Raw genomic sequence first — 57,509 nt, 5'->3', positions numbered from 1 at the left:
ACAATTTGAAGACCTACAACGAGACGCATACCGACGGGTCCAATCACTTCATCTACACCCGCTTCCTGATCCCGAGCCTGATGAACTACAACGGCTGGGCACTGTTCATGGACGGCGACATGATCGTGCGGGACGACATTGCCAAGCTGTTCGCCATGCGCGACGAGAGCAAGGCGGTCATGTGTGTCCACCATGACTATCAGACCCGGCAGACCACCAAGTATCTCGGCTCGAAAAACGAGAACTACCCGCGCAAGAACTGGTCCAGCGTGGTGTTGTGGAACTGCGGTCACCCGGCCAACAAGGTGGTAACGCCCGACTTCGTGATGAATGCCACCGGTGCGCAACTGCACCGGTTCACCTGGCTGGACGACGAGCTTGTTGGCGAGCTGCCGAAGGAATGGAACTGGCTGCCGGATGAATTCGGGCCCAACCCCGACGCGAAACTTCTTCACTTCACGCTCGGCACGCCCTGCTTCCACGAATACGCCAACGCGCCGATGGCGGCTGAATGGCACCGCGAGAAGCTCCTGGCGAACTATTCGGCGCAACATGTGATCGACGGCCCATTTGACTGATCCGTTTCGCATTTTACATATAAATCAATGAAGTAGGCCCGGTCCGCAACTTTGCAGGCCGGGTTTTTCGTTGTGGGAATTCTGTGATCCCTGTCACGAATCCTTGAAGGAGCCTGCAATCGTCCCCACTTGGAAAGTCGTGGATGTCTGAAATGGATAGGACGATGACAACAGCCAAAAGTTGCATGATCAAACCTGCCTGGACGCCGGTAACTATCGGCCTGATGGTGCTGGGTTTCGTGGCATTCTGGCCGCTTGGCCTTGCCATGCTTGCCTACATTTTGTGGGGCGACCGCTTTGAAGGCATGCTCCGCGATGCGAAAGATCAGTGGCGGGGCAGCCCGCTGAAGGGAGCCTTCGAGCAGATGAATACGACTGCCTATGCCCGCACGGGCAACGTCGCATTTGACGACTATCGCGAGCGCGAACTGAAGCGACTGGAAGAAGAGCGTGCCAAGCTCGACACCATGCGCGCCGAGTTCGATGATTTCCTTCGTGAATTGCGCCGCGCGCGCGATCAGGAAGAATTCGACCGCTTCATGGCCAACCGGGGCCGCAGCACTGGCGACGAAGCCACACCGCTGTAAAGTCTCCTCCTCCCGGACCCGTTCCCCGACGGCCAGACCAAGAGCGGCGCCTGAAAAGGCGCCGCTCTTGTCCGTTTCAGAACAGCCAGAATTGCAGCCGGCCTTCAGAAAGCCGGAATCTCAATCAATCTCCCCCCTTTAGAATTGCCGCGAAATCGCTCGCAAATTCGCTAAAATCGGAACAACTGATTCGATGGACCTTCGCCCTTGATGTTTCTCCGCGCCGGCAAGAAAACGCTGCCCGACCATATCGAGATCCAGACCGGTGCCAGTGCCGTGCGCATCCGCCTCAAGGCCAATCCGCGCGCGCAGCGGTATCTTCTGCGTCTGCCGGCCGACAGGTCCGGTCCGGTGCTGACCGTCCCCAAGGGCGGCGATCTTGCCCGTGCCGAGCGGTTCGCGCGCCAGCACATCGACTGGCTGATAGAGCGTCTGCAGGACAGGGCGGACCACGTCACGTTTCTGCCCGGGGAAATCGTGCCCCTGCGCGGTGAGGATCACGTCATCGTGCCAACCGGCAAGCTGCGCGGGTTGATTACCCTTGGCCGGAACGACGCTGGTTTGCCGGCGCTGTTCGTGCCGGGGGCTGAAGACCACATCCCGCGCAAGGTCACCACCTGGCTGAAGGAACAGGCCCGGGCGGACCTCTCGGCCCGCACAACACTCCACGCCGCAACCATCGGCAAGAAGGTCGCGGCCATCAGCATTCGCGACACCACCAGCCGCTGGGGGTCCTGCGCCTCCAACGGACGACTTTCCTTTTCCTGGCGGCTCATTCTGGCACCAACGGAAATCCTCGATTATGTCGCGGCCCACGAGGTGGCGCACCTGAAGGAAATGAACCATTCGGCGCGCTTCTGGCGCCTGTGCGAACAGCTTGCCCCGCAAACACCGAAGGCTCGCGTCTGGCTGAAGCAGAACGGGGTTCGCCTGCACGGATACGGCTGAAATTGCCTTCCTAGCCACCCGTCCGACGCAGGCGCGCTGCAGACGGCCAACCGAACAGGTTGACGCAAAGACCCGACACCACCAGCGCAGCCGCGCCCAGTTTCCACGGCTCCAGGGGTTCGCCCAGAACAAGGGCGGCTGCGAGCATGCCTACGATCGGTACCAGCAGGGTGAAGGGCGCCACGGTCGCCGCCGGATATCTTGCCAGAAGGCCGCTCCACACCGAAAAGCCCAGCAAGGTCGTCGGGTAGACGATGTAGAACAGAGCAAACAGCCCCTGCCACGAAACGGTTTCATGGACCTGCCGGTAGACGTCGAGACCCTCGACGAAGGCCGATAGCAGCAACAGCGGCAGCGGGGCCACAAGGCTGCCCCAGGCAACCAGCGACAGCAGATCAACGGTGCCGATGCGCTTGGTAACGAGATTGGCGATAGCCCAGGAACAGGCGGCCAGAACGACCAGACCAAGCCCGGTCAGTGTTGTGCTGCCCGTCAGGTTGAATGCCACCAGGCCAAGGCCTGCGGTCGCCAGCGTGGCTCCGGCAATCTGCGCCGGACTGGCCGTTTCACCCAGAAAGGCAACGGCCAGTGCTATCGTGATGAACACATGAACCTGCAGCACAAGCGAGGCCAGTCCTGCTGGTATTCCAAGGTGCATGCCGGCAAACAGAAGTCCGAACTGCAGCGCGAACATGAACAGGCCGAACAGGACGACCAGCTTCATCGACGTGCGCGGCCGCTTCAGGAAAAGGACGGCCGGAAAAGCTGCCAGGGCAAAGCGCAACGCGGCAAACAGGATTGGCGGCAGTTCCTGCAGACCGATCTTGATCACCACGAAATTGAACCCCCAGACCGACACCACAACAAGCGCGAGCAAAATGTCTCGTCCCTTCAAGGCCGGGTCTCCCTCCGGCCTTCCGCCGCTGCTTGGCGCTTGTGCGCTTCGGTAATGATCGTCTTGTTGAGGATACGCACCTCGCCGACCATCAACAGGCGCATGTCGCGCACAATGTAGTCTGCAAGTTCGTCGTCCGAGATGGTCTCTCCGGGGATATCGAGCCGGAAGCCCTGCCCCTGAATGCCGCCACCGTTCGAGAAATCGATCTCGAAATCGAAGCAGACCCGTTTTTCGTCATTTGTCTGGATGTGTGTCATGGCTTGTCTCCTCAAATGGACATAGCCAGCCATTGATCCTATTGTGAAATTAATTGTTCTGGACTTATTGAAAAGAAAAATTACTCAATGGATGAGCATGTCCTGCGTACCTTCGTCGCCGTCTGTGACCGGCAGAGTTTCCGTGCCGCCGGCGAGGATGTCGGACGCACCCAGTCTGCCGTCAGCCAGCAGATAAAGGGCCTGGAAGCCGAACTCGGTGTTCAATTGTTCAACCGCTCCACCCGTTCGGTCGAGATGACTCCGGCAGGACAGACCTTCTACAGCCATGCCTGCAGCCTGCTGGCCCGGCACCGCGAGGCGGTATCTGCCGCGCGCGGGGCTTCGGTGCTGCCATACCTGCGCATTGGCGCAACGGACGACATTGCCGCTTATGGCCTCGTGCCTGTCTTGAGAGCGCTGGAAGACGGCCCGGAGCCCTGCTCTCTCGATCTGGAAACCCACTCCTCGCAGATGCTTCTGGCAAGTCTCGGCTCCCGGTACGATCTTGTCATCGTGGTGTCGCCCCAGCGGTCCCGGACCGGTGACCTTGTTGCCAGCGTGCCGCTTGTCTGGCTCGGCAGCGCGCCGCTTTCAACATCGAAAAATGCCCTGCCGCTTGCGGTCTATGCCGACAGATGCGCCATGCGCGATGCCGCCATTGCCGCGCTGGACACGAGCGCCGTGAAATGGACGACCAAGGCCACCGTGTCCGGCCTTGTCGTCATCGAGGCGGCTGTCCGTGCCGGCATCGCCGTGGCTCCGGCCCTCGCCGGGTTCCATGCCGCCGACCTGCCCACAGTCACCTCGCTGCCTGCCCTGCCACACCTGGAACTTCGCATCGTCGCCGGAACGCCGGTGGGGGAAACATACCTGCCTTATGTGCGCGAAGGCCTGCAGGAGCTTCTGGAGGCAAAAGGATAAGCGGCTGGGCAAAACCAGTTGCAAACACGGGAGAATCTGCTTCGATTCCCCAGGGGAAGCTGGGAGATGCAGCATGAAAAGCTTGAGATATCCGATCAAAGTCGTGGCGCCAGCCTTGCTGGGCCTTACCCTGCCGGGACTGACATTCTCCGGTCAGGCGATGGCCGACAGCTGCTGGAACCACAATGGCTCGCTCATGCGGCTGCAGGCGCAGGGCAATCAGCGATGGCTGTCCTATGAAGTGCCGAAACCGGTCCTGCGCAACGCTGGTGTCCAGCGCGGCACGCTGCTCTTCAACGGCGCCAAGAACGGCAACTGGTATTCCGGCACCGCCCGGGTGTTTTCCAAATACTGTCCGGGTTCACCGCTGGAATATTTCGTCGAAGGCCCGGTGCGCGGCGACCAGCTTCAGGTCACTGTCACCGGCACCCGTGAAGTCTTCAACCAGTGCCGCCCTACCGGCCGCTACACTACCGACACGCTGGTATTCACCTACAGCCATCAGTGCTGAGGTGGAATTAACGGATATGTGTCGCAGGTATTTCTGAGAAATGGAGCAAGTGGCCCATCCTTCGAGACAGGCCTCTGGCCTTCCTCAGGATGAGAAAGATGTGTGTTGAAGGCCAGGGAAGATCAACATAGTGAACCTCATCCTGAGGAAGGCTGAAAGCCTGTCTCGAAGGATGGGCTGCACACACACGGTCGGAACGCGCAGTTCCACCGGCTGAAGCCTCAAACACGGCCTTATGAGCCGTGAACAGCAGTGCCCGGATCAGCCGCCACCAAACAGATTGCGCAGCAGGTTCAACGGGCCGCGGCGTTCGCCGTTGCCTTCGCCGCCGCCACCAATGGGGGCTGGCGGTATAGGCTCACTGCCGGAGCCGACGGTCTCCACCGGGCCGGGCTTGCGCGGGGCGGAGACGGTTGCCGGTACATCCGGCACGCCTGGCAGGTCTGCCACGGGCAGGCCCTCGTGGGAGGCATCCATAACCTCTTTCCAGACAGTGGCGGGTAGCCCCCCGCCGGACGCCTTGCGCGTCGGTGAGTTGTCGTCATTGCCGAACCAGACGGCGGTGGTCAGATTGCCCGTATAGCCGATGAACCAGGCGTCACGGAAATCCTGGCTGGTGCCGGTCTTGCCCCCGGCGGGACGCCCGCTTTCCAGCCGTGCCTTGCGGCCCGTGCCGGTTACCAGGGTTTCCGACATCATCATGTTCATTTCGCCGACCAGACGGCGGTCAATGACGCGGCCGCGGCCATCGCCGGAGCGGGAATAGAGCGTCTTGCCGTCCACGGTCTTGATCCGCCGGATCACATGGGGGAGCACGCCATAGCCTCCGTTGGAGAACGGCACATAGGCACCGGCGATTTCCAGCGGCGTGACTTCGGAGGTGCCGAGCGCGATCGACAGGTTGTTCTTCATTTCCGAGGTGACACCCAGCCGTTTGGCCGTGTCGGCAACGGTTCCCGCGCCAACCTCGTAAGTCAGCTGCGCGGCCACTGTGTTCAGCGACAGGCTGAGCGCTCGTGTCAGCGTCACCGGGCCGTAGTAGTCCTTGGAATAGTTCTGGGGCGACCAGTTGCCGAACCGGACCGGCTGGTCTTGGCGGATCGTCTGGGGTGAAAGGCCGTTTTCAAGCGCGGCCAGATAGACGAACGGCTTGAAGGACGAGCCCGGCTGCCGCTTGGCATAGGCTGCGCGGTTGAACTGGCTCTTGGAATAATCGGCCCCGCCAACCAGCGCCTTCACGGCGCCCGCGGTGTCCAGCGTCACGACAGCTCCCTGGGAAACGCCGTATTTCTCTCGGTTTTCCTTCAGGGCGCTGCGCAGCGCCTGTTCGGCAGCCCGCTGCATCTTCGGGTCGATGGTGGTGTCGACCACGATGTCGGTTTCGATCGAGCCGATGAAATGCGGCAGCACGTCCATCACCCAGTCGGCGGCATAGTTCTCGCTGGCGGTGGTGTAGCGGCGCACCACCTTGGCGGGCGCGGCCAGGGCGTTCTTGGCTTCATCGCCCGTGATGTAGCCTTCCTCGTTCATGGCAGCGAGCACAAGCTGGGCGCGGTCTTCTGCGAGGTCCGGATTGCGGGCGGGCGAATAGCGCGATGGCGCCTTGAGCAGGCCTGCGATGGTGGCAGCTTCCGGAATGGTCAGAAGCCGTGCCGATTTGCCGAAGTACCTGCGGGCAGCTGCATCCACGCCATAGGCGCCGGAGCCGAGATAGACCCGGTTCAGGTACATTTCCAGGATCTCGTCCTTGGAATATTCGGCCTCCAGCCAGAAGGCGAGCACCAGTTCCTGGATCTTGCGCTTGATCGTCCGGTCCTGTTCCAGGAACAGGTTCTTGGCAAGCTGCTGGGTCAGCGTCGAGCCGCCCTGCTGCAGGCGGCCGGAGGTGAAGTTGGTGTAGACGGCGCGGGCAAGACCGACCGGGTCGACACCGAAATGGGAGCGGAAGCGCCGGTCCTCGATGGCGATGACGGCATTGGGCAGATAGGGCGGCAATTGCTCCAGGCGCACGGCCTCGCCGCCGGTGTCTCCGCGGTTTGCCAGCAATTCGCCATTGGCGGCGACAATCTTGACGTTGGGCGGTCGCGCCGGAACCTGCCATTCGGAGGTCGGCGGCAGAAAGGCGGCGTAATAGCCGACCAGGCAGACAACGGCGATGGTGCCCCAGATGCCGAGCACCATGCTCCAGTAGAAGCCGCGCTTGAGAAGGCGGCCGAAGGCAGTCGGTGCCTGGAACCTGTTCTTGCGTTTGGCCTTGCGCCGCTTGGCGCCGGACCGGCCGCCGCCCCTTCCGTTGCCTCGGCCATTGCCGTTCTTGGCCGTCTTGCGGGTGGAGGAAGCGGGTTTTTTCTTGGCCGGAGCCTTGCGGGTCTTGCCCTTGCCGGACGACTTGGAAGAAGGCGCAGCGGGACGGTCCTGCGGGCTCAAGCGCAGGTCGAGCAGGCTGCTGCCTGAATCTCCGAATGTCGGTTCAACACGCGGCTGGCGTTTCGCCCGAGGCGCCATTGATCCTTCGTCCCCTAACTCCGTACCAACCAGGGTTGGCGTTATCCGGCAAACGCCGGTTTCCCCGGAGATGAGCTTAAATTGCGGCGATTTAAGGGGGCGTTAAGGCTACGGGCTTTTGCACGGGCAAGACGACGGGATGATCAGCTACAGGCGGCGCGCACTAGCTCGATATCCATCCCGCACAAAAGGCAGCAAACCCGCAGCATCGGGAACTGATAGCCGCTCAAACGCAGGAAAAATGCAAAGGCTTGTGCCTCCGCGATCCCGGCTAGGGGTCACGCCTGGCCGGGAGGACGAAGGAAAGCTTGGCAGCAATCGCCGGAGCTAGCTGGAATAGCGGCTTGCGTCGGCGCCGTAATAATTGACGTAGCGCGTGTTCAGTTCGGACACCGGCATGATGATCAGTACATCCGTCGTGCCGAACTGGTGATCGATCACCGCCCCGTCGCCGATGAACGCGCCGAGGCGCAGATAGCCCTTCACAAGCGGGGGCAGGGCCCGCAGCGCTTCCTTGGAATTGAGTTCATCGGCCGGCATGCGGTTCATTTCGACGTATCTGTCTTCCACCGCGCGCACGCGCCATTCTTCCGGGGCGCGGGCATTGTGATGCAGGAAGGCGAGCTGGCCGGCGATGGCATCCGGATTGGTGCCTTCGATCGAGGCACAGCCGAGCATGACATCGATGTTGTGGCGCAGAACATAGGACCAGATGCCATGCCACAGGAGCTCGACGGTCTTCTTGTTGCGGTAAGGCTTCAGAACGCAGGACCGGCCGAGTTCCATGAAGCGCTTGCCCGGGTTTGCGTCGATCAGCGACTGGATGTCGTATTCGGCGGCGGTATAGAAACCGGCATGCTGATCGGCGATTTCCTGGCGCAGGATCCGGTAGGTGCCGACGATTTCAGGCTTCAGGCGGCCCAGCTTGTTGCGCTTCTGCAAGTCGTGGTCGACCACGAGCAGGTGATCGCAATAGGCGTCGAAGGGGTCGGCATCACGGCGGGTTGCCAGCGTATGCGCATCGGCAATGGCTGACATTTCCTCGTAGAAAACGTCATAGCGCAGGCGTTGTGCCTTTTTAACTTCCTTGAAGTTGCGGGCCATCCGCACTTCCAGGGATCCGATCCGGCCGAGCGTTTCGCCGGTCTTGACCGGGGTCTGCAGCGCTGGCCCGATGCGCTGCGCGTTGGGGAGGTTGGCGTCCGGACGCATTGCCGGTGTGAATTTCCTGACCAGTTTCCTGGGAGAAAAAAGCCCTTGGCGCATTATGGACATTCCACCCTCGTGTATTCCTTATGGCGCACTGACATGTTTCACAGGTTCTCGTCTGTTTCACTTGCCGAATTACCTTCGCCGGAACATTACGTCCGAACCCGGTCAGTGTGCTTCAAGCCTGCCGTAGAACATACTATTCCGACAGCTGGATGACACTCGGTTTTTTGCGCCGTGTTTTCCACGTGCAAGCTTAGCCCACTCTTGCGGCTTTGTGAATTTCTACGAGCGCCGGTGGAAGCGTTTCCACTTCCGGCTGTCGCGACAGGGAAAGTTCGCTGCGTCAGGCGCGGCTGATTTCGGCCAATGCGTCGGAAATCGCTTCCACGGAAAGCGGTTTCGTCAGATAGCCGGCAGCGCCCACTTCGGTCGCCTTGTCCCTTGCATCCTTCATGACATCGGCGGTCACGATCAGCACCGGTACATTGGCCCGGCCGGCGGCCTGTTCGTCGGACCGGATCTGGCGAATGGCCTGGAACCCGTCGAGGCCTGGCATGTGCAGGTCCATAAGAATTGCGTCATAAGCGCCGCTGGCGGCTTCCTCGACGGCCTTTTCGCCGTCGATCACCATCACCGGCACATGGCCGAGCTTGCGCAGCATGGCTTCGCTCAAAAGGCGGTTGATGTCGTTGTCTTCGGCCACGAGCAGGCGCAGCGGCCGGGCCGGAACCTTGTAGCGGTTCGGCAGGAAGCCGTTGCTGACGGGCTCCGCGCTTGCGTCCCAGGCGTGTTCCATGCCGTCGTCGTCCAGCAGGCCGGAAAAGATCTGGACCAGGGTCTCGATCCGCACCGGGCGGATCAGATAGGCGGCATACCCGGCTTCGCGCAGATGTTCCAGGCGCTCGCGCTCCGGCGGGGCGATCATAACGACGGCAGGAGCCTTGCATCCGGTCAGGCGGGCAGAGGCCAGCCAGCCGCCGCTGTCGGACAGGGCGCCGTTGTCGACAACAAGTAGATCGGCCTCGGCCAGCGCGGCATCGAGATCCGAACTGCCCGGTGCATGCACGGAAACATTGGCAGCGTGATATTGCAGCCGTCTGGCCAGCAGCGGGCATTCGATCTGGCTGGTGCTGACGAACACGATCCTGCGGCCCTCAAGCTTGGCCAGGCGTGGATCCGTGTCGGCAACAAGGGATTCGGGGATCGGCAAGGACACGCGGAACTGCGCGCCGCCGTCTTCGGAGGGCTGCGCGGCAATTTCGCCACCCATCAGGCCGGCAAGCCGCTGGGCGATGGCCAGACCGAGGCCGGTGCCGCCGAACTTGCGCGCCGGGCCATGGTCGACCTGCTCGAATTCCTGAAACAGCCGCTCGGCCTCCTGTTCGTCAAAGCCGATGCCACTGTCGCGCACGTCGATATCCAGAAAACCGCCACCGTCCGGATTGGGGCGCCCTGTCAGTTCGACGGCAACGCCGCCCTCATCGGTGAACTTGATGCCGTTGCCGATGAGATTGTAGAGGATCTGGCGGACACGGGTGGCGTCCAGCGTCACCTCTTCCGGCAGGTTCGGGTCAAGCATGGAGCCGATTTCAAGCGACTTGGCGTGGGCTTTCGGGGCAAGCAGTTCAACGACGCTTTCCACCAGGGCGCCAACCCGAACCGGGGCAGCCTGAATGTCGAGCTTGCCGGCCTCCACCTTGGAAAAGTCGAGCACTTCATCGATCAGGAGCAGCAATGTTTCGCCGGAGGTTTCCAGCGCCTCGATATAGGCGCTCTGTTCCTTGGTCAGGCGGGTGTCGCGCAGGAGCGCGGCCATGCCGAGCACGCCGTTGAGCGGCGTACGGATCTCGTGGCTGACGGTCGCGAGAAAGCGGGACTTCGCCTCGTTGGAGCTTTCGGCGGAATGACGGGCAGCCAGCAGTTCTTCTTCGATCAGGCGCCGCTCGGTCACGTCGCGCAGAACGGTCTGCACCAGCTGGCGATCCGTCGTGGTGTCGCGCACCGGAATGTCGATACGTGAGAACCAGCGCGGGCCCTGTGCGGTGTCGATGTGGAGATCCTGAAAGCCCATGCCCGGGGTCGTCTTGTCCAGGGCCTGCGTGACGGCGCTTTCAAAGCCCACTTCCTCAAGCAGCGGCAGATGCAGGGTTGCGCCCGGCTGCAAGGCATGTCCGAGCCCGAACACATCGTCTGCAGCCGAGTTCACATAGGTGATGGTGCCGTCCTGGTCGCGCCGGACGACGACATCGCCAAGCGTTGCCAGGATGCTGGCGTGACGTTCGTCGGATTCGCCAAGTTCCCAGGCGCGGTCTTCCAGTTCCTCGCAGCGTGCCATCAGGCGGCGGATCTTGTCATCCTTCACCTGTAACGCCTGCACCGAGCGCTGCATGTCGTCGGCAAACAGCCGCCAGACAGCCAGCCCGCCGGCAAAGAAGGTCAGACCAAGACCGAGAAACCGGTTCAGGCTGTCGCTGGAAACCATGATGAAACCGGCGGCAAGGCCGATGATCATGCCCGCCAGGGCAAGATGCTGCAGCGATTTGGCAGGCGCGGAGACGGGCGCGTCGGTGGCCCGGCGGCCTGGGCCGACTTCGGGACCGACGTCCTCCTCGTCGAGGGGTTTCGTGACGCTGGAAGAATATTCGTCTGTAGTTACGGTGTCCGCAGAGGAAAGCTTTTGCTCTTCGGCAAAGAATTTGTCCTGCGTGTCATCGGCTTCTGGCGCGGCATTGACGGCGCGTTCGCTGTTTTGACTGACCAAGATAACTACTCTCTACAAGATCCTGTTGCCTTGAGAGTGCGTTGTAAACTTTGAGAAACCGTTTCATTGCCTGACAAAAAAAGTAAATCGGGAATTTCGCGCCGCGTTCATATCCAGTCTTTCAGCACCGGATGGGTCTCGACATTGGCAATTCCATCAAGGGCAGCAATACGGTTGCGAAGCTCGGCGAGGCTCTCCAGCGTCCGGGCGCGCACCAGCAGAACCATGTCCCTGTCACCGGAAATCGAGCGGCACTGGAGAACCTCCTCGAATTTCGAAACCACCGGCGCAATCGCCGCACAGGTCGCCGAACCCGTCCGGATCCACAGATAGGCTTCGATTTCGGCCGGCTCCGGATCGCTGATCCGGATAGTGTAGGCGCGAATGACGCCGGTTTCTTCCAGCTTCCGGACCCGGGCCTGAACGCTCGACCGGGCCAGGCCGACATGGGCTGCCAGCGTTTTCACAGGTGTCCGGCTGTCGGCTTCCAGCAGTTGCAGCAAGGTCCGGTCGATTGAATCCATGGGTCTTCTGTCATTGTCCTGTGTGTCGAACTGCCTGCGTTCACCGGCAATTGACCGGCCGAACCGGTCAAAATGCCGGAAGAAACGAGAGCCTGTCCGCGATACCACCCTTGAGTGATTTTGCAGCGGGAGAGTTTCATGGATTTCCATCTCGATACAAGCAGCTTTACGGCGGAAAGAGCCTGGGGGTCACGTCTGATCGGTGAACTGGACGGCATCACGGTCCGCCTGCACTGGACGGACAAGCCCTACAAATGGCACGTCAACGACGGTCCGGAAGTCTTCGTGGTTCTGTCGGGCACTGTCGACATGCACTACCGCGAGGCCGAAACCGAGAAGGTTCAACGCCTGACCGAAGGACAGATCTTCTTCGCCAGCGACGGCGATGCCCATGTGGCCCACCCGGTCGGAGAGGCAAGAGTGCTCGTTGTCGAGCGCAAGGATAGCGTTTGACAGTGTAGATCACGGAACCGGGCGGCGGGAGCAAGCCTGCTGCCTGACTCAGCTGGCAAGTTCCTGCCGGCCGCGTGGGTAGATCATCGAACAGTCTCGTCCTCGCCGCTCGCTCGTCATTGCAGGGCTTGACCCTGCGATCCATCCCCTGACCTTCGCCCACCGCAAAGCTTTGCCGATTTGCGGCGTATCGGCATGGATCCCATGGTCGAGCCATGGGATGACGGAATTGAGGAAGGGGAAAAAGGCCTGTCTTTTCATCCCGGGCAATGCGTAGCGAAGCGCGGGATTCAGCATTTGCTGTCGTCAGGACCGGCTCCCACGAGCTTCCATGATTTGTCATCCCGGTTTGACGCAACGCGGCAAGACCGGGATCCATTACGCCGTGTCGTCCGAGGCGAATAATCGCAAATCAGCTGGATACTGGATCCCTGCCTGTGCGGGGATGACAAGTTGCCTTGCCGTAACCTTTGCTCACGGCAAGGCCTTTTCTCTTTGCGGCGTATCGGCATGGATCCCATGGTCGAGCCATGGGATGACGACCTGCCAGGGGATGAGACGGATCTCCGCTTTTTTCCGGGCAAGGCGCAACGGTGTAAGGTGGAACGTTGCGGATTGCGGTTACCCAAACAAAAAACCCGGCAGAAACCTGCCGGGCTTTCAGGATCAGGTTGTTGTCGCGTCTGTTTACCGGACGTCGAGGAAACCGATGATCTTGCGAACGTCCTTCAGCACCGGTTCGGCGATGGCGGAGGCCTTTTCGGCGCCTTCCTTCAGGATGGCGTCGATCTGCGCCTTGTCGTCCATCAGGCGGCGCATTTCGTCGGTCATCGGCGAGAGTTTCGCCACCGCCAGGTCGGACAGGGCCGGCTTGAAGGCCGAGAACTGCTGACCGCCGTATTCCTTCAGGACGTCGGCCTTGGTCGCGCCGCTCAGGGCGGCATAGATGCCGACCAGGTTGTCTGCTTCCGGACGGCCTTCCAGGCCGCCGGTTTCGCTCGGCAGCGCGTCTGGATCGGTCTTGGCTTTCTTGATCTTCTTGGAGATCGAGTCCGCGTCGTCCGTCAGGTTGATGCGCGACAGGTCCGACGGATCGGACTTCGACATCTTCTTGGTGCCGTCGCGCAGCGACATGATCCGGGTAGCCGGGCCGGCGATCATCGGCTCGGTCATCGGGAAATAGAGATATTCCGGCAGTTCCGGAGACGGCGTCGGGTTCTCGATGCCGATATCCAGTTCCTTGATCCGGTCCGCAAAGTCGTTGTTGAACTTGGCGGCGATGTCGCGGGTCAGTTCCAGGTGCTGCTTCTGGTCGTCGCCGACCGGAACATGGGTCGCACGGTAAGCCAGGATGTCGGCAGCCATCAGGTTCGGATAGGCGAACAGGCCAACGGAAGCGTTTTCCTTGTTCTTGCCGGCCTTTTCCTTGAACTGGGTCATGCGATTGAGCCAGCCCATGCGCGCCACGCAGTTGAAGATCCAGGCAAGTTCGGTGTGTTCGCGAACCTGGCTCTGGTTGAAGATGATCGATTTCTTCGGATCGATGCCGGCGGCCATATAGGCAGCGGTCACTTCACGGGTTGCCTGGGCAAGCTCGTGCGGATCCGGAAACCCTGCCGTGATGGCATGGCTGTCGACGACGCAGAAGATCGTCGGCATCTGATCCTGCAACGGAACCCAGCGCGAAACGGCGCCCAGGTAGTTGCCAAGATGCAGGTTGCCTGTCGGCTGGACGCCGGAAAAGACACGGGGCTGGAACTCCGCCATTTCAAATCCCTTTGATGGTGCGGCCGGTTGGAAGGGCGCTATGAATGTTTGGGCGGGCCGGGTTTAAGCCCGGTCCGTTATGCATGCAAGCTGGAAACGGCGTGCGCCGGCGTTTCGCGGTCAGGTGTTGCGCCGTCTCAACGCTTTCAGCATGCCGACAAGGTCGGATCCGCCGCTGAGCTGGGTGAAGACGGCAAAGGTGACCATGCCGACGAGCACGAGCAGAACGAGACTGCCCGCACGCACCGCCAGCCACGGCGCCGATAGCCAGGAGGCCATGTAGATGGCAGCAAAATGCACCGCGACCCCCATCAGCAGGCTGGCGAGCACCACCAGCGACAGCCGCCGGAGAAGCTTGAAATCGGGCTGGAAATGGCCCCGTCGCCACAGAACGATGATCAGGAGGCCGGTGTTCACCCAGCCAGCCAGCGTTGTGGCCAGCGCGATGCCCACATGCTGGAGCATGGGAAACAGCGCGATCGAGAGGCCGACGTTCACGACCATGCCGACAACGGCAAAGATCATCGGCGTCTTGGTGTCTTCCCGCGCGAAATAACCGGGCGAAAACACCTTGTTGAGCACAAAGGCGGGCAGGCCAAAGGCAAATGCCGTCAGGGCTGCAGCCGTGCCTTCCACGGCGGCGGCATCGAAGCGGACCCGCTGGAACAGCACCGAGACGATTTCCTGCGGTATGACCGCCAGGGCAACCGCGGCCGGCAGGGTCAGCACCAGTGAGAACTCCAGTGCGCGGTTGAGGCTATGCTGGTAAGCGCCCATCTGCCCGGCGCGCAGTTGCCGCGTCAGGCTGGGTAAAAGCACCACGCCAATGGCGATACCGATCACCCCGAGCGGCAACTGGTAGAGCCGGTCAGCGAAATAGAGCAGCGCATTGGCGCCTTCCTGCATGGAGGCGATGATCTGGCCGACGGCAATGTTGATCTGGGTGACGCCGCCGGCAACGACGCCCGGAATGCCAAGCATCAGCAGGCGTTTGGCCGATTTGGTATAGCGCGGGCGGAAGACGGGGATCTTGAAGCCGAGGCGCTTCAGGTCGATGAGGACGACGATCAACTGCACGATCCCGCCAACGGTGACGCCGATGGCCAGAATGACCCCGAGCGCCGTGTCGTCCTTGATACCGAGATAAAGCACGGCACCCAGAACGGCGCTCATCACCACGTTCAGCATCACCGGTGCGAAGGCAGCGGCGGCAAAGCGCTGATAGGTGTTGAGAATGCCGCCGATGAAGGCAAGCATCGACATGAAGATCAGATAGGGAAACGCGATCCGCGACATCAGAACTGTCAGGTCGTACTTGGTAGGGTCTTCCACGAAACCCGGTGCCAGTGCCCACACCACCAGCGGCATGAAGATTTGTGCAAAAGCAGTCAGCACCAGCAGGCAGAACAGCAGCGCTGCGCCAATTTCCCCGGCGAACCGCTTGGCGCCCGCATCGCCCTCTTCCTCGACCGTTCGCCCGAACAGCGGGATGAAGGCGGAGTTGAAGGCGCCTTCGGCAAACAGCCGGCGGAACAGGTTGGGCAGACGGAAGGCCACCACAAAGGCATCGGCAACCGGACCGGCCCCGACGACGGCGGCCAGAAGCACGTCGCGAACGAAGCCGAGCAGGCGGCTCAGCAGGGTCGCGCTGCCGACGGTTGCGAAATTGCGGACGAGACTCATGCCGGAAGGACTCCGAAGAGGAAGGTATGCACTTATGAAGCCTGCCGCTGAACCTTGCGGGTTGCCGGAGCTGCCGGATCGAGTTCCACATGGCCGTCGACCGCATTGGCAAGGCGCTCACGGATGATTTCCTGACGCCCGATGTTGGCAATTTTCTGTCCGGTGAGATCGGTGACGTAGAAAACGTCGACCACTTTCTCGCCGAAGGTCGAGATATGGGCCGAACCGATGTTCAGATTGAGCGTCGCGATGGAGCGCGTCAGGTCGTAGAGCAGGCCTGGCCGGTCGAGACCGGAAATTTCCAGAACCGTGTAATCGTCAGACAGCGCGTTGTTGACCAGCACTTCGCTCGCCACCTTGAAGGCCTTCATGCGGCCCTTGACGCCGGTCTTCTTGGAAACGGGCTCCGGAAGCCGCTCTTCGCCGCGCAGCGTGGTCTCGATCAGCTTGGCAATCCGCTCGCCGCGGCGCTTTTCGTCTTCGTCGTCCGGCAGTTCCCGGCCGATGAAGATCGTGTCCAGCGCGTAGCCGTCCGTGGTGGTGTCGATCTGTGCGTCAACGATATTGGCACCGGTCGTGTAGCAGGCCCCGGCAATGATCGACAGCAGGCGCGGATGGTCCGGCGCCATGATCGTCAGCTCGGTCACACCCTCGAAGGCGCGTGGGATGACCTGGAAGGCAAGCTGCCTCTTGTCCTTGTCGGCCTTGTGCAGAAGTTCGGCATGGGAGACCAGCCGCTCCGGCTCCGTACGCAGCCAGTAGGCCGGATAATGCCGGTTCAGATAGGCATTACGGTCCTTGGCGGACCAGTGCTCCAGCTTGCTGCCGAGCTCTTCCTTGGCCTTGTCGATGGTCTGGCGATGCGACATCTTCGTGTGGCCGCCGGACAGATGCGGTTCGGTGGCATAGTACAGCGTGCGCAGCAGCTGGCCTTTCCAGCCGTTGAAGACGCCGGGCCCGACGGCGCGAATGTCGGCCACGGTCAGGATCAGGAGCAGTTTCAGCCTTTCGAGCGACTGCACCGTGTTGGCGAAATCCGTGATCGTCTTGCGGTCCGACAGGTCGCGCGACTGGGCAATGGTGCTCATGTCCAGGTGATGCTCGATCAGCCAGGCAACCGTCTCGGTTTCCGCGTCGTTCAGTCCGAAACGCGGGCACAGCTTGCGCGCGACCCGGGCGCCGGCGATCGAATGATCTTCCGGCCTGCCCTTGGCGATGTCGTGCAGGAACATGGCGACAAACAGGACCTTGCGGTTCTGCAACGTCAGGATCAGGTCGGTTGCCAGCGGATGGTCGTCGCCGGAGTTGCCGCGCTCGATATCGGCCAGCACACCGATAGAGCGGATCAGGTGCTCGTCGACCGTGTAGTGGTGATACATGTTGAACTGCATCATCGCCACGACCTTGCCGAACTCGGGCACGAAGCGGCCGAGCACGCCGGTTTCGTTCATCTTGCGCAAGGTCTTTTCCGGCGCGTGCCGGGAGGTCAGGATCGACAGGAAAAGCCGGTTCGCTTCAGGGTCGGCGCGCAGGCTTCCATCGACCAGCTTAAGCGAATGCCGCATCAGGCGGGTCAGCTGCGGATGCATGTTGTAGTCATGCTTGTCCGCGATCTGAAACACCCGCAGGAGGTTGGTCGGATCGGTTTCGAACACGGTGTCGGATACCGCATTCAGGCGGTTGTTCTCCACAACGAAGCCGGTCGCCCCTTCAACGGGCTTGGCGGTTGCCGAAACGCGGCCTGCGCGCAGGCGGCGCATCATGCCGGTCAGGCCCTTGCCGCGCGGCTCCTTGACGTGCTCTTCCTCCAGCGCGGCGCAGATGATGCGGGTCAGATCGCCGACATCCTTGGCCACCAGGAAGTAGTGCTTCATGAAACGCTCGACATCCTTCATGCCCGGGTGCTGGGTGTAGCCGAGCCGGATCGCGATCTCGCGCTGGACATCGAAGGACAGGCGCTCTTCCGGCCGTCCCGTCAGGAAATGCAGGTGGCAGCGGACCGCCCACAGGAAGTCGTCAGACTTCTTGAACCGCGCATATTCCGAGCGGGTCAGAACGCCTTTCTTGACCAGTTCCGACTGTCTGTTGACCCGGTAATGGTACTTGGCGATCCAGAACAGGGTATTGAGATCGCGCAGACCGCCCTTGCCTTCCTTGATGTTCGGCTCGACCAGGTAGCGCGAGGCGCCCTGGCGCTTGTGGCGGTCATCGCGTTCCAGCAGCTTGGCGGCGATGAATTCCGAGCTGGTGCCTTCGACCACTTCCTTGTCGAAACGCTGGACGAGTTCCTCGAAAAGGGCCTCGTCGCCCCAGATGTAGCGGGCTTCCAGAATGGCGGTGCGGATGGTCATGTCCGCCTTGGACAGGCGGATGCATTCATCGATATTGCGGGTCGCGTGGCCTACCTTGAAGCCCAGGTCCCAGAGCATGTAGAGGATATATTCCACCACCTGTTCGCCCCAGGGGGTCTGCTTGTACGGCAGCACGAACAGGAGATCGATGTCGGACCCCGGCGCCAGTGTGCCTCGGCCGTAACCGCCAACGGCGGCAATGGCCATGCGCTCCGCGGCGGACGGGTTCTTGATCCGGTAGACGTGGTGCAGGGCGAAATCGTAGATCACGCGGATCAGCTCGTCCTGGATATAGGACAGCCGCCCGGCGCACAGCAGCCCGCCTCCGTCCTCGTCCAGCATCGCCTGGGCCTTGCCGCGAGCGTCTTTCACCACCTGCTTCAGCATCGCAAGAACAGCCGAGCGGGTCTTCATGTCCGAACCGTCGCCGTCATTGCCGGCGGTCAGCGCGGTGAGGCGATTTCTCAGGTCGTCGGCATCGATCAGTCCGGCAAGGTCTTCCTGGGAGAGTTTCATACTGGTCCAGTGTTCCGTTCAGCAGGCGCAGGTTTGCTGGAGGTTATATAGAGGATGGGGTTGAAGGACACGTAAATCCTGAACTGACCCGTAAGAGGCTGCGTTCCAAGCGGTACAGAAACAGCAATGCACCGCCATGCCATGGTTTGAACCTGGCGAGGGTATGCGTCGTCACACACCGTCCTTCACGGCGGCAACCCGGAGTTGGTGCAGGAGGGCTGCAAGAGACTCTTCGGAAAGGCCTCCGATCTTCAACGCAAGCTGGTTGGCAAGTTCGGTGGCCTTCGGGTCCATGCCGGCCGTGTCGATGGTGACGCGCGGGTCGGACAGTTCGGCCAGGCGCTGGATTTCTTCCGCTTCATCCCAGATGACGTTGAAATAGGTGATGATTCGCTGCACCAGAAACCAGGTTGGCTTGCCGCGCTTGCCATGTTCCAGCGCGGACAGATAGGCACTGGATACCGACAAGGCCGCTGCCATTTCCTTCAGCGACACATCCCGTTTTATCCTGAGTTCCCGGATTTTTGCGCCAAGTGGGGTCACGGCCCTACCTTCTTTTTCGAATGCGAACGTACAGTGCGCCGCCGCCGCCGTGGTTCGCGTGGGCTTCCTCGTAGCCAAGTACCACGGATCGCAAGTCGGGCATCGACAGCCACTGGGGCACCATTCTGCGCAAAACGCCGCGCTCGTCCATATAGGCGCGTGCGTCACCGCTGCCCTTGCCCGTGATTACCAGCACAACCTTATGACTTCTCGCCTGCGCCTGGTAGAGAAAGCCGCGCAGCCGGTCATGCGCCTGATGCTGGGTCAGGCCGTGCAGGTCTATCCGCGCATCGATGGCCTTCACGCCGCGCACCAGCTTGCGGCGGTAGCGGTGTTCCAGCTGATGCAGCGGTAGCGGTGTTGGCGGCGCCTTGGCTACAGCGGGAGCCTGGATCGCGGTCGCGGTTTTCAGCGCCTTTGCGGGTGCCGCCGGTTCGGTTTCGGCGATTTTCTCAAGCTCGGCCTTGAGGTCCTGAGCCCTGTCCGGATGCAGCGGCGTCAGGGTTTTGGCAACCTTGCCCCACAGTTCCCTGTCCTCCGGCGACAGTGTCCCTTTTTTGCCCCGTCTTGCCATGTCTCAGTCCGCCGCCACACCAGCGGGACCAAGACGGATGTTCGGCACCAGGATCGTGAAGTCGGCCTTGTGGCGGATTTCTCCGGCAATAGCGCCTGCCGTCTGCCCGGATCCGACGAAGATATCACCCCGCGCCGGGCCCTTGATTGCCGATCCGGTGTCATCTGCCACCATCAGCCGCTGGAAAGGGCCGTCGTCGCTGTCGTGATCCTTCAGCGCGGAGGCAACGAAAACCAGGGATCCATAGGGAATGAAACTCGGATCGACCGCAAGGCTGCGGCCTGCCACAAGGGGAAGGCCCGCGGCCCCGACGGGCCCGTCGTTCACGCCGATTTCATCGACTTCCCGGAAGAAGATGAAAGACCGGTTTTGCCGGAACAGCTGATCGCGCTCTTCCGGATGCGCTTCCAGCCAGGCACGAAGTCCGGCAGCCGTGAAGTCCTCCGGCGTGCCTTCTCCGCGCGTTACCAGCAACCGGGCAATGCCGGTGTAGGGGTGGCCTGTCTTGCCCGCATAACCGACCCGCATCGCGCTTCCGTCCGCAAGACGCAGCCTTGCCGAGCCCTGAACATGTACGAAATAGGCGTCGATCGGATCGGCAAGCCAGACGAGTTCGAGATTTTCCGGGTCGAGCTTGCCATCCATGATGGCGCTCCGATCCGGCATTTCGGTGACGCGTCCCTCAACCCGCCGTCCATGGCTGAGCGTTTCGGGCCAGTCCTGTGGCCGGTTTTCCGGCGTGATCGCCTCCAGGCCTTCCGGCTTTTTGAGCAAGGGATACCGGAATATCTCGGTTCTGACCCGCGAGGCGGCCAGTTCCGGCTCGAAATAGCCCGTCACAAATCCGCTCTGGGCAATTCGGTGCGGCGTGAACCGGCTTTCGAAAAAGTCTCGCGGTGCTTCATCACCGGACTTTGCGGCCTTTTCGGCGTCGTTACAGAGCTTTTGCAGGTCTGCTGTGGCGATGGAGGGAAAAACGGTGTCCTGGCTCAGGATTTCCGGTTTGCGGCACAGGCGCAGAAAACCGGCAAGGGCGGCGGCATGATCGTCGTTCTGCCAGCCCGGCAGACTGGTGAAGGAGATTGCCTCGAACCGGTCCGGGATCCGTTGGCCTGGTACCATGGCTGAGGCAGCTCCTGAAAAGAAAAGCGGCGCGGCCAGAACCGCGCCCTTTAGCAGTGGGACAAGCCGGAAGCCCGGCCGGGGCCGCGAGTTCCGCTTGCCCTGCATCGTGATTACTCTGCGGATTCGGTCGCGACCAGCTTCCAGTTCGGATCGCGGGACGTGGTGTCCCGGGCGAAGGTCCAGATGTCGATCACTTCGCTTACCTTGGCCGGATCGCCGTCGACCACTTCACCGGCCTTGTCGCGGGTGGCGGAAATCAGCTGGCTGTGGATCTTCACGGTTACCTGGGCGGTCGAATTCTTCAGTGCAGCTTCGACGATTTCGGCCTTGTCGATGCCGACAAAGGTCGATTCGATGGTCTCGCCACGCTTTTCGCGATCGTCGATTGCGGTGACGAAGCCTTCATAGACTTCGCGGGACAGAAGGTTCTTCAGCGCTTTCTTGTCGCCGTCCGCAAAAGCCATCACGATCATCTCGTAGGCGGCGCGTGCGCCTTCCAGGAAAGGTTCCGGCTCGAAGCTGCGGTCGACGGACAGGATCTGCTTCAGGGCGCTGTTCAATGCGGAGCCCGCCGGGGCAACCTTGTCGATCACGACGTCGCCACCACGACCGCTCTCCTCGACCGGCTCGGCCTCCAGCGTGGTCTGGTTCGGCATCGGGATGACATTGTCCTGATCGTTGCCGTTTTTGCGTTCGCGCGGCTGATCGGGCTTGGAATAGGGGTCGAATGGCGGGCGCTCATTGCCGGTGCGTTTGCCCAGCACCGATCGCAGTCTGAACAGAATGAAAACCGCAAGTCCCATCAGGAGGAGGTTCAACGGGTCAAAAATCTCGTTCATCGTAACTTCCGGTTACCCTTTTTGAGGCCCTAGAGCCGCCTGCTCTAACTGCCAGGTGAGCGCAGCCTCGTACGCAAGGCCTGTCTGCTTCCTATTTAGGGGGTCCTTGAACCAGCATCCAGACCCAAGAGCAAGACTGAATCTTTGCATTCATAGCCATTTCGTGACTGCCTGCTCGCATTTTTGCGAGTGAATGTCTACCTTAGGTCCGAATAGCTTATCAGACGATGGAGCTCCCGTGGGACTTTATATCATTGCCGCAATTCTTCTTCTGCCCCTGATCGAGATTGCGATGTTCATCTGGGTGGGAGGCTTGATCGGTGTGTTCCCGACAATCCTGCTGACGGTGATCACCGCGTTGGCCGGGACAGTGATGCTGCGCCAGCAGGGCCTGTCACTGCTGATGCGCATGCAAACGGAGCTGGATGCCGGCCGCACACCCGGAAACGAGGTGATGCAGGGTGCAATGATCGTTCTTGCCAGCATTCTGCTGCTGATCCCGGGTTTCGTCACGGATGCCATCGGCCTGCTCCTGTTCATACCGCCGGTGCGCGAAGCGCTGGCACGGTTCATCATTGCCCGATCGAACGTCGTTATCGTCGATGGCGGCGGTGGTATGCGCCGGCCGGATGACGGCGTCGTGGATCTGGACGAAGGCGACTGGAGCGAAAAAAACAGCGGCACGGGTGGTGGCTCCGGCCAGCCGAAGCTCAGCCCCTGGCAGGATGGCTCGGACAACGCGAAGCCCTGATTTTCCAAACGCTCACTAAAACGTGACTGCTGGTGTATGCGTATAATTTACCAGTCAAGGTTATGTCTGCCCTGAATTGGACCCGAAACCGGACTGAAGCGGAGCAGGCAGCGGCAGAATGAGCGCCAGGCGTGTAGATTGGGTGGATACCGCCAAGGGCATCTGCATCATCTTCGTCGTGATGATGCATTCGGTGCTCGGCGTGGAAGCCGCCGCTGGCCAGACAGGCTGGATGCATGTGGTCGTCGCCTTTGCAGCCCCCTTCCGCATGCCGGATTTTTTCCTGATCTCCGGCCTGTTCCTGTCGAATGTCATTACCCGCGACTGGAAACTCTATCTTGATCGCAAGGTCGTCCACTTTGCCTACTTTTATGTGCTGTGGATGACGATCCAGTTTCTGGTGAAGGCGCCCGTCTTCATCGAGGAAACCAGCGTTCGCGCAACGGTGGAACTCTATTTTCTGAGTTTCATCGAGCCCTTCGGTACCTTGTGGTTCATCTACATGCTGCCGGTCTTCTTCGTCGTGTCAAAGGTCGCCCACGACAAGGGTGTGCCGTGGCAACTGGTTCTGGCCGTCGGCGCACTTCTGCAGATCGCGCCGATCCACACCGGCTGGCTGTTGGTCGATGAATTCGCGGCCCGTTTCGTTTTCTTCTATGCCGGCTTCGTTTTTGCTCCGCAGATCTTCGCCCTGGCCGACTGGGCGCGCGAGCGGATCGGGATCAGTCTCGCGTGTCTGCTGGTCTGGGGCCTGGTGAACGGCACGCTGGTCTATGCCGGCTGGGCGCATCTGCCGGTCATTGCCCTTGTTCTTGGCGCGGCCGGTGCAGGTGCCATCATCCTCACCAGCGCGTTGATCGTGAAATGGGGGCGGCTCGGTTTCCTGCAGCATTTCGGCGAAAACTCGATCGTCATCTATCTCGCCTTCTTCTTCCCCATGGGCGTGACGCGGGTGATTCTGCTGAAGCTGGGCATCCTTGATATCGGCACAACGTCGTTGATCGTGACGCTGGTGGCGTCGGTCAGTCCGATGATCCTGTTCTGGCTGATCCGCCGCACGAACATCGGCTGGTTCCTGTTCCGCAGGCCCGCCTGGGCCTATCTCAGCGGTACTTTCAGCGGGAAACGTCAGGCACAGGCAGCTGAGTGATCGGCAAGCTTGGAATTTTTAACTTTAGGACTTTTCTCCAGAACAGGCTGCGGGCATGATCCGCGCCATGTCGACGCAAAGCACCTCCTCCGCCCTCACCGCCGATGACCATCTTATCCTGGTCGACGGGTCCACGTTCATTTTTCGCGCCTATCACGCGCTGCCGCCGCTGACACGCAAGCCGGACGGGCTTCCTGTCGGGGCGGTTTCTGGCTTCTGCAACATGCTGTGGAAGCTGCTGCAGGAAGGTCTGACACCGGAGGAAGGCGACGAGCCCACCCATTTCGCGGTGATTTTCGACCATTCCGCGCAGACGTTCCGGAACGAGATTTATCCGGAATACAAGGCCCACCGGCCGGACCCGCCGGAAGATCTGGTGCCGCAGTTCGGCCTTATCCGCGAAGCGACACGCGCCTTTTCGGTTCACTGCATCGAGCAGGAAGGCTTCGAGGCGGACGACCTGATCGCGACCTATGCCCGTGAGGCTGCCGAACAGGGCGCGCGCGTCACCATCGTTTCAGGCGACAAGGACCTGATGCAGCTGATCGGCCCGAAGGTGGGCATGATCGACACCATGAAGAACAAGACCTTCGGCGAAGCCGAGGTGTTCGAGAAATTCGGCGTCGGTCCCGACAAGGTCATCGAGGTGCAATCGCTGGCGGGCGACAGCGTCGATAACGTGCCCGGCGTGCCGGGTATCGGCCTGAAGACCGCGGCCCTTTTGATCAACGAATTTGGCGATCTGGAAACGCTGCTCGCCAAGGCCGATACGATCAAACAGAACAAGCGCCGGGAAAACCTGATCGAATTTGCCGATCAGGCGCGAATTTCCAGGCAGCTCGTCACTCTCAAGCAGGATGTGCCGGTCAAGGTGCCGGTGGGCGAATTGTCGGTAACCGATGTTGACGGGCCCAAGGCGCTCGGATTCCTGAAGGCGATGGGGTTCACCACCCTCACCCGGCGCGTTGCGGATGTGACCGGTGCCGATCTGGATACGGTCGATGCATCGGACCTCAAGGTTCCGGGATGGGATGTTCCGGACCACAAGGGCCGGATGATGGAGCGCGCAGCCGGCAGTGACAGCGCAGGTTCGGAAGCTGCAAAAACCCCGGGCGACGCCGATCCGGACAATTCCGGCCTTCTGGTACCGCAGACGGTTGCCGATGCACGCGCCCAGACGATCCGGGCGATCCCGGTCGACAGCAGCGCCTATGAAACCGTCACCAGCCTCGACCGCTTGAAGGAATGGTGCGACGCGGCCTTTGAAAAGGGCTACGTCGCCTTCGATACCGAAACGACATCGCTGGACGCCATGCAGGCAGAGCTTGTCGGTGTTTCGCTGTCCACCGAGCCCGGCAAGGCCTGTTATGTGCCGCTTGGCCACGTCGACGGCGAGGGTGATCTTCTTGGCGGTGGCGGTCTTGTCGAAGGCCAGATCCCGCTGAAAGACGCGCTGGAAGTGCTGAAGCCGATGCTGGAGGACCGTTCGGTTCTCAAGATCGCGCAGAACCTCAAGTACGACTGGCTGGTGATGACACGGTACGGTGTCGACATCACGCCTTACGACGACACGATGCTGCTGTCCTACACGGTTGATGCCGGCAAGGGCGGCAACGGCATGGACGAATTGTCCGAGCGCTGGCTCGATCACAAGCCGATCCCGTTCAAGGAAATCTGCGGCTCCGGCAAGTCGATGATCACCTTCGACAAGGTCGCCATCGACAAGGCAACCGCCTATGCGGCGGAAGACGCCGATGTGACGCTTCGTCTCTGGCTGATCCTGAAGCCGAGGCTCGCTTCCGAGCATATGGCGACCGCCTACGAGACGCTGGAACGGCCGATGGTGCCGGTGCTTGCGCGCATGGAAAAGCGGGGCATCTCCGTCGACCGGCAGATGCTGTCGCGTCTTTCGGGTGAATTCGCGCAAGGCATGGCGGGCAAGGAAGCCGAGATTTACGAGCTGGCCGGTGAAAGCTTCAACATCGGTTCGCCCAAGCAGCTGGGTGATATCCTGTTCGGCAAGATGGGTCTTCCCGGCGGCAAGAAGACAAAGACCGGCGCCTGGTCGACCTCGGCGCAGGTTCTGGAAGATCTGGCCGCGGAAGGGCACGAACTGCCGTCGCGGATCGTTTCCTGGCGCCAGCTCTCCAAGCTGAAATCCACCTACACCGACGCCCTGCCCGGTTACATCAATCCGGAAACGGGGCGTGTGCACACATCCTACGCGCTGGCGGCAACCACCACCGGGCGTCTGTCCTCGTCGGAACCGAACCTGCAGAACATTCCGGTCCGGACCGAGGAAGGCCGCAAGATCCGCAAGGCCTTCATTGCCGAAAAGGGTCACAAGCTGATCTCGGCCGACTACAGCCAGATCGAGCTGCGCGTCCTGGCGCATATGGCCGATATTCCTCAGTTGAAGAAGGCGTTCGACGACGGGCTGGACATTCACGCCATGACGGCAAGCGAAATGTTCGGCACGCCGATCGAAGGCATGGATCCGATGGTCCGTCGCCGGGCGAAGGCGATCAACTTCGGCATCATCTACGGCATTTCCGCATTCGGCCTCGCCAACCAGCTTGGCATCTCGCGCGGCGAAGCGGGCGACTATATCAAGACCTATTTCGAGCGTTTCCCGGGCATCAAGGACTACATGGAAGCGACCAAGAAGCAGGTTCATGCGAACGGCTACGTGACCACGATCTTCGGCCGCAAGGCGCATTATCCGGAAGTGAACACCAAGAACCCGAACATGCGCGCCTTCTATGAACGCGCCGCTATCAACGCCCCGATCCAGGGGTCTGCCGCGGATATCCTGCGCCGGGCAATGGTGCGTATGGAAAACCGGCTGGAAGGATCAAAGCTGGATGCGCAGATGCTGCTTCAGGTGCATGACGAACTGATCTTCGAAGTGCCGGACGCGCAGGTGGAAGCAACCATTCCGGTGATCAGGGACGTGATGGAAAATGCCTGCGATCCGGCGCTGAAGCTTTCCGTACCGCTTCAGGTCGACGCCCGCGCCGCCGACAATTGGGACGAAGCGCATTAGAGCGCATTGTGTTTAACCTGAAAAAATCCTGCATCGCTTTTTGCGTTGAAATCTCTGATTTCAGACTGCGAAAAGCGATGCTGACAAAACGCGATTTACTCTGGGTGGTTCAGTCCCGACAAGAGAGCATGCCTCAGGCCTGCTGGGCACGGCGCCGGAACAGCGGCTGGATCAGCCGGCGATAGGCAAGCGCAAAGCCTGTGTAGAAGAGAAACACCGACGCCAGCGAGGCAAGTCCCGCGAGCGATTGACCGATGAAGCCATAGACCTCGCCGGTGTGCAGAAATCTCAGGAAGACCCTGGCGCGCCGGCCTGCCGGCTGGTCTTCAGCGCCGCTGACGCCCAGAACCTCGCCTGAAACCCTGGAGACCGTATAGGTCGTCTGGCGGGAAAGCTGGGTGCCGTTGCCTGTATCGACGGTCATCACCACACGTGCAGCCTGTCCGTTGGGCAATTTGACCGAAAGTGTCTGCCAGTCCGGTTCGGCTTGTTTCAGCGTTTCGGCAATGGCCTGCAGGCTGACGGCTTCACCCTGAGCGCGGTTCTGACCCTGGCGTTCTTCACTGGCAGCCTGGCCGGTTGCTGCGGGCGAAACCGGCCCGAAGACGGCGGCTACCATGTTGCTGGCCCAGGGATAGGAAATGACGACGCCGGAGACCACAACGGCAAACAGCGGTACGAGCGACCAGATGCCGAAGACATGGTGCCAGTTGTAGTCGCGTGCCTTCGCGGTCGGCAGGTTTCTGCGGAAGAAAAGGTTCAGCTTGACGATCCGCCAGGTCCATTTCTTCGGCCACCAGAGATAAATTCCGGACACCAGAATGAACAGGAAGCCGAGATTGGCAGCACCGGTCACGGCCCGCCCTAGGCTGCGGTTTTCACCTGTAAGGGCAAACCAGCGGTGCAGCGCGGTCACCGTGCCAAAAAAGGATTTTGTGCCCTCCGCGGCATTGTCGATCCGCTCCCCGGTATAAGGGTTGAGCAAATGGTTCTCGCGGCGGCTGACCGAAAGTGTGGCCGGGGCGCCGTCCTGACTTGGCAGGACCAGCGAATTGCCGGGTTGACCGCCGTTGGCCAGAACGGCAGTTGCCAGTTCGTCGACAGAGAGGAGCTGCGCATCGGCCGGTTTTTCGACCGCGCGGCTTTCCATGTAGGAGATGATCTGGCGCTCGTAGGTCAGGACCACGCCGGTGGCTGACATCAGGAGGATAACGAGACCGAAGGCGACCCCGACGACGAGATGCGCCCAGAAAATGATGCGTTTGAAAGACATGGTGCTGCTGCCCGTTTCAGACCGGATTTGACGGTTGCCGGGTCCTCCTCCACCGGCTTCAACAGGCCTAAGCCGAAGATCTCGCTGCGTCAAAGGCAACAGCAGGATGTTTGGCCGAGAATTTGTAACCAGTTGTCGCCACCGCGAAGAACCGGGCGCCAAGTGATTTCCGTCAGCAGCTCAAAAGCCCAGGGTTTCCGGGAGTCCACATCAGGTCCCGGTGCCAAAACCCTCAGGCGTGTCCCAAGCCGCATACAATTTGCCGCACCACCGGCTGGACGGAAAAGGCGTCGATAGTGACAAGAGCGGGTGACAGGGAGGTCTTGAGGACGCGGTGCGAATTCACCCGATAACGAAATCCGGGGCGCGAGCAAGAAGCGCTGCCGCCTCTCGAACAGTGGTCTCCACGATCCTTGCCGCCGGTTGAACGGTTTTCACAAGATCGAGGGATTCTCCGGCAATCAGGGCGCGAACGGAATAGTCGTCCGGATCGGCAGCCTCATAGGTTTTCTGGATCTTGTGAGCCGCGCCGGACAAGCCTGCCGGGTCTTCCAACCAGGGGCGGGAAAACGCATTCTGAACAACCCGCCCTGTGAATTGCGACGGCCAATCTAGTCCGCGAGCAACGTCGAACACACTCGACCGGGCCGTGTCGTCCCCGTGCGCCTTGGTCAGAGCAACCTTGGCCTTTTCCGATCCGTTCGCCTCGACGCTTGCCCAGAAACGGGTTCCCATCATGACACCGTCCGCGCCCAGCATGAGAGCTGCTGCCAGCCCGCGCCCGTCCGCAAGCCCGCCGGCCGCCAACACGATCGTCTCCTTGCCGGCGGCATCGCGAACCGCAGGAAGAAGGGCGGACAGGCCGCGGTCCATGCCGTGACCGCCACCTTCCTGGCCTTGGGCGACGAGGACGTCCGTTCCGGCCTTCAGAGCCTGTTCGGCCTGGTCCAGCCGTTGCACCTGCCAGATGGTGGGAATACCGCGCTCCCTGGCGGCCTTTACGATCGGTTCCGCGTCACCGAAGGAAACGAACAGGGCCGCTGGATTGCGGTCGAGGATCCGATCCACGAGGGCCGGTTTTTTCAGAAGACTCCAGGTGATGACACCAAGACCGACCCTCTGGTCGCCGGCCGCATCAAAGGCAGCGTCGACCCAGTCCAGGTCGCCGTAACCAGCGCCGATAATACCGAAGCCACCGGCGCGGCTGACTTCAGCGGCCAGATGGCCGTCCGAAATCCTGTCCATCGGCGCCAGCACGACCGGATGGGAGACGGCAAAGCGGCGGGTAAAGGGCGTGTCGAGCAGCTGTTTCATGCAGACACGCTGCCATGAAAATCATTTCAGGAAAAATGATTGAAGAAGGAATTTGATATCTCTAATTTGAATAGTATGGACATCGTGCTTTTGAAAACACTGATGGCAGTCGCCGAGACAGGCTCCTTTTCGGGGGCTGCCCAGGCGTTGAATTGCGTGCAGTCGAACGTCACCTCCCGTATTCGGCGTCTTGAGGAACAATTCGGCCAGAAGGTCTTCGAGCGCAGCAAGGCCGGGGCCCGGCTGACGGAATTCGGTGAACAGGTCCATGCGCGCGCGATCGTGCTTCTGCAACAATTTGCGGCGGCTGAGCGCGATCTTCTGGAAGCTGCCGGAGCAGGTGCGCCGCTCAGGCTAGGTTCCATGGAAACAACGGCAGCTGTTCGCCTGCCCGCTCTTCTCAAACGTCTGAGGGACAAAAGCGCAGCACCGCTTTCCCTGACGACCGGCCCGACCGCAGACCTGCTGTCAAAGGTGTGGGATCAGAAGATCGATGCCGCCTTTGTCGCCGGGCCTGTCGACAAGGCCAGGTTTCAGGCGGTTCGTGCCTTCAGCGAACAGCTTGTCTGCGCCAGTGGTCCGGCCACTTCGGCGCAGGGCCCGCTGTTGGCCTTTCGCCATGGCTGTAGCTACAGGGCGGCGGCGCAGGCGTGGCTCGGCAGTATCGGCCAGAGCGACAGGGAAGTAACGGAATTGGGCACGCTGGAGGGAATTCTGGGCTGTGTGGAGGCCGGTCTCGGGTTCACGGTTGCTCCGGAAAGCGCTGTCCTGGGCTTTCGCAATGCCGACCAGTTGACGACGACCCCGCTCCCGCCCCCTTTCGGCGAAACCGTCACCTATCTTGTCTGGCGCGTCGACCGCAAACCGGTCGAGGCGCACAGGAAGCTGCTGGAAATCCTGGCAGAACGGGCCTGAGGCTTCAGGCCGTCAGACCACCCGCAAATCCGGCTGTATCTTGCCCGCCAGCGCCGAGCGCGGCGCGATGGCGTTCTGCAGGAGGTCGTTGAGATGCTCTTCCAGGTAATCGACGATGGGCGATTGCGTTGTCGACTGGGTGTAGATCGCGAGCTGTGTTGCCGGAAGCTTCGGAAAGCCATCCTGCTCCTTCAGGATCTTGAAGCCTTCCAGAATGGCTCCCGACGGCAGGCAGCAAAGGCCTGCACCCGACAGAACGGCTACCTGGGCGGCGGCAACGCTGGTGGTGGTGATGCGCTCGTACCACTGCCGTCCGGCGCGGGCGAGCGAACCGAAGGAGATTTCCCGGAAAGGGCAGGGTTCGGGAAACATGATCAATGGCAGCGGATCGGTTAGCGGGCAGTTGTCGCCAACCGCCCAGTGCAGCGGTTCCTCGAATATCTCGACCGGCATCTGCTTGGTAGACGAGACAAGGGCTATTGCGAGGTTGATTTCGTTGTTGGACAGCATTTCGTGCAGTGTGGCGCTGTCGGCGACTGTCATCTCAAGTTTCACGTTTGGGTGAATGCGAACGAAATTGCAGAAGATCGATTGCAGCTGGCCGGTCGCATACCATTCTGGCAGGCCGACATGCACGGTGCCGGTCAGTTCCGGCGCAGACAGGCGCAACCTGGCTTCCTCGTGTGAGCGCAGGATTTCCGTGGCGTGCTGATAGAGGATACGCCCGGCGGGCGTGAGGTTCATTGTGCGCGCACTGCGCTCGATCAGCGGCTTGCCGACCCGTTCCTCCAGACGCCGCAGCTGAGTGCTGACGCAGGGTTGTGTGCGGTTCAAACGAGATCCTGCATGCGTGACGTTGCCTGCTTCGGCAACAGCCACAAAGGCTTCCAGCAACTCGATATTAAAACGGCCTATGGTCATGTCCCTGCCTCCGTTTTAGCGCAAGACGACCTATGCGGTTTTCCGCCGGTCCAGCGCCACACAAGCATAACGTTCCATTATGGGGCGCTTCAATTATAAATTTAAGGGTCGGTAAAAAATCCCGTAATCCGAGAGTCTCTTTTGTCAAAACAGGTATCCGCCATGACTTTAGCGCTTTCCTATGGCCAGCCGGAGCATGGGCCAGATCACCAGACGACCGGCCCCCTTTCGCTGCAACAAAGAGTTCACAGGGCAATTGCCTGCCACACGGAATTCAGTCTCGATACGATCCTGACCCAGGACAACCGGGTGAAATACACAAACGAAGGCAGTTCGGAGACCGCAACCGGGCCTCTGGACGAGGTGTTTCAGCTGATGCGCCAGCTGAACGAGACCGGTATCGCATCGGACACGCTTGGCCGAATTCATGAAGACGGCAGGTCTTTTCGGGCGGCGCTGGAAGAAAGCTGCGGGCGGATTGCAACCGAGCTTGCAGGCGAGCGGCTGGTGTATGTCGAACTGGGGCCGGAGCCGGTAAAGACCGGGTTCATTCTCAAGACACTGCAGGGCCTGGGCGTTATCATAGATCGTTATATCGCCGTCGACATCAACCCGATGTCGGCTGCGCCGATGCGGGCAGCCCTCGCGGCGATCCTGCCGGACACTCCACTTGAGTTTGTCACCGCGCCTTTCGAGGCCTGCCGCCTGGAAGACATGATCGAAGACGGTGCGCCGCCCGCACTCGTGACAATGCTCGGTTTTCAGGAAGGCAACGACGATCCGGCAGTGGTCAACGGCTGGCTGCGGGACATTACCCGGCCAGGAGACCTGCTGTTGTCCGAAAGCCAGCTCTACACCATCGAACAGACCGACAAGATCTCCGGTTTTTACGCCCATCCGGCCATGCAGCGGTTTTCGCGCATCGCGTTCGAACGGGCGGTGGACCGCAGTTTGCCGACGCTGAATCGCTTCTTTTTGCTGCCTGTCGTGTTCGAGGATGGCCAGAGTGCGCAAGTGGCCATTCTGGCCGAGGAATTCGCGCATTCAATCAGCGGAAGAAACTTGCATGTTTCCAACTTCTGCCTGAAACTCACGCGCGATCAGTATCGCTCGTACCGGCAGGAGGGTGGCCATTTCGAAATATTCGGCGAGAGCTACACGGATGACCAAACACTTCACTTCCAGCTCTCCCGCCGGGTTTGAGATGACCTTGGCACAGACCCGCGGTCTTACTGCCGCGGGCCTGGCCATCGTCGCTGTCACCTACGGACTGGCACGCTATTGTTTTGGCCTGTTCCTGCCGGAAATCCGTCAGGAATTCGCGCTGTCGCCGGAGACGGTCGGCCTGATCGCCGGCCTGTCCTATCTGGGGTATCTGGCGGCGACTTTCGTCGGTTCCTGGCTGTCGACGGTGTTCGAACCGCGCCTGCCGATCCTGCTCGGCGGCCTCGCCGCCACAACAGGCATGGCCATGATCGCCCTGGCACAGACGCCGTTCATACTGGCGCTTGGCGTCTTCGTTGCAGGAGCAAGCCCGGGCCTTTCCTATCCGCCCTTTTCCGATGTCATCGTGCGTCATACGGAACTCAGCCGGCAGAACAGCGTCTATGCCTGGATCAACTCCGGCACCGGTTTCGGCGTTGCCTTTGCCGGGCCGCTGGCTCTCTTCGCCGGTGGTGACTGGCGGCTCGCCTGGCTGGTTTTCGCGGTTATCGCCTTCAGTGTAACGATCTGGAACGCAGCCACCTTGCCCAGGCGCAGCGTGCATCTGGAACATGCCCGGCCCAGGGTGTCCGTCTGGATCCTTATGGATCGGACTGCGCGCGGACTGTTTGTCGCGGCATTTCTTTTCGGCATCGTCACCGCCGTCTACTGGACCTATGCCGTCGAACTCCTGACCATGCTGACGGGCAATCCGCGAGACGCAATCCTGTTCTGGATCGTGTTGGGCATTTCGGGCGTTACCGGCTGCTTCGCCGGTGGTCTTGTCGATCGCTGGGGTTTGCAGGCTGCCTATCGTGTCCTGGCGGTTCTGGTCGGGACCGCAATCGGCACTCTGCCGCTGCTGGTGGAAACAAGGCTCGGGATCTACGTGTCAGCGGCTTGTTTCGGCGTCGGTTTCATCGTGATGACCGCCCTTTTCGGCATGTGGAGCATGAGGCTGTTCCGGCAGGCACCGTCCATCGGGTTCGGCTTTACCTTCTTCCTGATTTCCCTGGGGCAGGGGGTCGGACCTGTGCTGAGTGGCTTTCTCATTCCGGTTGTCGGCCATTCGGCACTTTTCTTCGCAGCCGGGCTTCTGTGCTGCGGCCTGGCGGGCTTTGCGGCGGGAAGGCAGGCCGAAGGGGTCAGACCATAACAGCGGGTTATGGTGGCCAACGCCCACATAACCGCTATGTGCTGGCCTTTCCCGAAAATTGCAAGCATGTTGGCAGCACGCTATGATTGATGAACAGAATGCGATTGGATCGATGATACTCACCGCCGCCAACACCGCCGGGGCCAAGCTCGACATGGAGCTGTGTCGGGCCCTCTATGAAAAAGACCCCGACCGGCTCCTTGAGCTTGTGTCCGACTGGCTGGAAACCAACGGTTTGCAGCCGAGTGAAGACTTTAAAGTGCCCGCTTATCTGGATGCTGTTCTGACCAGTGCCAACTTCACTGTTGCCAGCGGAAGCAAGTTGCGCGTGCTGGTATCCTGATCGGGTAGACCTCGTCTGTTCCATATTTGTTCTTGCGTCTTTTATCGACATATGCTTCGTTGACCTGCATCTGTAAGTAGAGGTGAATATGGTCAGCCGGATCACGACGGTCGCGTTTCGGGGCATCGAGGCAGTTCCGGTAGACGTGCAGGTGCATGTCGGGCCGGGCATGGTTGCCTTCACCATCGTCGGCCTGCCGGACAAGGCCGTTGCAGAAAGTCGGGAACGAGTTCGCGCGGCGCTTGCCGCTTCAGGCCTGGCCCTGCCGGCCAAACGCGTCACAGTCAATCTCGCCCCTGCCGACCTGCCCAAGGAAGGCTCGCATTACGATCTGCCGATCGCGCTGGGCGTGATGGCCGCCATCGGCGCCATACCGGCTGAATTTCTGGAAAAATACGTTGTTCTGGGCGAGCTTGGTCTCGACGGCACGCTTGCACCTGTTGCCGGTGTCCTGCCTGCCGCCATGGGCGCCAACGGCATCGGCAAGGGCCTCATCTGCCCGGAAGCCAGCGGCGGCGAGGCTGCCTGGGCCGACGCAGACATGGACATTCTCGCGCCCCGTTCGCTGATCCAGCTCGCCAATCACTTCAAGGGAACACAGGTGCTCTCCCGGCCGGTGGCCCGGCTGCGCGGCAATGCCGGTGTGCTGCCGGATCTTGCCGAGGTCAAGGGACAGGAAAGCGCCAGACGGGCGCTGGAGATCGCCGCTGCCGGCGGGCACAACCTGTTGATGACCGGTCCTCCCGGCTCCGGCAAGTCCATGCTGGCGCAGCGCCTGCCGTCCATCCTGCCGGCCCTGACCCCGCGCGAGCTTCTGGAAGTGTCCATGATCGCCTCGCTCGCGGGCGAGTTGGCCGAAGGCAAATTGACCGATCGACGCCCCTTCCGCGCGCCGCATCACTCCGCTTCCATGGCCGCCCTTGTCGGAGGCGGGATGCGTGCCCGGCCCGGAGAGGTCTCGCTCGCCCATAACGGAGTGTTATTCCTCGACGAGCTTCCCGAGTTCAATCCGCAGGTTCTCGACAGTCTGCGGCAGCCGCTGGAATCGGGCGAAGCGGTAATTGCCCGCGCAAACCACCGGGTCACTTATCCGGCTCGCATCCAGCTTGTGGCGGCCATGAACCCCTGCCGCTGCGGCCATGCGGGCGAGCCGGGCCACCAGTGCCGCCGGGGCGAGCGCTGCGTCACCGACTATCAGGCCCGGGTGTCCGGGCCGCTGCTTGACCGGATCGACGTCAGGATCGAGGTTCCGGCCGTTACGGCGGCAGACCTGATCGGCCCTGCGGCCAGCGAGCCGTCCGCCGTCGTGGCTGCTCGGGTTGCTGAAGCGCGCAGCATCCAGGCAGAGCGTTTCCTGGAACTTGGCCTTGCCTGCCGCACAAATGCCCAGGCACCTGCATCGATTGTCGAAACCATGACACGGCCGGACGACAAGGGGCTCGCTTTCCTGCGCGATGTCGCCGAGCGTCTTGCCCTGAGTGCGCGCGGATATCACCGTGTCCTCAAACTCGCCCGCACGCTGGCCGATCTGGACGGTGCGGATCAGGTTGGCCGCATTCACCTGGCGGAGGCCTTGAGTTACCGCGGCGAAGACATGTCCCGCAAGGCGGCGTGACAGCGTTGATCGTGAGACCGCGAGGATTTGTCTGACGCAATGACAGCAGACGTCATCATCATCGGCGGCGGTGTTGCCGGGCTGAGCGCGGCCTGTTTTCTGTCCGAGTTTGCGCAAGTGACGCTTCTGGAGCGCGAGCCGGCGCTGGCAACGCAGTCTTCAGCCCGCACGGCAGGGCAATTCACGGCCGGCATCTCCGCCAACACAATGCGCGCACTGGCCGCGGCAAGCCGTGCGTTCTTTCAGGCGCCGCCGCCGGGATTTTGCGAGCAGACGCTTGTCGCGCCCCGCGGCTGCCTGACGGTGGGGCGTGAGGAGCATCGGCCAGTTCTGGACAGGCTGATGGCAAGGCTGCAGGAGGCCGGGTCGGACTGCCGGTTTGTCGACAGACAAGAGGCTTTGGCCCTGTTTCCGGCCCTCCGACCGGAACGGGTTCATGCGGGAGTTTTCGAAGCGGATGCGATGGATATCGATGTCGATCTGCTGCTGCAATCCTATCGCAAGGCGGCTGCTGCCAATGGCGCTCGCTTCGTCTGCAAGGCGGAGGTCACTTCCATCCGGCGGATTGCCGACACATGGCAGGTGACGGCCGGAGACCGGACGGTGTCGGCGCCCGTTCTGGTCAATGCAACCGGGGCCTGGGCGGACCGGATTGCGGATCTTGCCGGTGTCCCGGCGCTTGGCCTCAACGCCTTCCGCCGTTCGGCCTTCACGTTTCCGCTTCACCGTCAGGACGCCGGTGTCTGGCCACATGTCACGACGGCTGATTACACCTGGTACGTCCATCCGCAGCCGCACGGCTTCACGGCGTCACCGGCAGAGGCTGATCCAGTTTCTCCGGGAGAGGTTTATGCAGATGATCTTCGACTTGCAGAGGCGATCCATCATATCGGCATCGACACCGAGCTGGCCGTGCCACGTCCATCCGCAAGCTGGGCAGGACTGCGCACGTTTGCGCCCGACCGAAACCCAGTCTGCGGCGGATTTCCCGATCATCCGGGTTATTTTGTCAGCGCAGGCCAGGGCGGATGCGGGGTTCTGACATCCCCGGCGATGGGCAGGGCACTGGCGGCCCTTGTTGCCGGCCGGAACCTGCCGGGTGATCTTTCCGCCTGCGGTATCACACAGGACCAGCTTGCACCCGGACGGTTCCTGCAGGCCTGAGCTTCTTCATTTGACAAAGACGGCAATTTCCAGGAAAAAATTCCTCAAGCCAGTCGGGGTTCGGCAAGCCAGATAACCTGTAATGCCGGAGATACCCCTTGCGTTTTCTATCCAGCCTTTGTTTTTTCGCAGCCCTGTTGCCAACCTTGTTGCCCGGCGCCCTGTCCGCTGCCGAGATTACCCATGCCATGGGCACCACCGAGGTGCCGGACACTCCGCAGAAGATTGTCGTTCTCACCAACGAAGGCACCGAGGCAATGCTCATGCTGGGCAAGACGCCTGTTGGGGCTGCGTCATCCTGGTATGGCGATCCCTGGTACCCGCATCTGGGCGACCGGATGGCCGGAGTTGAAGTTGTGGGGACGGAGCTTGCGGTCAACCTGGAACGGCTGGCCATGCTCGAGCCGGATCTGATCCTCGGCAGCAAGAAGCGGCACGAGGAAATCTATCCTCAGCTCTCCGCCATTGCGCCCACGGTGTTTGTGGTCAATGCCACGGATTTCAAGGACAACATGAAGCTCTATGCCAGCTCGGTCGGCATGGAAGCGGAAGGCGAAGCGCTTGTCAGTGCCTATGAGGCCGACGTTGCCCGGTTGCGCGCCGCCCTCGGCGAGAATGTCGACGACACGGTTTCCGTCGTCCGTTTCGTGCCCGGCCAGCTTTACGTTTATCGCCATGACAGCTTCTCCGGTGTTGTACTGAACGACATCGGTTTCAAGCGGCCCGAGGTACAGGCGCAGGACGGTCTGGCTCTTGCCGTCGGCAAGGAAAGCATCCCGAACATGGAAGCCGACCGGATGTTCTACCTGACATATGACACCGGCAATGGAGAGGGCACGGCCCTGGAGGGCGAGACGCTGAAAGACCCTCTCTGGGCCAATCTGGAAGTCGTCAAGGCGGGAAACGCCCACAAGGTCGATGACGGTGTCTGGGCAACGTCGCAGGGCATTCTTGCAGCCCGCGCAATGCTTCGGGACATCGCCCGGATCTACGGGACGAATGTCGACCTCAGTTCCAACTGAACTCCTGTGAAGCAACAGAGCCCGGATCAAAAGTTTTGACCCGGGCCACCTTGCCATCCCGAGCGTCTGGCACGGAGCAGAAATGATTGCCGAAACGAAGAAATACAACCCGGCGACCAAATCAGGTTGTATTTCAAAAGGATGCCGTCACACCACCGTGACGGACAACGGCCGGAAACCTTCCCTTCCCTGAAAATAAAAGCTAGCCTTACGTAAGGTAATTAAACGCATCGGCAGTTGAAGAGCCGGACCATGCGTTTGACCCACCAACGCGAGAGGGCGGGCTGAATGGCCTCCAGAGAACCGGCACGGCCGGGCAAATCGGAAACCGGTGGAGACGCAGGGCTGATCGACAGCATCGCCCGTACCAATGCCGAGGCCATTTGCACGGTTCCCGGTCTGGCCCGCCGCCCACAGCACCCAAAACATCACGGCTGTGTCCGCGCCCGCTTCAGTATCGGCGAAGTGCCGGAGGACTTGCGTCACGGTCTCTTCGCCTTGCCGGGCACATATGACGCCCTTGTCCGGTTTTCCAACGGCCGCCAACTGGATGACCGGAAGCGGGATGCCCACGGCATGGCCATCAAGGTGCTGGGCATCGACAGGGAGTGGCTGTCGGCTGAAAACCCGGACGGCAGGGTGCAGGACTTCATTCTCGTCGACCATGAAACCTTTTTCACCGGTGACCTCGGCGACTACGACGACATCAACACCCTGGTGCTGAAACGCGGTCTTGCCCGCTTGAAGCCCTTGTCCCGGCTTCTGTTCACGGGCTTCTATCTCTTCGGCAGGATCCGGGCCTTTGTCTCTCATCGCCCGGTGTCTCCGCTTGCAAGCCGATATTTCAGCACCACGCCTTATCGGCTTGGCGATCTTCTGGTGAAATATACCGCGACGCCAAGGCCGGTGCCGGTGGATCCGCCTGAGGTCAAATCCGGACGCGATCAACTGGCCGTCGTGCTGAGGGAAACCCTGATCCGTTGCCCGGTCACTTTTGAATTCGGCGTCGAAGTGCAGATAGATCCGGCCGCGCAGCCGGTTGATGATCCGTCGATTGCCTGGTCGGCGGTGCCGGGCGCGCGTCACGAAAAGCTGGCGACGCTGGAAATCTTTCAGCAGGACGTCGATCAACACGCCCCATTGGCGGAGAACATCGCCTTTTCACCCTGGAACAGCCTGCCGGCGCACGAGCCCGTCGGCGCCATCAACCTTGCCCGGCGACAAGCCTATGAGAGTGCCGCTTGCAAGCGGCATGAAGTCAATGGCGTTGTTCCACCCGTCTTTGCCGGCATTCCGGAAAGCTACAAGATGCAACAACCCTCCATATCGCCCAGAAACGACGGCATGCCGCTTTGGTTGGCGATTGTCGCCGCGCTGCTGCTGATCGCCTGCCTGGTCCTGGAAGGCAAGCGCCTCACCATCAAGCCGGGTCCGCCACAAACCTTTGACAATCCGGTCGCCGAATTCAAATACGGTTCCATCGGCGCCGAATGGGACGGTTTCCCCTATATGGTCTGGCGCGAACTGCCGGCAATTTTCAAGGACGAGCTGCCCGAAGGCTGGCGCACATTCGGCTTCATCGAGGAACCGGGACAGGAACTTCCGATCGGCTTCAGCATTCGGCGCGTCGGTGTGCCGAGGGTCGGCTTCAATTGCGCCACCTGCCACAGCGTGGAAGTCAACGCAGGCGGCAACACCATGTTGTTGCTGGGTGCACCTGCCGAAAAGCTCGATATCCAGTCCTACATCCTGTTCCTTGGCTACGTTGCCGCAAGCGACAAGCTGACGGCGGATGCGGTGATCGAAAGCGCCGCGCAGGCCGGCAGACCTCTGGGGCCAATCGACCGTCTTCTGGTGCGCACCATTCTTGTACCTGGCATCAAGGAACAGGCCGATGGACTGGCGACTGCTTTCAGCTGGATGAAGGTGAAACCGCAGCATGGCCCCGGGCGCACGGACGCGGGCAACAACTGGCGCGCGCGCTGGGGCTATGGCCCTGAAAAGGACGAGGCGGTCGGAACGGTCGACTTTCCCTCGGTCTGGAACCAGGGCATCCGCGAGGGGGGCTGGTTCCACTGGGACGGCAACAACAATTCGCTGATCGAGCGCAACTATTCCGCCGCCCTTGCGGGCGGCGCCAAGGAATGGCTGCTGCAACGCGGGCTGATCGATGCCCAGGCGGAATGGCTGCGGGACCTGCCGCCGCCCGCCTACCCCTTGCCAGTCAATGCAGAGATGGCAGCAGACGGCGCTGCGATTTACGAAAGGGAAGGCTGCGGCACGTGTCATGACCCAGGAGGCGAGAGCTTCGGGCAGGTCACGCCGCTTTCAGACCTTCAGACAGACCCGGCACGGTCCGATCTCTTCGACGAAGCCTTCGTCAGCCGCTTCGGCGATGTCGGCAAGGGGTACACCTGGCGGTTCTCGCACTACCGGGCAACGGACGGCTATGCAAACACGCCGCTGGACGCCATCTGGGCACGCGGGCCTTATCTCCACAATGGTTCCGTGCCGACGCTTCGGGCGCTTTTGTCAGCGCCGGAAGACCGTCCGGCGACCTTCTATCGCGGCTGCACGGATTTCGATCCGGTGGACGTCGGCTTTGCCTGCGAAAGTGGCTTCCTGTTCGACACGCAGCTGACCGGTAACGGCAACGGTGGACATCTTTACGGCACCGGTCTTCCGGACGGCGAGAAATCCGCACTGATCGAATATCTCAAATCCAAGCAATATGCGGGGCGGTCATGAGGCTTAGCGCATCCTTCAAGGGAACGTTTCTCGACATCATCTGCCTGCTCGTTGGGACGATCATGGCCTATCGCGGCGTCGAGGAATTCTTCCGCTACGATTTCGATCCGATACACATGGTCCTCGGGCTGGCGCTGGGGGCCGGCGCCTATGCCAACTGGCTCATGTTCCGGCGACTGCGCATCGGCTACTGGATCTTCATCGGCGGCAATTTGGTCGTCGCCTTTGTGTTCATATTCGTGCTGCAGGATGTCTGGCACCACCACGTCTGGCCGCATATCCTCTATGCCCTGGTGTTCGTGCCGTTTCTGGATCAGCTCGGCGCCCGTTCCGAGAGGGACGTTCTGCGGGATCCGCCGGTGCACAAGCGGATCCTCGGTTTCATCGGCGGCCAGGCACTGAAACTGGCCGAGGCCTTTCCCGCCCTCGTCCGGCTGGTCAAGCGTTGCGGTCCGCTCAGCCGGGTGATCAACCGTCTTGTCATCAACGGCATCTCGAACGCGCCACCCGGTCGTCCGCTCCCGCTCTCCCTCTGGACACCGCATGATCCGGAAACGCATCTGGAAATGGTTGCGGGCCCAAAGGATCCGGAAAAGACCACCAGCACCTTCGCCAGCTGGCCGGGTCTGGTTGACCGCCGCTACACCGGCCGGCACCTGCCACCCGTTGATCAGGATTTTGTCGATGCCCTGCCGGAAGTGCCGAGGGTGGCGGAACTTTACCGGCGCAAGGCGATGGTCGAGAGCGACACCAGCACGCTGTTCTGCTTCTTTGCCCAGTGGTTCACCGACAGTTTCCTGCGCACTCACCCGCTGAACAAACGGCTGAACACCTCGAACCACGAAATCGATCTTTGCCAGATCTACGGTCTTGGCGAGGAAACGACCTCGTTTTTACGGGAAGGCGCTTTTCTGAAGTCCCGGCAGACACCCGTCGGCGAGCTGCCGCCGCTGCTCGCGGGCCCGGATCTGGCAGTCAAAGCCGAGTTTGCCGGCATTCATTTCATGCCCATGTGGGCAACGACCTTCCTGGGGGCCGATCCGGAATGGGGCGCGGCGAAAAAGCTTCGGGAACTCCTGGCCGGTATCGGGGATTGGGCCGTCACGCCGGAGCGCTGGAAATGCCACTATGCGGCCGGCCTGGAACGGGCCAATTCCACGATCCTCTACAGCGCACTCAACACGATCTTCCTGCGCGAGCACAATCGTCTCGCGCGTGAGATCGGCAAACGGAACCCGCACTTCGGTCCGGACCGCGTCTTCGAAACGGCCCGCAACATCAACATCGTCAAGCTGCTCAAGGTCATTATCGAGGACTATATCAACCACCTTGCCAATTCGCCGTTCAAGATCTTCGTGGAGCCTGGCGATGCGGACAAGCGCCTGTGGTACCGCACCAACCGGATCTCGCTGGAATTCGACTTGCTTTACCGCTGGCATGCCATGGTTCCGGATCGGTTCCTGTTCCAGGGCGAGGTACTGGAAAACGAGAATTTCCGCTTCAACAACACGATCATCGAAAATCACGGCGTCGAGGCGGTCATCGATGCGGCGGCGAGCCAGCGGGCAGGCAAGCTGACCCTTCACAACACCCCGTTCTTCCTGCAAGGCGCGGAAGAGCGCACGCTGGCGTTTGCCCGCAGGTTCCGGCTCGCCCCCTTCAACGCCTACCGCGCCTCCTGGAAGCTGCGTCCGTACGACAGTTTCCTGGAACTGACCGGAGGCGACGCCGGTCTGGCGGGAGAGCTGGAAGCACTCTATCCCGACTGGAACGGCGTGCGCGGCATCGATCGGGTCGATCTTCCCATCGGACTGCTGGCAGAAGACCAGATGCGGGCGCGCCCCCTGCCGCCCCTGCTTCTGGCCATGGTTGGGTCCGACGCCTTCTCCCAGGCACTCACCAACCCGCTTCTGGCAAAGAATATCTTCGGTCCGGAGGTCTTCACCGAGTATGGCATGACGGAAATCGAGGCGACGTCCACCTTCCAGAACATTGTCGATCTCAACGTTGCCGCCAACGCCAGAAGGCCGAATGCGAATTTCACCATCAACAAGGACACGCTTCTGACCTGGCCAGGCTGATATTCCTGGCCGGGCTTCCCCGCTGCACAGGCTTTACGAACGCAGAATTGCGCCGGCAAAATTTGCAAAGCCTGCCCGAAAGGCTATCGTGAAGTGCTGTGTCAAGGGAGGATGACATGCGCGACCTTGAACATGTGAGTGAAATCGACCGCGTATTGAAGGGGTACGAGACCGGCAGGGATGGGCTGGTGTCGGAAAGCTGGCGGCGCTGTGTCCAGACGTACGGCATGGATCCGGCGCGTCCGGAACCGGCACATATCGTCACCGAGCAGCAACTGCGCGAACATCAGGAGCAGTCCGAGCGGTTGATCGCGACGGCTCGTTCCGGCCTGCGCACCCTGTTCAAGCAGGTGGCCGGGCACAACTACGTGCTGCTGCTGGCCGATGCCAAGGGTGTGTGCGTCGACTTCTTCGGCGATCCGCGGTTTGAGGACGATCTCCGGCAGGCGGGCCTTTATCTCGGGTCCGACTGGTCCGAGGATCTTGCGGGAACCTGCGGTGTCGGCTCCTGCATCGTGACGGGGGAAGCTGTCACGATCCACCAGAGCGATCACTTCGGGCTGTCGCATACACCGCTGTCCTGTACGGCGGCGCCAATCTACGACACCTGCGGCAAGCTGGCGGCGGTTCTGGATATTTCCCTCCTGCGCTCCCCAAGCCCGAAATCGAGCCAGAACCTCGCGATGAACCTGGTGAAGGCTTCCACCCGCCGGGTCGAGATGGCCAACCTGATGGCGACCACACGCAAGGAATGGGTCTTGCGCTTCTCGACATCGCCGGAGTTTCTGGAAGTCGATCCGGAAGCCGCCATCGCCCTGGACGACAGCGGACGGATAACGGGAATGACGCACGGCGCGCTCGCGTGTCTGGCCCCGACCGGCTCCACAGACCTCATAGGAAGCCGGATCGACATGTACCTGGACCTGGATGTCGACGATCTGCCGTCACTGATGCGAGGCCGCCCGGCGGAAGATCGGGTTCTGCGCCGGCGCGACGGTGGTGGGTTATACGGTCATGCCATCGCTCCGCAAGCCGCTCGCATGGCACGCAGCCCGGTTTCCGGGACCTTGCCCACGCCGCTGCGCGGCATCTGCGGGCAGGATGCGACGCTGTCGCAGGTGGTGTCGAAGATTGCCCGGCTCGCGCCAACGCAGGTTCCCATCCTGCTGTCCGGTGAAACCGGAACGGGCAAGGAATATCTGGCAAGGGCCATCCATGTTCTGGGTCCGGCCGACCGGTCGTTCCATACGCTCTGCTGTTCTGCCCTGAAACCGGAAAAGGTCGGCGCCTTGTCTGATGCTGCAGCCGGAACGCTGTTCCTGCGCGGGATCGAAGATCTGGACAAGGCGGGCCAGGCTGCCTTGCTTGCCTTGCTGGAACATCGAAGCGACCTTCGCGTGGTGGCCACCACGCGGCAGGATCCGGCAGGTTCCACAAGCATCCGCGCACTGCGGCCGGAACTCTATTTCAGGCTTGCCGGGTCTCTCGTCCGGATCCCGCCGCTCCGGCACCGCCAGGATTTCGACTGGCTGGTCGATCGCCTGTTACGACGCTCTCCGCGGGACCTGCGCCTGTCACCTTCGGCACGCGCCGAACTCAGCGGCCGGCATTGGCCGGGCAACATCCGTGAACTCGCGACCTTGCTGGATGTCGCGACAGCGCTTGCAGAAACCGATGTGATCGACCTTACCGATCTGCCGCAGGCGTCTTTGTCCAGACGCGTCGAAACCGACCCGAAACAGGATCTGGAAGCACTTCTGGACGCCTGTGGCTGGAACATGTCTCATGTCGCCCGAAGGCTTGGCGTCAATCGGTCGACGGTGCTCCGGCGGATGCGCTCTCTCGGCCTGGAGCCACACCCCAAGCCGCGTGCATGACTATCTGTTGCGTCCTGTTGCGTGCGCAACAGCAAACGGAGTTTCTGCCCCTTAACGTCATCAATTGACGGGCGTTCCATGGAAAAATGCAGGGGCGCTCTGCATTGTTTCCTCCATAAACAGGGAGGAACTGGAATGCTCGACAAACCATTGGTTCACGAGACCGAGACTTTTCTCAACACTTTCGGCAAGGCGCTTGAAGACGGCAAGATCGATGCTGCAACGAACATGTTCCTGGACGATTGCTACTGGCGGGACCTGATTGCCTTTACCTGGAACATCAAGACCGTCGAGGGCAAGGATCAGGTCCGCGACATGCTGGAAAAGCAACTGGCCTCCACCGGGCCGAGCAACTGGCGCATCGCGGAAGGCGAAATACCGACGAAAGAGGGCGATGTCGTCACGGCCTGGATTCAGTTCGATACCGAACGGGCCCGCTGCTTCGGCCTGATCCGGCTGAAGGGCGGCAAGATCTGGACCCTGCTGACGACCATGGCCGAGCTGAAGGGCCATGAGGAGCCGAAGGGCTTCAACCGGCCGCTGGGGGCCAAGCACGGCGCCAGCAAGCACCGCACCAGCTGGAAGGAGGAGCGCGAGCGTGAACTGGCGGACCTCGGTTACAAGACCCAGCCCTATTGCCTGATCATCGGCGGCGGCCAGGGCGGCATCGCGCTCGGCGCGCGCCTGAGGCAGCTCGGTGTGCCCACCATCATCGTGGAAAAGAATGACCGGCCCGGCGACAGCTGGCGCAACCGCTACAAGTCCCTCTGCCTGCACGATCCCGTCTGGTACGACCACCTGCCCTACATCAAGTTTCCGGAAAACTGGCCCATCTTCAGCCCCAAGGACAAGATTGGCGACTGGCTGGAAATGTACACCAAGGTCATGGAACTGAACTACTGGACCCGGACCGTTGCCAAATCCGCAACTTACGACGAAGCAAAGAAAGAATGGACAGTCGTCGTGGATCGTGACGGCGAGGAAGTGGTTCTGAAACCGAAACAACTGGTCATGGCAACCGGCATGTCGGGCAAGGCAAACGTTCCGAAATTCCCCGGCATGGACACCTTCAAGGGCGACCAGCATCATTCTTCCAGACATCCGGGACCGGATCAGTATCGCGGCAAGAAGGCGGTCGTGGTCGGCTCCAACAATTCGGCGCACGATATCTGCGCGGCGCTTTGGGAAAATGATGTCGATGTGACCATGGTGCAGCGATCCTCCACCCATATCGTGCGCTCCGACACCCTGATGGACGTAGGCCTCGGCGCGCTTTACTCGGAAGAGGCGGTCCGGTCCGGTGTAACGACGGAAAAGGCGGACCTGATCTTCGCCTCACTGCCCTACCGGATCCTGCACGAGTTCCAGATCCCTGCCTATGCCGAGATGAAGAAGCGGGACGCGGACTTCTACGAAGGGCTGGAGAAAGCCGGGTTCTGGCTGGACTGGGGCGACGACGAAAGCGGCCTTTTCCTGAAATACCTGCGCAGGGGCTCCGGCTACTACATTGATATCGGCGCCAGCCAGCTCATCATCGACGGCGAGATCAAGCTGAAGCGTGGCCAGGTCACCGAGATCGTGGAAGACGGTGTCATTCTGGACGATGGCACGAAACTGGAAGCGGACGTGATCGTCTATGCCACCGGCTACGGTTCGATGAACGGCTGGGTTGCCGACCTGATGGGCCAGGACATGGCCGACAGGGTTGGCAAGGTCTGGGGCCTTGGTTCCGACACCACCAAGGACCCGGGCCCCTGGGAAGGCGAACAGCGGAACATGTGGAAACCGACCCAGCAGGAAGCGCTCTGGTTCCACGGTGGCAATCTGCACCAGTCGCGCCATTACTCCCAGTATCTGGCGCTACAGCTGAAGGCGCGGATGGAAGGCCTGCCGACCCCGGTCTACGGCCTGCAGCAGGTGCATCACCTGTCCTGACCGGAAACGCGGACAGGACCTGACCAAATGGAAGAGCCGGGGGAAATGTCCCCCGGCTCTTTCCTTCTTCACGACACCTTCACCCACACCCTCACCATCGTCATCCCGGACGTAGCGCAGCGAAGATCCGGGACCGGGGAACCACCAACGCGTGGCTGCAACAAGTTAGCGTCCATATCGAAACGTTCGTGCCTCCCCGATCCCGGCTCGCGCTTCGCTTGGCCGGGAAGACGACGTGAGGTTGGTGACAGAATTGCTTGGAAAGCGGCCTACCATTTCACGAGTGCGGAGAGGCCCTGGAACAGCGTCTCCCTACCCCACCGAAGGCTTGAACCTTTCCCGCCCCGAGACGAACCGGTCTCAGCGCGTATAAGAGCTTCGGCAGCACCGGACAGGAACAATGTCAAAATCCCTTTGACCGTAGAAGCCTGGCGCCTATTGTGCGAAAAAACCACAGTAATTTCCGTCAGGATACGGTCCATGAGCAGGTTCTGGAGCCCCATAGTCGGCAAGCTGGTGCCCTATACGCCGGGTGAGCAGCCAAAGGACCGCAGCTTCATCAAGCTGAATACGAACGAGCATCCCTATGGCCCGTCACCCATCGCGCTCGGGGCAATCCGCGCAGCTACCGAAGACAGCCTGAGGCTCTATCCCGATCCGTCAGCCGGTGCGTTGCGGGCAACGATCGGGGCAAGCTTCGGTCTGGGTGTGGATCACGTTTTTGCGGGCAACGGCTCGGACGAAATCCTGGCCCATGCCTTTCACGGCTTTTTCAGTGGCAAGGACAAGCTGCTGTTCCCCGATATCACCTACAGCTTCTACAAGACCTATTGCGAGCTTTACGGCATTTCGCACCGTTCTGTGCCACTCGATGATGATTTCCGGATTGATCCGGCCAGCCTTGGTGGGCCGTGTGGTGGCATCGTGCTTGCCAATCCGAACGCTCCGACCGGCATTGCGCTTGATCTTGAAGCGGTGCGAAGCGTTCTTGAGCAAAACCCGGATGTGGTGGTGCTGGTTGACGAAGCCTATGTCGATTTCGGCGCGGAGAGCGCCGCTCGTCTGGTTCCCGAGTTCGACAATCTTCTGGTGGTACAGACCTTTTCCAAGTCGCGCGGCCTGGCGGGCCTGCGTGTCGGATTTGCTCTTGGTCAGCCGCACCTGATCGAAGGGCTGCAGCGGATCAAGGACAGTTTTAATTCCTACCCTCTCGACCGCCTGGCGCTCGCGGGTGCAGAAGCCTCCTGGCAGGACACCGCCTGGTTCGAGGAGACCCGGCGCCTTGTGATCACGGAACGGCATCGGATGGCGGAAGGCCTGCGCTCTCTCGGGTTCAACGTGCTGCCGTCGGCAGCCAATTTCCTGTTTGTCTCGCATGAAACAAGGGCAGCACGGGATCTTCTGACAGGCCTCAGGGATGAAGGCATTCTGGTGCGCCACTTCAACAAGGACCGCATCGACAACTGGCTGCGTATTTCCATTGGAACGGAAGAGGAGGGCGAGGCCTTGCTGAAGGCGATGGCGGGACTCGTCGCCGGCTAACCTCTGCCATTCTCGCCGTTTCTTGCAAAACCACGAGGACGAACCCATGTCTCGAACATCGTTTCAAAAGGGAGACAATGCATGCTGGTCACCACCACCAACACCATTCAGGGCAAGGATCTGGACTACAAGGGTCTGGTGACGGGCGAGGCGATCCTTGGCGCGAATATCTTCAAGGATTTCTTTGCCGGCATTCGTGACATTGTCGGCGGCCGCTCCGGCGCGTACGAGGAAGAACTTGGCAAGGCGCGCAAGATTGCCATCGACGAAATGTGCCAGCAGGCCCAGGCAATGGGCGCCAATGCGGTGATCGGCGTCGACCTCGATTACGAAACCGTAGGCCAGAACGGCTCCATGCTGATGGTCAGCGCCACAGGGACCGCGGTCTTCATCCGCTGATCCTGCCATGTCATCCGACATTTTCATTTCTCCCGGCTTCCCGGAAGACCAGCGGCCCGTTGCCGCCCGCCTGTTCTGGCAGGCCTTTTCCGGCAAGCTCGGCAAGGTACTGGCCCCGGAAGAAAAAGCGCTTCGACTTGTCGAGCGCATCCTCAACCCGGATTTTGCCATCAGCGCTCTCGACCGGGAGGGACGGCTGCTAGGCCTTGCCGGTTACAAGACCCGGGACGGAGCTCTTGTCGGCGGAAGCCTCGCCGACATGACGGCGGTTTACGGCGCGTTCGGCGGCCTCTGGCGCGGGCTTCTTCTGGAAGTTCTGGAGCGCAGGATCGAGCCGGACTGCCTGCTGATGGACGGCATCTTTGTGGCCGAAAGCGCCCGCGGCCGCGGCATCGGCGGCACCTTGCTGAAAGCCATTGGCGAAGAAGCACGCCAGCGCTCGCTCACCCGTGTGCGGCTGGATGTGATCGACACGAACCCAAGGGCAAAAGCTCTTTACGAGCGCTCGGGATTCAAGGCCGTGGGGGAAGAAAAGACCGGGTTTCTCGAGCTTCTGTTCGGCTTTTCCTCCGCGACACGTATGGAAAAGCAGGTTTAGGGAGTTCAGCCAGGTTCAGAGCCAGTAGTTTTTTGGTTGCCTCAACCCCGCCCTTTCCCCTCTTCCGCAATGATGCTCTAGTTGGCCGGTCCCCAACAGGAGCCTTTGAATGTCCTCACACGGTTATGAAAGCGGGCGGTTGAACCTGCCCTTTGTCGGCATCTGCACCTTCGGCAAGTTTCCCTATCAGCCGGATTGGGACGCCATTGATGCGGATGTTGCCGTCATGGGGGCGCCGTTCGACTTCGGCACCCAGTGGCGTTCGGGCGCGCGTATGGGGCCGCGTGCGATCCGGGAGGCCTCGACGCTGTTTTCCTTCGGCCATGCGGGCGCTTATGATTTCGAGGACGACATCACCTACCTGCCGGCGGAAACCACCCGCATTGTCGATCTGGGTGATGCCGATATCGTCCATACGGACACGATTGAAAGCCACAGACGCATCGAATTCGGCGTACGCAAGATCCTTAAGGCCGGTGCCTTGCCGGTGGTGCTGGGCGGCGATCATTCGGTCAACATTCCCTGCATCAACGCCTTTGATGGCGAAGACCCGATCCACGTCGTCCAGATCGATGCGCATCTGGATTTCGTCGACGAACGACACGGCGTCCGCTACGGCCATGGCAACCCGATGCGCCGCGCGGCGGAAAAACCCTATGTCACCGGGCTGACGCAGATCGGCATTCGCAACGTCTCCTCCACCTCGCGCGATGGCTACGAGGACGCCCGCAGGATGGGCTCCGACATCCTGTCCGTGCGTCACGCCCGCAAGCTCGGCACCGAGGCGCTTCTGGCCCGGATACCGGCCGGCAAGCGCTATTACCTGACGCTCGATATCGATGCTTTCGATCCGTCCATCGCACCGGGTACGGGCACGCCGAGCCACGGCGGATTTCTTTATTATGAAGTGCTGGAGCTGCTCGACGGTCTGGCAAGACAGGGCGACATCGTCGGCATCGATCTGGTGGAAGTTGCGCCGGACTATGACCCGACCGGTTCCACAAGCACCCTTGCGGCACAGGTTCTCATGAACACCATCGGCAGGGTTCTGCATCACCGCAAGACATGAAAAACCCCGCCGGCCGGAGTGAACCGGCCGACGGGGTGAAATTTCGCGACTGGATGCTCAGAGGCCGTCGAACAGCGCCGTGGAAAGATACCGTTCTGCGAAGGACGGAATAATCACCACGATGTTCTTGCCTTCCATGCCTTCGCGCTGACCGACGCGGATGGCAGCGGTGAGCGCGGCGCCGGAAGAAATGCCCACCGGCAGGCCTTCGGTCTTTGCCACTTCCCGGGCCATGGCGAAGGCATCTTCGTTGGCGACGGTCTGGACTTCATCGTAGACGGAGGTGTCGAGCACGCCCGGCACGAAACCGGCACCAATGCCCTGGATCTTGTGCGGACCGGGCTGGCCACCGGAAAGCACGGGGCTGTCGGCCGGTTCGACGGCAACGACATGAAGGCCCGGCTTGCGATCCTTCAGCACCTGGGAAACGCCGGTGATGGTGCCGCCGGTGCCGATGCCGGAGACGAAGACGTCAACGCCGCCTTCGGTATCGTTCCAGATTTCTTCCGCGGTGGTGTTGCGGTGGACTTCAGGGTTGGCGGCGTTTTCGAACTGCTGCGGCATCACCGCACCGTCGATTTCGCTGATCAGTTCCTCGGCGCGGGCGATTGCGCCTTTCATGCCTTTTGGCCCTTCGGTCAATTCCAGCTCGGCGCCCAGGATCTTGAACATCTTGCGGCGTTCCACCGACATGGTCTCCGGCATTACCAGGATAAGCCGGTAGCCCTTGGCGGCAGCGACAAATGCCAGCGCGATGCCTGTGTTGCCGGAGGTCGGCTCGACGAGTGTGGTCTTGCCCGGAACGATCTGGCCGGCCTGCTCCATCGCCTCGATCATCGCAACGCCGATCCGGTCCTTGACGCTGGAAATCGGGTTGAAGAACTCAAGCTTCGCCAGGAGGTTGCCCTTGACACCGTGCGCCTTGGCCAGTCGGTCCAGCCGGACGATCGGTGTATCGCCGATGGTCTCGGTGATGGAGGAATAGATTTTTCCGCGACCACTGGTCTTGATCGTCATGGCAGGTCTCCCAAGTTGGCCGGATCTTCTTCCGCCGGCATCGTTCGACTATCGGAGCGATAAGATAGTACGGGTTTCGGCAAGTTATAAGGGGCCGAAAGCACCTTTGCGATCCTGCGGGTAAAACCTTTTTCCAGAAAAGCTTCAGGTCTTGGAAAAGAGCAGGTCCGGCAGATCCGCCATTGCCTCGAACAGGACGGCCCCGGCGCCCTGCATGGCCTCGCGGTCGCAAGCGGGATCCTCGACAAAGGCATAGACGCCCATGCCCGCTGCCCGGGCTGCCAGAACGCCGGGCAGGCTGTCCTCGATTACCGTACAGTTTTCCGGGGCATGGCCCATGGTACGTGCTGCCAGCAGGAACACATCCGGCGCGGGCTTGCCACGCTCACAGTCCTGTGCGGAAAACAGCCGGCCTTCCAGCCGGGGCAGCAGACCGGAACTGCCGAGCGTTGTGCGCATCTTTTCATATTTGCCGGAAGACCCGACGCAATAAGCGACGTCGCGCCGGTCGAGTTCGTCCAGCACGCCGGCCACGCCTTCGATCGCCGGAACACCCGCCTTGAAGCTCTCCAGATCGCGCAGCCGCACCTGGTCCGGCCAGTCGGCGGGCAACACCTGACCTGTCAGCTCTTCGATCATGGACTGGACGTCTTCCAGTGTCCGTCCCATGAACCTGCGCTGACAATCCGGCCCGGTCATCGGAACGCCAAGCTCGCTGATGATCGCGGCCATGTTGGCGTTGGCCATGCGTTCCGTATCGACCAGAACGCCGTCGCAATCGAATATGATCAGCTCGGACATCACGCGCGGCCAGTCGAACCGAAACCGCCGGACCCGCGCTCGGTCTCCGAGAGAACCTCGACTTCGACAATGTCCGCCTGCAGAACAGGTGCAATCACCATCTGGGCGATCCGGTCTCCCCGTGAAATCTCGAAGGGGTCGTCACCGAGATTGATCAGGATCACCTTCACCTCTCCGCGGTAGTCGGCATCAATGGTGCCCGGCGTGTTCAAGACGGTGACGCCATGTTTGGCGGCAAGGCCTGACCGGGGGCGAACCTGAGCCTCGAAACCCGCGGGCAGAGCCATGGCAAGACCAGTTGGCACCAGGGCACGGGCACCAGGTGCAAGGGTTATCTTGCCGTCAACGGCTGCCAGAAGGTCAAGTCCGGCGGCCAGCACCGACTGATAGGCGGGCAGTGGCAGATCGCGACCGTGCTCCAGTCGCTTCAGTTCCAGGGTAACAGGCATTGAAAGTGTCCGGCAGTGAGCGTTGCTGGCGAGTGACGATATTCGCCGGTCCGTGTCAAGGCTGGCGGACATTCACGAAACTTCGCATGAAAATCAGATATCTACTTGAAGTCGTAATCTTCACCTGAAACACTCTGACGCATCGTAACGTGCCAGCGATTGGGAGATTGGCAACATGAGACGATTGATTTTTGCATTTACCACCGGGTTGATGCTGGTCGCTGCACCGGCTGCCTTCGCCCAGACCGTCGGCTATGCCGACGCCATTAAGATCCTGGCCGCCAGCTGTGGCAAGGACATCGAATCCTATTGCAAGTCCGCGACACTGGCCAACAACGGCATCACTCAGTGTCTTGAACAGAATCAGTCCAAGGTTTCGGAAAAGTGTAACGCCGACCGTCTGGTCGTGACTTCACTCATTCAGGCACGGCTGGCGGCCCAGGCGGAAGCGCCCAAACTGTGCCAGCGCGATGCCGCGCAATATTGCAAGGGCGTCAAGGCCGGTGCGGGCCATCTTCTGCGCTGCCTGCTGAAGGCCCAGCCTTCCGTCAGCGAAAAATGCAACACGGCCATTGACCTGGCCGGCTACCGCTAACTCGGCACCGGGAGATTTTTCATGAACAAGATACTTCTGGCCGGTTTGTCGGCCGCCTTTCTCGCCGTGTCCGCTTCGGGCCTTGCAGCCCAGACCAAGCTGAGCCGCAACGAGATCATCAACTCCCTGCAGGGGGCCCAGCAGAAGGTCGATCTTACGGCCGATGAACTGCAGAAAGCAGCGCTGGAAAATATCCAGAAATATCCGGGTGCAAATGCTCCCAACACCTTGCCGCTTGCCGACAAGCTGGCCTCTCTGCGCCAGTTCAACGTGGAAATCACGTTCGATTTCGACAGCGCGCGCATTCGCCCGGAATCCTATGAAACCGTTGGCCTGATCGCGGATGCCCTGCACACGCCTTATCTGCAGGGGCAGACTTTCTTCATCGTCGGTCACACGGATGCAAAGGGTGCACGCGAATATAACCTGGAACTTTCGCTGAAACGCGCGCAGGCGGTGCGTGAAGCACTGGTGACCACATTCCGTGTACCGGGCGACTATCTCTTCGCTGTGGGCCTGGGTGAGGAACAGCTGCGCGATCCGTCCAAGCCGGATGCCGCCATCAACCGGCGCGTTCAGCTGATCAACCTGGGTTACAGGTAAGGGCTGCTCGGGCGGGTTTGGGCCAGGCGTTCTGAAGCCCGCCTGATACCGGCACGCAAGGACACATACCGCTCCCGTAAGCGGAAGCGGTATGACTGAACAGTGGAAATCGAAGGCCGGGATTGTTCACATGTGTCGAACGAGCCTTCTTCCCTTTCTGGTCTAATCCTTCCGGCCGAATAGCTTATCTTCTCGGGTAGAAACAATTCTCCCGAGGAGTGGTCCCATGACGGCTACACCAAACCATATTTCGCCCGTCTTTTTTGCCCACGGTGCGCCGACCCTGGCCCTTGAAGACACCGCTGCCAGCCGGTTCCTGAAGAGTTTTGCCGCAAGCCAGCCACGCCCCAAGGCAATCCTGATCCTCTCCGCGCATTGGGAAACAGACGGTTTGAAGCTGTCGGCACCGGGACCGCTGCGGACCTATCATGACTTCCGCGGTTTCCCGCGCCCGCTCTACGAGATCTCCTATCCCGCAAAGGCCGATGTGGATCACGTCGACGAAGCGGCACGCCTCCTGGAAGCTGCCGGCCACGATGTGGAACTCGACAGTCACTGGGGGCTTGATCACGGCGCCTGGGTGCCGCTGTCGCTTGCCTATCCGGATGCCGACATTCCGGTCGTGGCGATGTCGCTGCCGCACGGCAGCACGCCTGCATCCGTCTATGCCCTTGGCCAGGCGCTGGCACCACTCAAGGACAAGGGCGTGTTGCTGGCAGGGTCCGGCAGCACCACGCACAACCTGCGTGAATTCGGGCCGCAAGGCTCGCCAACGCCTGTGTGGGCGTCTGATTTCGACCGCTGGCTGGACGATGGCCTCAAGTCCGGATCGATCGGATATTTCGACGATATCCAGAGCGCTCCGAACTTTCGCCGCAACCACCCGACGGACGAGCACCTTCTGCCGCTGTTCTTCGCCTTCGGCGCAGGTGGAACGGATGCAAAGGCCCAGCTTCTCCATAGAAGCTACGAGTACGGCTCCATCAGCATGAGCTACTTCCGCTTCGCAGCCTGACCAGCCCCATCGACCGCCCCTGCTCCGGCAGGGGCGCAGGCCTGCAGAACGGTTTCGGTGAAACAAGGCAGAAAGCTGCCGGTCAGAAGCACCCGTCCTTCATCGCGTACGTTTGTGAAATTGTTTGGCTCGGCTCAGTCCGAGCCGAGCGCCTCGGCTGCGCGGGCGATGATCCTGCGGGCTACCTCACCCTTGTCCATTTCCTGCCAGTCTTCGACGCCGTCACGGCTGACGACGCGAATGGTGTTGGCGTCGCCGCCCATGATGCCTGTCTGCGGACTGACGTCGTTCGCGATGATCCAGTCGGCCTTCTTGCGTTCCAGCTTGCCACGGGCATTGTCGATCAGGTTTTGCGTCTCGGCGGCAAAGCCGATCAGCAACTTTGGCCTCAGGTCCGGATGATGACCGACAGTCGCCAGAATGTCCGGGTTTTCCGTCAGCTCCAGCGCGGGCGGTTTGCCGGTCCCATCCTTCTTGATCTTCTGGGCCCCCTCGCTCGCGACACGCCAGTCGGCGACGGCGGCGGCCATGATGGCGATATCCGCCGGCAGATTGCCTTCCACCGCCTTTAGCATCGCGGAAGCGGACTCCACGTGGATGACATGGATATTGGCCGGGTCCGGCAGTGTTACCGGGCCAGACACCAGCGTTACCCGAGCGCCCGCTTCATAGGCGGCGCGAGCCAACGCATGGCCCTGCTTGCCGGAAGACCGGTTGGCAATGTAGCGGACGGGGTCGATCGGCTCATGGGTCGGGCCTGAGGTGATCAGAACATGTTTTCCGGCAAGCGGCAGGCTGCCGGCCCGGATCGCTTCTTCCCGCAGTACGGCCTCGGCAGCTGCCACGATCTCCAGCGGCTCGCTCATCCGGCCGGTGCCGGCTTCGCCCCTTTCCGCCATTTCGCCGGATGCTGGGCCGCAAAAGGCAATGCCACGCGCCTTGAGTATCGTCCGGTTACGCTTGGTCGCCTCATGCTGCCACATCTTCGGGTTCATGGCAGGGGCAACCAGAACAGGCTTGTTGGTTGCCAGCAGCACCGCTGTCGCCAGATCGTCGGCAATCCCGTGGGCCATCTTGGCCATCAGATCGGCGGTGGCAGGCGCTATCAGGATCAGGTCGTGGTCGCGGGCCAGGCGGATGTGGCCGACGTCGTGCTCGGCCTGCCGGTCGAACAGGTCGGTGAAGACGGTTTCCGCGGCCAGAGCCCCGGCAGCCAGAGGCGTGATGAACTCTTGCGCGCCTTTCGTCATCACCGGGATCACTCGGGCGCCGCGTTCCTTCAGCCTGCGGATCAGGTCAAGGGACTTGTAGGCGGCGATGCCGCCGCTGATGATCAGGACGATCTGTTTGCCGCTCAGCATCTTAACTCAGCACTCCTAGGGTGTCGGCGGATAAGATCAGAATCCGGTGCGGAAATCCCGTGGTGCCGGAGAAATCACCTGTGTGCCCTGCCCGGTGATCTGGTAGACGGCAAGGCCCCGCTGGTTGAGGCCATTGGATTGGAAGCGGAACAATCCGTCAATGCCGATGAAGCCATCGCGGTTTGTGATGATGTTCTGCTGGAAGCGCTGCTGTCCGGCGGAGCGGATCAGGCCTGCGGCCAGCGTGACACCGTCATAGACCAGGCTGGCATTGCGCGGCGGCGCGGAGCCGTAGATGCTCTGGTAGCGTTGGGCAAAGGCCAGGAAACCCTTGTCCTCCGGCCCGGCGAACCAGGCACCGGCAAGCACCGGGTTGTTCTTGACCTGGGGAGAGTCCCACTGTCCGGTCCCGAGCAATTTCACATTGCCCAGATTGGCGCCCTGGCTGACCAGGGTCTGCACGACAACCGCCGGCACACCGCCCCCGGCCGGTACGAACAGGGCGTCTGCATTGTTCAGAACCGATTTCAGCGCCGTGGTCTTGGCAACAAGATCGGATGTGTCCGATCCGTTCATGGAATAGCGCTGGATCGATGCGATCCTGCCTGCTCCGCGGCCGACTTCCTGGCGGAACGCCGCCTCGACGATGGCACCATAGGAGCCTTCGGGGATCAGGGCGGTATAGGAATGTCTCTTCTGGCTGTTGGCATAGCCGACAACCCGTTTCACGTCGCTTTCCGGCAGGAAGCTGAGCAGATAGACGCCCCGGGATGCGACGGAGGTGTCGGTAGAGAAGGCAATGACCGGAACGCCGGTTGCCCGCGCAGCCTGCGCAGCGCCGGATACCGCCGGTGAGAACACCGGGCCAAGGATCAGTTCCGCGCCTTCCGAAATGGCAGCCTGCGCTGCCGCGCGTCCGCCTTCGGACGTGCCGCCGGTATCTTTCACCAGCAACTGCACATCCGCGCTCGGGAAGTTCTGCAGCGCCAGAGAGGCGGCGTTCTTGAATACCGTACCGATGGAGGCATTGCCGTCGGAGCTTGCCAATGGCAACAGCAATCCGATGCGCACCCCGCCCGTTCCGATGATTTCACCAGTCGGTTGCGGCTGGGCACTTGGCTGGATCTGGTCACCCGGCAGAGAGCCGAGCGTGGACCCCATGCAGCCACCTAGCAACATCGTGCTGGCTCCAGCCAGCGCCGTTTTCAAGAAAACACGTCTGTGCTGTTGCACGATGTCGCCCCGTCTTGCACTTGCCATATTTGTTGGTTCACCCTTTGGGAAAGACTTACGTATTCGCTACAGGCCTGTAAAGATTTAGTGGCCTTTCAATGGCATATCGGCCCGATCAACGGTGGATTTGCCTTGCATCGGTTGTATTGAAAGGCTAGCGCAAGGGCGCAAACGGGGCCGATGCTGCAATTCGCGGCGGACAAGAGGAAAGGCGACATGGTCAAGGAAACAGCCGGGCCGGCTGCGGACAAGAACCGCTACAGCCTCTCCGAACATGTCTTCACTGCACCCAATCTGGAACCCGCGCTCTACATCGTCTCCACACCGATCGGCAACCTCGGTGATATCACCGTCAGGGCCCTGGAAACGCTTGCTGCAGCAAGCGTAATCGCTTGCGAGGATACGCGGGTCACGGCAACGCTCACCCAGCGGTTTTCGCTGAAGACGCCGCTTCTCCCCTATCACGAACACAATGCCGACAAGCAGCGGCCGAAGATCCTGGAAGCTCTGGCGGAAGGCCGCGCCGTGGCGCTGGTGTCCGATGCTGGCACGCCTCTGGTTTCCGACCCGGGCTACCGGCTGGTGCGTGATGTGGTCGCAGAAGGGCATAAAGTCATCCCGATCCCCGGTGCGTCGGCGCCGCTGGCTGGCCTTGTCGCCGCGGGTCTGCCGAGCGACACGGTGCTTTTCGCCGGCTTCCTGCCTCAAAAAGGAGGCCCGAAGTCCCGGCGGCTGGAAGAGCTGGCCAAAGTGCCTTCGA

At 61.2% G+C, this 57,509-nt stretch carries 49 protein-coding genes (2 of these 49 running past the window's edge); 28 read left to right on the top strand and 21 right to left on the bottom strand.

What is annotated here, in order from left to right; genetic code table 11:
- The 3 genes from ACYQ6M_RS23225 to ACYQ6M_RS23215 form a co-directional block, all read left to right on the top strand.
- Positions 1–578: the 3' portion of a glycosyltransferase gene (locus tag ACYQ6M_RS23225; RefSeq protein ID WP_031269948.1), read on the top strand. Its footprint begins 115 nt before the window's first position; the window shows 578 of its 693 coding nt (coding positions 116–693); the start codon falls outside the window, past its left edge; its stop codon occupies positions 576–578.
- A gap of 164 nt (positions 579–742) precedes the next feature.
- The gene (locus tag ACYQ6M_RS23220; protein ID WP_023002401.1) at positions 743–1,165 is read left to right on the top strand and encodes a DUF2852 domain-containing protein; all 423 of its coding nucleotides are present in this window, start codon (positions 743–745) and stop codon (positions 1,163–1,165) included.
- 210 nt (positions 1,166–1,375) lie between these two features.
- On the top strand, positions 1,376–2,113 hold the full coding sequence (locus tag ACYQ6M_RS23215) for a M48 family metallopeptidase (RefSeq protein WP_055660313.1): 738 nt from the start codon (positions 1,376–1,378) through the stop codon (positions 2,111–2,113).
- A gap of 10 nt (positions 2,114–2,123) precedes the next feature.
- Here ACYQ6M_RS23215 and ACYQ6M_RS23210 read toward each other — a convergent pair whose 3' ends face one another.
- Positions 2,124–3,008 carry an EamA family transporter gene (locus ACYQ6M_RS23210; protein ID WP_460075871.1) on the bottom strand — a complete coding sequence of 295 codons (885 nt, stop codon included), beginning with the start codon at positions 3,006–3,008 and terminating at the stop codon, positions 2,124–2,126.
- Positions 3,005–3,268 carry a hypothetical protein gene (locus ACYQ6M_RS23205; RefSeq protein ID WP_460075869.1) on the bottom strand — a complete coding sequence of 88 codons (264 nt, stop codon included), beginning with the start codon at positions 3,266–3,268 and terminating at the stop codon, positions 3,005–3,007. Before ACYQ6M_RS23205 ends, ACYQ6M_RS23210 begins: the two co-directional genes overlap by 4 nt.
- 87 nt (positions 3,269–3,355) lie before the next feature.
- Here ACYQ6M_RS23205 and ACYQ6M_RS23200 point away from each other — a divergent pair, with 87 nt between their 5' ends.
- Positions 3,356–4,189: a LysR family transcriptional regulator gene (locus ACYQ6M_RS23200; protein ID WP_460075868.1), complete on the top strand. Its 834-nt coding sequence runs from the start codon at positions 3,356–3,358 to the stop codon at positions 4,187–4,189.
- Between the two features lie 73 nt (positions 4,190–4,262).
- On the top strand, positions 4,263–4,700 hold the full coding sequence (locus ACYQ6M_RS23195) for a hypothetical protein (RefSeq protein WP_460075866.1): 438 nt from the start codon (positions 4,263–4,265) through the stop codon (positions 4,698–4,700).
- A 261-nt stretch (positions 4,701–4,961) separates the two neighbouring features.
- On the opposite strand, the gene ACYQ6M_RS23190 is transcribed toward ACYQ6M_RS23195, so the two are convergent.
- From ACYQ6M_RS23190 to ACYQ6M_RS23175, 4 genes are all read right to left on the bottom strand, one after another.
- A complete protein-coding gene (locus ACYQ6M_RS23190) occupies positions 4,962–7,205 on the bottom strand; it encodes a transglycosylase domain-containing protein (protein ID WP_460075864.1) in 2,244 nt (747 codons plus the stop codon).
- A 327-nt stretch (positions 7,206–7,532) separates the two neighbouring features.
- Positions 7,533–8,471, bottom strand: coding sequence for a l-ornithine N(alpha)-acyltransferase (gene olsB / locus ACYQ6M_RS23185; protein ID WP_228932843.1), 939 nt, complete (start codon positions 8,469–8,471; stop codon positions 7,533–7,535).
- 289 nt (positions 8,472–8,760) lie between these two features.
- Positions 8,761–11,178 carry an ATP-binding protein gene (locus ACYQ6M_RS23180; protein ID WP_367022094.1) on the bottom strand — a complete coding sequence of 806 codons (2,418 nt, stop codon included), beginning with the start codon at positions 11,176–11,178 and terminating at the stop codon, positions 8,761–8,763.
- Positions 11,179–11,285: 107 nt separating this feature from the next.
- Positions 11,286–11,702 carry an Lrp/AsnC family transcriptional regulator gene (locus ACYQ6M_RS23175; RefSeq protein WP_158514149.1) on the bottom strand — a complete coding sequence of 139 codons (417 nt, stop codon included), beginning with the start codon at positions 11,700–11,702 and terminating at the stop codon, positions 11,286–11,288.
- A gap of 138 nt (positions 11,703–11,840) precedes the next feature.
- Between ACYQ6M_RS23175 and ACYQ6M_RS23170 the strand changes: the two genes are divergently transcribed.
- Positions 11,841–12,155 carry a cupin domain-containing protein gene (locus ACYQ6M_RS23170; protein WP_460075862.1) on the top strand — a complete coding sequence of 105 codons (315 nt, stop codon included), beginning with the start codon at positions 11,841–11,843 and terminating at the stop codon, positions 12,153–12,155.
- 687 nt (positions 12,156–12,842) lie between these two features.
- On the opposite strand, the gene trpS is transcribed toward ACYQ6M_RS23170, so the two are convergent.
- From trpS to ACYQ6M_RS23135, 7 genes are all read right to left on the bottom strand, one after another.
- Entirely contained in the window at positions 12,843–13,922 is a 1,080-nt protein-coding gene (gene trpS / locus ACYQ6M_RS23165; RefSeq protein WP_023002390.1) for a tryptophan--tRNA ligase, read from the bottom strand.
- 120 nt (positions 13,923–14,042) lie between these two features.
- The gene (murJ, locus tag ACYQ6M_RS23160) at positions 14,043–15,605 is read right to left on the bottom strand and encodes a murein biosynthesis integral membrane protein MurJ (RefSeq protein ID WP_062485891.1); all 1,563 of its coding nucleotides are present in this window, start codon (positions 15,603–15,605) and stop codon (positions 14,043–14,045) included.
- Positions 15,606–15,637: 32 nt separating this feature from the next.
- Positions 15,638–18,472, bottom strand: coding sequence for a [protein-PII] uridylyltransferase (locus ACYQ6M_RS23155; RefSeq protein ID WP_023002388.1), 2,835 nt, complete (start codon positions 18,470–18,472; stop codon positions 15,638–15,640).
- A 171-nt stretch (positions 18,473–18,643) separates the two neighbouring features.
- The gene (locus ACYQ6M_RS23150) at positions 18,644–19,015 is read right to left on the bottom strand and encodes a helix-turn-helix domain-containing protein (protein WP_023002387.1); all 372 of its coding nucleotides are present in this window, start codon (positions 19,013–19,015) and stop codon (positions 18,644–18,646) included.
- A gap of 4 nt (positions 19,016–19,019) precedes the next feature.
- Positions 19,020–19,589: a Smr/MutS family protein gene (locus tag ACYQ6M_RS23145; RefSeq protein ID WP_023002386.1), complete on the bottom strand. Its 570-nt coding sequence runs from the start codon at positions 19,587–19,589 to the stop codon at positions 19,020–19,022.
- Between the two features lie 3 nt (positions 19,590–19,592).
- A complete protein-coding gene (gene mltA / locus ACYQ6M_RS23140; RefSeq protein WP_460075858.1) occupies positions 19,593–20,711 on the bottom strand; it encodes a murein transglycosylase A in 1,119 nt (372 codons plus the stop codon).
- Between the two features lie 113 nt (positions 20,712–20,824).
- Entirely contained in the window at positions 20,825–21,553 is a 729-nt protein-coding gene (locus ACYQ6M_RS23135; RefSeq protein WP_023002384.1) for a Tim44/TimA family putative adaptor protein, read from the bottom strand.
- 238 nt (positions 21,554–21,791) lie between these two features.
- On the opposite strand from ACYQ6M_RS23135, the gene ACYQ6M_RS23130 reads away from it, so the two are divergent.
- The 3 genes from ACYQ6M_RS23130 to polA all read left to right on the top strand — a co-directional run bounded on the left by ACYQ6M_RS23130 (position 21,792) and on the right by polA (position 26,500).
- Positions 21,792–22,304 carry an FxsA family protein gene (locus ACYQ6M_RS23130; protein ID WP_075283209.1) on the top strand — a complete coding sequence of 171 codons (513 nt, stop codon included), beginning with the start codon at positions 21,792–21,794 and terminating at the stop codon, positions 22,302–22,304.
- Between the two features lie 118 nt (positions 22,305–22,422).
- Positions 22,423–23,454, top strand: a complete 1,032-nt coding sequence (locus ACYQ6M_RS23125; protein WP_460075855.1) for an acyltransferase family protein — start codon at positions 22,423–22,425, stop codon at positions 23,452–23,454.
- Positions 23,455–23,509: 55 nt separating this feature from the next.
- Complete coding sequence (polA, locus tag ACYQ6M_RS23120; RefSeq protein ID WP_289807688.1) at positions 23,510–26,500, top strand: DNA polymerase I; 2,991 nt, start codon at positions 23,510–23,512, stop codon at positions 26,498–26,500.
- A gap of 133 nt (positions 26,501–26,633) precedes the next feature.
- Here polA and ACYQ6M_RS23115 read toward each other — a convergent pair whose 3' ends face one another.
- Entirely contained in the window at positions 26,634–27,773 is a 1,140-nt protein-coding gene (locus ACYQ6M_RS23115; RefSeq protein WP_460075853.1) for a PepSY-associated TM helix domain-containing protein, read from the bottom strand.
- A 342-nt stretch (positions 27,774–28,115) separates the two neighbouring features.
- Positions 28,116–29,087 (bottom strand): NAD(P)H-dependent flavin oxidoreductase, encoded by a 972-nt coding sequence (locus tag ACYQ6M_RS23110; protein ID WP_460075851.1) that lies wholly within the window; start codon positions 29,085–29,087, stop codon positions 28,116–28,118.
- A gap of 75 nt (positions 29,088–29,162) precedes the next feature.
- Between ACYQ6M_RS23110 and ACYQ6M_RS23105 the strand changes: the two genes are divergently transcribed.
- Positions 29,163–30,002, top strand: a complete 840-nt coding sequence (locus tag ACYQ6M_RS23105) for a LysR family transcriptional regulator (protein ID WP_460076448.1) — start codon at positions 29,163–29,165, stop codon at positions 30,000–30,002.
- 12 nt (positions 30,003–30,014) lie between these two features.
- Here ACYQ6M_RS23105 and ACYQ6M_RS23100 read toward each other — a convergent pair whose 3' ends face one another.
- Positions 30,015–30,923 carry a LysR family transcriptional regulator gene (locus tag ACYQ6M_RS23100; RefSeq protein ID WP_023002376.1) on the bottom strand — a complete coding sequence of 303 codons (909 nt, stop codon included), beginning with the start codon at positions 30,921–30,923 and terminating at the stop codon, positions 30,015–30,017.
- A gap of 162 nt (positions 30,924–31,085) precedes the next feature.
- Between ACYQ6M_RS23100 and ACYQ6M_RS23095 the strand changes: the two genes are divergently transcribed.
- The 14 genes from ACYQ6M_RS23095 to speB all read left to right on the top strand — a co-directional run bounded on the left by ACYQ6M_RS23095 (position 31,086) and on the right by speB (position 49,675).
- Entirely contained in the window at positions 31,086–32,126 is a 1,041-nt protein-coding gene (locus ACYQ6M_RS23095) for a hypothetical protein (RefSeq protein ID WP_055660346.1), read from the top strand.
- A complete protein-coding gene (locus ACYQ6M_RS23090; RefSeq protein ID WP_152505019.1) occupies positions 32,086–33,282 on the top strand; it encodes an MFS transporter in 1,197 nt (398 codons plus the stop codon). Before ACYQ6M_RS23095 ends, ACYQ6M_RS23090 begins: the two co-directional genes overlap by 41 nt.
- Before the next feature lie 82 nt (positions 33,283–33,364).
- The gene (locus ACYQ6M_RS23085) at positions 33,365–33,625 is read left to right on the top strand and encodes a hypothetical protein (RefSeq protein WP_077291328.1); all 261 of its coding nucleotides are present in this window, start codon (positions 33,365–33,367) and stop codon (positions 33,623–33,625) included.
- Between the two features lie 88 nt (positions 33,626–33,713).
- On the top strand, positions 33,714–35,240 hold the full coding sequence (locus ACYQ6M_RS23080; RefSeq protein WP_460075847.1) for a YifB family Mg chelatase-like AAA ATPase: 1,527 nt from the start codon (positions 33,714–33,716) through the stop codon (positions 35,238–35,240).
- Between the two features lie 39 nt (positions 35,241–35,279).
- The gene (locus tag ACYQ6M_RS23075) at positions 35,280–36,404 is read left to right on the top strand and encodes an NAD(P)/FAD-dependent oxidoreductase (RefSeq protein ID WP_460075845.1); all 1,125 of its coding nucleotides are present in this window, start codon (positions 35,280–35,282) and stop codon (positions 36,402–36,404) included.
- 98 nt (positions 36,405–36,502) lie between these two features.
- Positions 36,503–37,426, top strand: coding sequence for an ABC transporter substrate-binding protein (locus tag ACYQ6M_RS23070; RefSeq protein ID WP_460075843.1), 924 nt, complete (start codon positions 36,503–36,505; stop codon positions 37,424–37,426).
- Between the two features lie 288 nt (positions 37,427–37,714).
- On the top strand, positions 37,715–40,174 hold the full coding sequence (locus tag ACYQ6M_RS23065; RefSeq protein WP_460075841.1) for a c-type cytochrome: 2,460 nt from the start codon (positions 37,715–37,717) through the stop codon (positions 40,172–40,174).
- Positions 40,171–42,255 (top strand): peroxidase family protein, encoded by a 2,085-nt coding sequence (locus ACYQ6M_RS23060; protein ID WP_460075840.1) that lies wholly within the window; start codon positions 40,171–40,173, stop codon positions 42,253–42,255. The genes ACYQ6M_RS23065 and ACYQ6M_RS23060 overlap by 4 nt, the downstream gene beginning before the upstream one ends.
- Before the next feature lie 116 nt (positions 42,256–42,371).
- The gene (locus ACYQ6M_RS23055; protein ID WP_460075838.1) at positions 42,372–44,132 is read left to right on the top strand and encodes a sigma-54-dependent Fis family transcriptional regulator; all 1,761 of its coding nucleotides are present in this window, start codon (positions 42,372–42,374) and stop codon (positions 44,130–44,132) included.
- Between the two features lie 135 nt (positions 44,133–44,267).
- Complete coding sequence (locus ACYQ6M_RS23050; RefSeq protein ID WP_460075836.1) at positions 44,268–46,067, top strand: NAD(P)/FAD-dependent oxidoreductase; 1,800 nt, start codon at positions 44,268–44,270, stop codon at positions 46,065–46,067.
- Positions 46,068–46,547: 480 nt separating this feature from the next.
- Entirely contained in the window at positions 46,548–47,609 is a 1,062-nt protein-coding gene (gene hisC / locus ACYQ6M_RS23045; protein ID WP_460075834.1) for a histidinol-phosphate transaminase, read from the top strand.
- Positions 47,610–47,690: 81 nt separating this feature from the next.
- On the top strand, positions 47,691–48,008 hold the full coding sequence (locus tag ACYQ6M_RS23040; protein ID WP_023002348.1) for a heavy metal-binding domain-containing protein: 318 nt from the start codon (positions 47,691–47,693) through the stop codon (positions 48,006–48,008).
- A 7-nt stretch (positions 48,009–48,015) separates the two neighbouring features.
- Entirely contained in the window at positions 48,016–48,606 is a 591-nt protein-coding gene (locus tag ACYQ6M_RS23035) for a GNAT family N-acetyltransferase (RefSeq protein ID WP_209170715.1), read from the top strand.
- Between the two features lie 109 nt (positions 48,607–48,715).
- Positions 48,716–49,675, top strand: coding sequence for an agmatinase (speB, locus tag ACYQ6M_RS23030; protein WP_168691722.1), 960 nt, complete (start codon positions 48,716–48,718; stop codon positions 49,673–49,675).
- Positions 49,676–49,732: 57 nt separating this feature from the next.
- Here speB and cysK read toward each other — a convergent pair whose 3' ends face one another.
- The 3 genes from cysK to dut all read right to left on the bottom strand — a co-directional run bounded on the left by cysK (position 49,733) and on the right by dut (position 51,942).
- On the bottom strand, positions 49,733–50,692 hold the full coding sequence (gene cysK, locus ACYQ6M_RS23025; protein WP_075284154.1) for a cysteine synthase A: 960 nt from the start codon (positions 50,690–50,692) through the stop codon (positions 49,733–49,735).
- A 144-nt stretch (positions 50,693–50,836) separates the two neighbouring features.
- Positions 50,837–51,493, bottom strand: a complete 657-nt coding sequence (locus ACYQ6M_RS23020; protein ID WP_205838620.1) for an HAD family hydrolase — start codon at positions 51,491–51,493, stop codon at positions 50,837–50,839.
- On the bottom strand, positions 51,493–51,942 hold the full coding sequence (gene dut / locus ACYQ6M_RS23015) for a dUTP diphosphatase (RefSeq protein WP_023002343.1): 450 nt from the start codon (positions 51,940–51,942) through the stop codon (positions 51,493–51,495). The genes ACYQ6M_RS23020 and dut overlap by 1 nt, the downstream gene beginning before the upstream one ends.
- Positions 51,943–52,117: 175 nt before the next feature.
- Between dut and ACYQ6M_RS23010 the strand changes: the two genes are divergently transcribed.
- From ACYQ6M_RS23010 to ACYQ6M_RS23000, 3 genes are all read left to right on the top strand, one after another.
- Positions 52,118–52,537: a hypothetical protein gene (locus tag ACYQ6M_RS23010; protein ID WP_208992429.1), complete on the top strand. Its 420-nt coding sequence runs from the start codon at positions 52,118–52,120 to the stop codon at positions 52,535–52,537.
- A 21-nt stretch (positions 52,538–52,558) separates the two neighbouring features.
- Complete coding sequence (locus tag ACYQ6M_RS23005) at positions 52,559–53,140, top strand: OmpA family protein (RefSeq protein ID WP_023002341.1); 582 nt, start codon at positions 52,559–52,561, stop codon at positions 53,138–53,140.
- A gap of 226 nt (positions 53,141–53,366) precedes the next feature.
- Positions 53,367–54,155 carry a DODA-type extradiol aromatic ring-opening family dioxygenase gene (locus ACYQ6M_RS23000; RefSeq protein WP_460075830.1) on the top strand — a complete coding sequence of 263 codons (789 nt, stop codon included), beginning with the start codon at positions 53,367–53,369 and terminating at the stop codon, positions 54,153–54,155.
- Positions 54,156–54,289: 134 nt separating this feature from the next.
- Here ACYQ6M_RS23000 and coaBC read toward each other — a convergent pair whose 3' ends face one another.
- Entirely contained in the window at positions 54,290–55,516 is a 1,227-nt protein-coding gene (coaBC, locus tag ACYQ6M_RS22995) for a bifunctional phosphopantothenoylcysteine decarboxylase/phosphopantothenate--cysteine ligase CoaBC (RefSeq protein ID WP_460075828.1), read from the bottom strand.
- 36 nt (positions 55,517–55,552) lie between these two features.
- Positions 55,553–56,776, bottom strand: coding sequence for a penicillin-binding protein activator (locus ACYQ6M_RS22990; RefSeq protein ID WP_023014453.1), 1,224 nt, complete (start codon positions 56,774–56,776; stop codon positions 55,553–55,555).
- 189 nt (positions 56,777–56,965) lie between these two features.
- Here ACYQ6M_RS22990 and rsmI point away from each other — a divergent pair, with 189 nt between their 5' ends.
- Positions 56,966–57,509: the 5' portion of a 16S rRNA (cytidine(1402)-2'-O)-methyltransferase gene (gene rsmI / locus ACYQ6M_RS22985; RefSeq protein ID WP_370199697.1), read on the top strand. Its footprint extends 371 nt past the window's final position; the window shows 544 of its 915 coding nt (coding positions 1–544); its start codon is at positions 56,966–56,968; its stop codon lies beyond the right edge, outside the window.

It is taken from the genome of Roseibium sp. ROS1 (genome assembly GCF_054658215.1).
This window is presented reverse-complemented; position numbering and strand designations above follow the sequence as displayed.

Excerpts from the sequence above, each read along its gene's own strand:
- ACYQ6M_RS23105 (WP_460076448.1), top strand. The coding sequence starts at position 29,163 with ATGGACATCGTGCTTTTGAAAACACTGATGGCAGTCGCCGAGACAGGC.
- ACYQ6M_RS23200 (WP_460075868.1), top strand. The coding sequence starts at position 3,356 with ATGGATGAGCATGTCCTGCGTACCTTCGTCGCCGTCTGTGACCGGCAG.
- cysK (WP_075284154.1), bottom strand. The coding sequence starts at position 50,692 with ATGACGATCAAGACCAGTGGTCGCGGAAAAATCTATTCCTCCATCACC.
- ACYQ6M_RS23000 (WP_460075830.1), top strand. The coding sequence starts at position 53,367 with ATGACGGCTACACCAAACCATATTTCGCCCGTCTTTTTTGCCCACGGT.
- mltA (WP_460075858.1), bottom strand. The coding sequence starts at position 20,711 with ATGGTACCAGGCCAACGGATCCCGGACCGGTTCGAGGCAATCTCCTTC.
- ACYQ6M_RS23125 (WP_460075855.1), top strand. The coding sequence starts at position 22,423 with ATGAGCGCCAGGCGTGTAGATTGGGTGGATACCGCCAAGGGCATCTGC.
- speB (WP_168691722.1), top strand. The coding sequence starts at position 48,716 with ATGTCCTCACACGGTTATGAAAGCGGGCGGTTGAACCTGCCCTTTGTC.
- ACYQ6M_RS23170 (WP_460075862.1), top strand. The coding sequence starts at position 11,841 with ATGGATTTCCATCTCGATACAAGCAGCTTTACGGCGGAAAGAGCCTGG.
- ACYQ6M_RS23040 (WP_023002348.1), top strand. The coding sequence starts at position 47,691 with ATGCTGGTCACCACCACCAACACCATTCAGGGCAAGGATCTGGACTAC.
- ACYQ6M_RS23095 (WP_055660346.1), top strand. The coding sequence starts at position 31,086 with ATGACTTTAGCGCTTTCCTATGGCCAGCCGGAGCATGGGCCAGATCAC.
- ACYQ6M_RS23055 (WP_460075838.1), top strand. The coding sequence starts at position 42,372 with ATGCGCGACCTTGAACATGTGAGTGAAATCGACCGCGTATTGAAGGGG.
- ACYQ6M_RS23115 (WP_460075853.1), bottom strand. The coding sequence starts at position 27,773 with ATGTCTTTCAAACGCATCATTTTCTGGGCGCATCTCGTCGTCGGGGTC.
- hisC (WP_460075834.1), top strand. The coding sequence starts at position 46,548 with ATGAGCAGGTTCTGGAGCCCCATAGTCGGCAAGCTGGTGCCCTATACG.
- ACYQ6M_RS23190 (WP_460075864.1), bottom strand. The coding sequence starts at position 7,205 with ATGGCGCCTCGGGCGAAACGCCAGCCGCGTGTTGAACCGACATTCGGA.
- polA (WP_289807688.1), top strand. The coding sequence starts at position 23,510 with ATGATCCGCGCCATGTCGACGCAAAGCACCTCCTCCGCCCTCACCGCC.
- ACYQ6M_RS23100 (WP_023002376.1), bottom strand. The coding sequence starts at position 30,923 with ATGACCATAGGCCGTTTTAATATCGAGTTGCTGGAAGCCTTTGTGGCT.
- ACYQ6M_RS23220 (WP_023002401.1), top strand. The coding sequence starts at position 743 with ATGACAACAGCCAAAAGTTGCATGATCAAACCTGCCTGGACGCCGGTA.
- ACYQ6M_RS23090 (WP_152505019.1), top strand. The coding sequence starts at position 32,086 with ATGACCAAACACTTCACTTCCAGCTCTCCCGCCGGGTTTGAGATGACC.
- ACYQ6M_RS23065 (WP_460075841.1), top strand. The coding sequence starts at position 37,715 with ATGGCCTCCAGAGAACCGGCACGGCCGGGCAAATCGGAAACCGGTGGA.
- ACYQ6M_RS23085 (WP_077291328.1), top strand. The coding sequence starts at position 33,365 with ATGATTGATGAACAGAATGCGATTGGATCGATGATACTCACCGCCGCC.
- ACYQ6M_RS23010 (WP_208992429.1), top strand. The coding sequence starts at position 52,118 with ATGAGACGATTGATTTTTGCATTTACCACCGGGTTGATGCTGGTCGCT.
- ACYQ6M_RS23035 (WP_209170715.1), top strand. The coding sequence starts at position 48,016 with ATGTCATCCGACATTTTCATTTCTCCCGGCTTCCCGGAAGACCAGCGG.
- ACYQ6M_RS23050 (WP_460075836.1), top strand. The coding sequence starts at position 44,268 with ATGCTCGACAAACCATTGGTTCACGAGACCGAGACTTTTCTCAACACT.
- dut (WP_023002343.1), bottom strand. The coding sequence starts at position 51,942 with ATGCCTGTTACCCTGGAACTGAAGCGACTGGAGCACGGTCGCGATCTG.
- ACYQ6M_RS23075 (WP_460075845.1), top strand. The coding sequence starts at position 35,280 with ATGACAGCAGACGTCATCATCATCGGCGGCGGTGTTGCCGGGCTGAGC.
- ACYQ6M_RS23205 (WP_460075869.1), bottom strand. The coding sequence starts at position 3,268 with ATGACACACATCCAGACAAATGACGAAAAACGGGTCTGCTTCGATTTC.
- ACYQ6M_RS23060 (WP_460075840.1), top strand. The coding sequence starts at position 40,171 with ATGAGGCTTAGCGCATCCTTCAAGGGAACGTTTCTCGACATCATCTGC.
- ACYQ6M_RS22990 (WP_023014453.1), bottom strand. The coding sequence starts at position 56,776 with ATGGCAAGTGCAAGACGGGGCGACATCGTGCAACAGCACAGACGTGTT.
- ACYQ6M_RS23110 (WP_460075851.1), bottom strand. The coding sequence starts at position 29,087 with ATGAAACAGCTGCTCGACACGCCCTTTACCCGCCGCTTTGCCGTCTCC.
- ACYQ6M_RS23215 (WP_055660313.1), top strand. The coding sequence starts at position 1,376 with ATGTTTCTCCGCGCCGGCAAGAAAACGCTGCCCGACCATATCGAGATC.
- ACYQ6M_RS23080 (WP_460075847.1), top strand. The coding sequence starts at position 33,714 with ATGGTCAGCCGGATCACGACGGTCGCGTTTCGGGGCATCGAGGCAGTT.
- ACYQ6M_RS23135 (WP_023002384.1), bottom strand. The coding sequence starts at position 21,553 with ATGAACGAGATTTTTGACCCGTTGAACCTCCTCCTGATGGGACTTGCG.
- coaBC (WP_460075828.1), bottom strand. The coding sequence starts at position 55,516 with ATGCTGAGCGGCAAACAGATCGTCCTGATCATCAGCGGCGGCATCGCC.
- ACYQ6M_RS23175 (WP_158514149.1), bottom strand. The coding sequence starts at position 11,702 with ATGGATTCAATCGACCGGACCTTGCTGCAACTGCTGGAAGCCGACAGC.
- ACYQ6M_RS23195 (WP_460075866.1), top strand. The coding sequence starts at position 4,263 with ATGAAAAGCTTGAGATATCCGATCAAAGTCGTGGCGCCAGCCTTGCTG.
- trpS (WP_023002390.1), bottom strand. The coding sequence starts at position 13,922 with ATGGCGGAGTTCCAGCCCCGTGTCTTTTCCGGCGTCCAGCCGACAGGC.
- ACYQ6M_RS23155 (WP_023002388.1), bottom strand. The coding sequence starts at position 18,472 with ATGAAACTCTCCCAGGAAGACCTTGCCGGACTGATCGATGCCGACGAC.
- olsB (WP_228932843.1), bottom strand. The coding sequence starts at position 8,471 with ATGCGCCAAGGGCTTTTTTCTCCCAGGAAACTGGTCAGGAAATTCACA.
- ACYQ6M_RS23005 (WP_023002341.1), top strand. The coding sequence starts at position 52,559 with ATGAACAAGATACTTCTGGCCGGTTTGTCGGCCGCCTTTCTCGCCGTG.
- ACYQ6M_RS23145 (WP_023002386.1), bottom strand. The coding sequence starts at position 19,589 with ATGGCAAGACGGGGCAAAAAAGGGACACTGTCGCCGGAGGACAGGGAA.
- murJ (WP_062485891.1), bottom strand. The coding sequence starts at position 15,605 with ATGAGTCTCGTCCGCAATTTCGCAACCGTCGGCAGCGCGACCCTGCTG.
- ACYQ6M_RS23020 (WP_205838620.1), bottom strand. The coding sequence starts at position 51,493 with ATGTCCGAGCTGATCATATTCGATTGCGACGGCGTTCTGGTCGATACG.